Origin of the sequence: Marinobacter sp., assembly GCF_041690615.1 — a bacterium.
In the GTDB taxonomy this organism is placed as follows: Bacteria; Pseudomonadota; Gammaproteobacteria; order Pseudomonadales; family Oleiphilaceae; genus Marinobacter.
In genome coordinates this window covers 57,672-115,342 of record NZ_JAWLGY010000001.1, presented here as the reverse complement: position 1 = coordinate 115,342, position 57,671 = coordinate 57,672, and the positions used below count along the sequence as shown (strand labels likewise).

49 protein-coding genes (2 of these 49 cut by a window edge) are annotated in these 57,671 nt (G+C 62.5%); 23 read left to right on the top strand and 26 right to left on the bottom strand.

Translation table 11 applies throughout. The annotated features are described in order from the left end of the window. The 3 genes in view from ACESMZ_RS00490 to ACESMZ_RS00480 are tightly spaced (at most 35 nt apart) and all read left to right on the top strand, a layout consistent with a single transcriptional unit that may run on beyond the window. A protein-coding gene (locus tag ACESMZ_RS00490) for a lytic murein transglycosylase (RefSeq protein WP_372956263.1) crosses the window boundary here: on the top strand, nt 1-794 show its 3' portion. It extends 487 nt beyond the left edge of the window; the window shows 794 of its 1,281 coding nt (coding positions 488-1,281); the start codon falls outside the window, past its left edge; the stop codon is at nt 792-794. 35 nt (nt 795-829) lie between these two features. Further along, nucleotides 830-1,864, top strand: coding sequence for a metal-dependent hydrolase (locus ACESMZ_RS00485; protein ID WP_372956143.1), 1,035 nt, complete (start codon nt 830-832; stop codon nt 1,862-1,864). A 1-nt stretch (nt 1,865) separates the two neighbouring features. Then, complete coding sequence (locus ACESMZ_RS00480; RefSeq protein ID WP_372956142.1) at nt 1,866-2,555, top strand: pseudouridine synthase; 690 nt, start codon at nt 1,866-1,868, stop codon at nt 2,553-2,555. A 20-nt stretch (nt 2,556-2,575) separates the two neighbouring features. Here the strand turns inward: ACESMZ_RS00480 and ACESMZ_RS00475 are convergent, their stop codons facing one another. Beyond that, entirely contained in the window at nt 2,576-3,058 is a 483-nt protein-coding gene (locus ACESMZ_RS00475) for an asparaginase domain-containing protein (RefSeq protein WP_372956141.1), read from the bottom strand. 207 nt (nt 3,059-3,265) lie between these two features. Here ACESMZ_RS00475 and ACESMZ_RS00470 point away from each other — a divergent pair, with 207 nt between their 5' ends. Further along, complete coding sequence (locus ACESMZ_RS00470; protein ID WP_372972064.1) at nt 3,266-5,680, top strand: xylulose 5-phosphate 3-epimerase; 2,415 nt, start codon at nt 3,266-3,268, stop codon at nt 5,678-5,680. A 60-nt stretch (nt 5,681-5,740) separates the two neighbouring features. On the opposite strand, the gene ACESMZ_RS00465 is transcribed toward ACESMZ_RS00470, so the two are convergent. Continuing rightward, nucleotides 5,741-8,446, bottom strand: coding sequence for a cation-translocating P-type ATPase (locus ACESMZ_RS00465; protein WP_372956139.1), 2,706 nt, complete (start codon nt 8,444-8,446; stop codon nt 5,741-5,743). 103 nt (nt 8,447-8,549) lie between these two features. Continuing rightward, nucleotides 8,550-10,481 (bottom strand): putative bifunctional diguanylate cyclase/phosphodiesterase, encoded by a 1,932-nt coding sequence (locus tag ACESMZ_RS00460; protein ID WP_372956138.1) that lies wholly within the window; start codon nt 10,479-10,481, stop codon nt 8,550-8,552. An 89-nt stretch (nt 10,482-10,570) separates the two neighbouring features. Between ACESMZ_RS00460 and ACESMZ_RS00455 the strand changes: the two genes are divergently transcribed. Then, nucleotides 10,571-11,566, top strand: coding sequence for an LLM class flavin-dependent oxidoreductase (locus ACESMZ_RS00455; protein ID WP_372956137.1), 996 nt, complete (start codon nt 10,571-10,573; stop codon nt 11,564-11,566). Between the two features lie 55 nt (nt 11,567-11,621). On the opposite strand, the gene ald is transcribed toward ACESMZ_RS00455, so the two are convergent. Beyond that, nucleotides 11,622-12,752, bottom strand: coding sequence for an alanine dehydrogenase (gene ald / locus ACESMZ_RS00450; RefSeq protein ID WP_372956136.1), 1,131 nt, complete (start codon nt 12,750-12,752; stop codon nt 11,622-11,624). A gap of 198 nt (nt 12,753-12,950) precedes the next feature. On the opposite strand from ald, the gene ACESMZ_RS00445 reads away from it, so the two are divergent. After that, entirely contained in the window at nt 12,951-13,751 is an 801-nt protein-coding gene (locus ACESMZ_RS00445) for a dienelactone hydrolase family protein (RefSeq protein ID WP_372956135.1), read from the top strand. Nucleotides 13,752-14,041: 290 nt separating this feature from the next. Continuing rightward, the gene (locus ACESMZ_RS00440) at nt 14,042-14,248 is read left to right on the top strand and encodes a cold-shock protein (RefSeq protein WP_091853271.1); all 207 of its coding nucleotides are present in this window, start codon (nt 14,042-14,044) and stop codon (nt 14,246-14,248) included. Nucleotides 14,249-14,393: 145 nt separating this feature from the next. Here ACESMZ_RS00440 and crcB read toward each other — a convergent pair whose 3' ends face one another. The 4 genes from crcB to cysZ form a co-directional block, all read right to left on the bottom strand. Beyond that, the gene (gene crcB, locus ACESMZ_RS00435; protein ID WP_372956134.1) at nt 14,394-14,777 is read right to left on the bottom strand and encodes a fluoride efflux transporter CrcB; all 384 of its coding nucleotides are present in this window, start codon (nt 14,775-14,777) and stop codon (nt 14,394-14,396) included. Beyond that, a complete protein-coding gene (locus ACESMZ_RS00430; protein WP_372956133.1) occupies nt 14,774-17,221 on the bottom strand; it encodes an acyl-CoA dehydrogenase in 2,448 nt (815 codons plus the stop codon). Before ACESMZ_RS00430 ends, crcB begins: the two co-directional genes overlap by 4 nt. A gap of 232 nt (nt 17,222-17,453) precedes the next feature. Continuing rightward, complete coding sequence (rapA, locus tag ACESMZ_RS00425; RefSeq protein ID WP_372956132.1) at nt 17,454-20,303, bottom strand: RNA polymerase-associated protein RapA; 2,850 nt, start codon at nt 20,301-20,303, stop codon at nt 17,454-17,456. Between the two features lie 33 nt (nt 20,304-20,336). Continuing rightward, entirely contained in the window at nt 20,337-21,095 is a 759-nt protein-coding gene (gene cysZ, locus ACESMZ_RS00420; RefSeq protein WP_372972063.1) for a sulfate transporter CysZ, read from the bottom strand. 79 nt (nt 21,096-21,174) lie between these two features. Here cysZ and ACESMZ_RS00415 point away from each other — a divergent pair, with 79 nt between their 5' ends. Further along, a complete protein-coding gene (locus ACESMZ_RS00415; protein WP_372956130.1) occupies nt 21,175-21,567 on the top strand; it encodes a VanZ family protein in 393 nt (130 codons plus the stop codon). A gap of 553 nt (nt 21,568-22,120) precedes the next feature. On the opposite strand, the gene ACESMZ_RS00410 is transcribed toward ACESMZ_RS00415, so the two are convergent. Further along, nucleotides 22,121-22,792: a 50S ribosomal protein L11 methyltransferase gene (locus ACESMZ_RS00410; RefSeq protein WP_372956129.1), complete on the bottom strand. Its 672-nt coding sequence runs from the start codon at nt 22,790-22,792 to the stop codon at nt 22,121-22,123. Nucleotides 22,793-22,923: 131 nt separating this feature from the next. Here ACESMZ_RS00410 and mnmH point away from each other — a divergent pair, with 131 nt between their 5' ends. The 6 genes from mnmH to ACESMZ_RS00380 all read left to right on the top strand — a co-directional run bounded on the left by mnmH (nt 22,924) and on the right by ACESMZ_RS00380 (nt 29,125). Further along, a complete protein-coding gene (mnmH, locus tag ACESMZ_RS00405) occupies nt 22,924-24,024 on the top strand; it encodes a tRNA 2-selenouridine(34) synthase MnmH (protein ID WP_372956128.1) in 1,101 nt (366 codons plus the stop codon). A gap of 102 nt (nt 24,025-24,126) precedes the next feature. Next, nucleotides 24,127-24,975, top strand: a complete 849-nt coding sequence (locus tag ACESMZ_RS00400) for a mechanosensitive ion channel family protein (RefSeq protein WP_372956127.1) — start codon at nt 24,127-24,129, stop codon at nt 24,973-24,975. Nucleotides 24,976-25,155: 180 nt separating this feature from the next. Further along, nucleotides 25,156-25,719 carry an aminoacyl-tRNA deacylase gene (locus ACESMZ_RS00395; RefSeq protein WP_372956126.1) on the top strand — a complete coding sequence of 188 codons (564 nt, stop codon included), beginning with the start codon at nt 25,156-25,158 and terminating at the stop codon, nt 25,717-25,719. A gap of 93 nt (nt 25,720-25,812) precedes the next feature. Next, nucleotides 25,813-27,114, top strand: a complete 1,302-nt coding sequence (locus ACESMZ_RS00390) for an FAD-dependent monooxygenase (RefSeq protein WP_372956125.1) — start codon at nt 25,813-25,815, stop codon at nt 27,112-27,114. A 58-nt stretch (nt 27,115-27,172) separates the two neighbouring features. Beyond that, nucleotides 27,173-27,538, top strand: coding sequence for a histidine triad nucleotide-binding protein (locus ACESMZ_RS00385; protein ID WP_372956124.1), 366 nt, complete (start codon nt 27,173-27,175; stop codon nt 27,536-27,538). 132 nt (nt 27,539-27,670) lie between these two features. Further along, nucleotides 27,671-29,125, top strand: a complete 1,455-nt coding sequence (locus ACESMZ_RS00380; protein WP_372972062.1) for a hypothetical protein — start codon at nt 27,671-27,673, stop codon at nt 29,123-29,125. 114 nt (nt 29,126-29,239) lie between these two features. Here the strand turns inward: ACESMZ_RS00380 and ACESMZ_RS00375 are convergent, their stop codons facing one another. From ACESMZ_RS00375 to ACESMZ_RS00365, 3 genes are all read right to left on the bottom strand, one after another. Further along, on the bottom strand, nt 29,240-30,379 hold the full coding sequence (locus ACESMZ_RS00375) for an acyl-CoA dehydrogenase family protein (RefSeq protein WP_372956122.1): 1,140 nt from the start codon (nt 30,377-30,379) through the stop codon (nt 29,240-29,242). A 14-nt stretch (nt 30,380-30,393) separates the two neighbouring features. Further along, on the bottom strand, nt 30,394-31,572 hold the full coding sequence (locus ACESMZ_RS00370) for an acyl-CoA dehydrogenase family protein (RefSeq protein WP_372956121.1): 1,179 nt from the start codon (nt 31,570-31,572) through the stop codon (nt 30,394-30,396). 268 nt (nt 31,573-31,840) lie between these two features. Beyond that, on the bottom strand, nt 31,841-33,286 hold the full coding sequence (locus ACESMZ_RS00365; protein ID WP_372956120.1) for a rhomboid family intramembrane serine protease: 1,446 nt from the start codon (nt 33,284-33,286) through the stop codon (nt 31,841-31,843). Nucleotides 33,287-33,572: 286 nt separating this feature from the next. Here ACESMZ_RS00365 and ACESMZ_RS00360 point away from each other — a divergent pair, with 286 nt between their 5' ends. After that, nucleotides 33,573-33,779 carry a hypothetical protein gene (locus ACESMZ_RS00360; RefSeq protein ID WP_372956119.1) on the top strand — a complete coding sequence of 69 codons (207 nt, stop codon included), beginning with the start codon at nt 33,573-33,575 and terminating at the stop codon, nt 33,777-33,779. A 75-nt stretch (nt 33,780-33,854) separates the two neighbouring features. Here ACESMZ_RS00360 and ACESMZ_RS00355 read toward each other — a convergent pair whose 3' ends face one another. The 4 genes from ACESMZ_RS00355 to ACESMZ_RS00340 all read right to left on the bottom strand — a co-directional run bounded on the left by ACESMZ_RS00355 (nt 33,855) and on the right by ACESMZ_RS00340 (nt 37,382). After that, nucleotides 33,855-34,256, bottom strand: coding sequence for an MAPEG family protein (locus tag ACESMZ_RS00355; RefSeq protein WP_372956118.1), 402 nt, complete (start codon nt 34,254-34,256; stop codon nt 33,855-33,857). A gap of 3 nt (nt 34,257-34,259) precedes the next feature. Then, nucleotides 34,260-34,502 (bottom strand): GlsB/YeaQ/YmgE family stress response membrane protein, encoded by a 243-nt coding sequence (locus tag ACESMZ_RS00350; RefSeq protein ID WP_372956117.1) that lies wholly within the window; start codon nt 34,500-34,502, stop codon nt 34,260-34,262. A gap of 166 nt (nt 34,503-34,668) precedes the next feature. After that, nucleotides 34,669-35,265 carry a class GN sortase gene (locus tag ACESMZ_RS00345; RefSeq protein WP_372956116.1) on the bottom strand — a complete coding sequence of 199 codons (597 nt, stop codon included), beginning with the start codon at nt 35,263-35,265 and terminating at the stop codon, nt 34,669-34,671. Nucleotides 35,266-35,267: 2 nt separating this feature from the next. Beyond that, nucleotides 35,268-37,382, bottom strand: coding sequence for a marine proteobacterial sortase target protein (locus ACESMZ_RS00340; RefSeq protein WP_372956115.1), 2,115 nt, complete (start codon nt 37,380-37,382; stop codon nt 35,268-35,270). Between the two features lie 197 nt (nt 37,383-37,579). Between ACESMZ_RS00340 and pdsR the strand changes: the two genes are divergently transcribed. Both pdsR and ACESMZ_RS00330 read left to right on the top strand, forming a co-directional pair. After that, nucleotides 37,580-38,281, top strand: a complete 702-nt coding sequence (pdsR, locus tag ACESMZ_RS00335; RefSeq protein WP_372972061.1) for a proteobacterial dedicated sortase system response regulator — start codon at nt 37,580-37,582, stop codon at nt 38,279-38,281. 3 nt (nt 38,282-38,284) lie between these two features. Next, nucleotides 38,285-40,276, top strand: a complete 1,992-nt coding sequence (locus tag ACESMZ_RS00330; protein WP_372956113.1) for an ATP-binding protein — start codon at nt 38,285-38,287, stop codon at nt 40,274-40,276. 20 nt (nt 40,277-40,296) lie between these two features. On the opposite strand, the gene ACESMZ_RS00325 is transcribed toward ACESMZ_RS00330, so the two are convergent. Both ACESMZ_RS00325 and ACESMZ_RS00320 read right to left on the bottom strand, forming a co-directional pair. Further along, complete coding sequence (locus ACESMZ_RS00325) at nt 40,297-41,070, bottom strand: ATP-binding protein (protein ID WP_372956112.1); 774 nt, start codon at nt 41,068-41,070, stop codon at nt 40,297-40,299. Next, a complete protein-coding gene (locus ACESMZ_RS00320) occupies nt 41,063-41,800 on the bottom strand; it encodes a spermidine synthase (RefSeq protein WP_372956111.1) in 738 nt (245 codons plus the stop codon). Before ACESMZ_RS00320 ends, ACESMZ_RS00325 begins: the two co-directional genes overlap by 8 nt. 130 nt (nt 41,801-41,930) lie before the next feature. Between ACESMZ_RS00320 and trxC the strand changes: the two genes are divergently transcribed. Then, the gene (gene trxC / locus ACESMZ_RS00315) at nt 41,931-42,365 is read left to right on the top strand and encodes a thioredoxin TrxC (RefSeq protein ID WP_372956110.1); all 435 of its coding nucleotides are present in this window, start codon (nt 41,931-41,933) and stop codon (nt 42,363-42,365) included. A gap of 13 nt (nt 42,366-42,378) precedes the next feature. On the opposite strand, the gene gloA is transcribed toward trxC, so the two are convergent. After that, on the bottom strand, nt 42,379-42,819 hold the full coding sequence (gene gloA, locus ACESMZ_RS00310) for a lactoylglutathione lyase (RefSeq protein ID WP_372956109.1): 441 nt from the start codon (nt 42,817-42,819) through the stop codon (nt 42,379-42,381). A gap of 272 nt (nt 42,820-43,091) precedes the next feature. Here gloA and ACESMZ_RS00305 point away from each other — a divergent pair, with 272 nt between their 5' ends. The 5 genes from ACESMZ_RS00305 (at nt 43,092) to ACESMZ_RS00285 (ending at nt 47,569) form a co-directional block, all read left to right on the top strand. Further along, complete coding sequence (locus ACESMZ_RS00305) at nt 43,092-44,630, top strand: RICIN domain-containing protein (RefSeq protein WP_372956108.1); 1,539 nt, start codon at nt 43,092-43,094, stop codon at nt 44,628-44,630. Nucleotides 44,631-44,712: 82 nt separating this feature from the next. Further along, nucleotides 44,713-45,201: a hypothetical protein gene (locus tag ACESMZ_RS00300; protein ID WP_372972060.1), complete on the top strand. Its 489-nt coding sequence runs from the start codon at nt 44,713-44,715 to the stop codon at nt 45,199-45,201. 119 nt (nt 45,202-45,320) lie between these two features. After that, complete coding sequence (gene wrbA, locus ACESMZ_RS00295) at nt 45,321-45,920, top strand: NAD(P)H:quinone oxidoreductase (protein ID WP_372956106.1); 600 nt, start codon at nt 45,321-45,323, stop codon at nt 45,918-45,920. 51 nt (nt 45,921-45,971) lie between these two features. Next, complete coding sequence (locus ACESMZ_RS00290) at nt 45,972-46,901, top strand: aldo/keto reductase (protein ID WP_372956105.1); 930 nt, start codon at nt 45,972-45,974, stop codon at nt 46,899-46,901. After that, nucleotides 46,901-47,569, top strand: a complete 669-nt coding sequence (locus tag ACESMZ_RS00285) for a DUF6064 family protein (protein WP_372956104.1) — start codon at nt 46,901-46,903, stop codon at nt 47,567-47,569. The genes ACESMZ_RS00290 and ACESMZ_RS00285 overlap by 1 nt, the downstream gene beginning before the upstream one ends. Before the next feature lie 29 nt (nt 47,570-47,598). Here ACESMZ_RS00285 and ACESMZ_RS00280 read toward each other — a convergent pair whose 3' ends face one another. The 7 genes from ACESMZ_RS00280 to ACESMZ_RS00250 form a co-directional block, all read right to left on the bottom strand. Then, on the bottom strand, nt 47,599-48,201 hold the full coding sequence (locus ACESMZ_RS00280) for a methyltransferase family protein (protein ID WP_372956103.1): 603 nt from the start codon (nt 48,199-48,201) through the stop codon (nt 47,599-47,601). A 107-nt stretch (nt 48,202-48,308) separates the two neighbouring features. Beyond that, nucleotides 48,309-49,556 (bottom strand): glycerophosphodiester phosphodiesterase family protein, encoded by a 1,248-nt coding sequence (locus ACESMZ_RS00275; RefSeq protein ID WP_372956262.1) that lies wholly within the window; start codon nt 49,554-49,556, stop codon nt 48,309-48,311. 244 nt (nt 49,557-49,800) lie between these two features. Then, entirely contained in the window at nt 49,801-50,052 is a 252-nt protein-coding gene (locus ACESMZ_RS00270; RefSeq protein ID WP_372956102.1) for a thiamine-binding protein, read from the bottom strand. 52 nt (nt 50,053-50,104) lie between these two features. Then, complete coding sequence (gtfA, locus tag ACESMZ_RS00265) at nt 50,105-51,550, bottom strand: sucrose phosphorylase (protein ID WP_372956101.1); 1,446 nt, start codon at nt 51,548-51,550, stop codon at nt 50,105-50,107. Between the two features lie 34 nt (nt 51,551-51,584). Then, nucleotides 51,585-53,867, bottom strand: a complete 2,283-nt coding sequence (gene ggpS / locus ACESMZ_RS00260; protein WP_372972059.1) for a glucosylglycerol-phosphate synthase — start codon at nt 53,865-53,867, stop codon at nt 51,585-51,587. A 177-nt stretch (nt 53,868-54,044) separates the two neighbouring features. Continuing rightward, entirely contained in the window at nt 54,045-54,920 is an 876-nt protein-coding gene (locus ACESMZ_RS00255; RefSeq protein ID WP_372956099.1) for a DUF1853 family protein, read from the bottom strand. Nucleotides 54,921-54,943: 23 nt separating this feature from the next. Next, on the bottom strand, nt 54,944-57,671 hold the 3' portion of the coding sequence (locus tag ACESMZ_RS00250) for an efflux RND transporter permease subunit (protein ID WP_372956098.1). 545 nt of this gene lie beyond the right edge of the window; only the last 2,728 of its 3,273 coding nucleotides appear in the window; the start codon falls outside the window, past its right edge; the stop codon is at nt 54,944-54,946.

Sequence of the window (57,671 nt, the reverse complement as noted above, 5' to 3'; positions counted from 1 at the left end):
GTGCACTGGCAACCCTGGCCTGCGACCAGCGGCGGGGCAAGTATTTCTCCGGTGAACTGGTGTCGGCACTGAAAATCCTCGACGAAGGCGCCATTGAGCCAGAGCGGATGGAAGGCTCCTGGGCGGGAGCCATGGGCCATGTCCAGTTCATGCCCTCGGTTTTCCTGCAACATGCCACAGATGCCGATGGCGATGGCCGCCGGGATCTCTGGGGCAGTGTGCCGGATGCCATGATGTCGGCAGGCCGCTTTCTGGAAAGCATGGGCTGGGATCCGGATTACCGCTGGGGGCGGGAAGTCCTGCTGCCGGAAAACTTCGATTACTCACTGGCGGGACAGGGCCGTCGCACCCTGGGGCAGTGGAATGAGCTGGGCGTGACCGACGTCTACGGGCAACCCCTGGCCGATGAACCCATTGACGCAAAACTGGTGGTCCCGGCTGGTCACCGGGGACCGGCGTTCCTGGCCTATGACAATTTCCGGGTAATCATGGGCTGGAACCGCTCGGAGTTCTACGCCATCGCCGTGGGTCACCTGGCAGACCGCATTGCCGGAGCTGGCGGCCTGAAGAATCCGCCGCCCGACGACGCACCCACCCTGTCCCGTGATGATGTCCTTAAGTTGCAGGCGGCCCTGAACGAGCGCGGTTTCGAGGCCGGCAATCCCGATGGCATTATTGGCCCCGACACCCGTTCGGCGATCCGCCGCTACCAGTCCAGCGCAGGACTGATAGCCGATGGCTTCCCTGGTCCGGAACTGCTGGACAGCCTCGGAGTCACACCGTCGTCATCGTGATAGTTATCGGCAGGTAAGCGCCGGAGAGCAGGACTATGGACTCAATAACCCAGGCCGCCCTTGGCGCCTGTATCGGCGGCGCGGTGGCCGGCCGTGCCCTTGGCCGTACCGCCCTGGCCACCGGGGCGGTACTGGGCACGCTGCCGGATCTGGACGTGGTGATCGATTACGGTACGGCCATTGCCAATTTCACCCAGCACCGGGGCTTCAGCCATTCCCTTTTCATTCTGATACCCCTGGCGGTAGCGCTTGCGCTGGCATTACACCGGTGGAAGCCACAGCTGTCCCTGAGCCGATGGCTGGCATTTACCCTGCTGATTCTGGTGACCCACCCCCTGCTGGATACGCTGACCACCTACGGCACCCAGCTGTTCTGGCCCATCGGTCCTCCGCTGGCGACCACCAGCATTTTTATCATTGACCCGCTGTACACCCTGCCACTGCTGGCGGCCATCATGGTCGCGCTGGTAAGACCTCCGGCGCCCCGGGCCCATGCCGTGGGACTGGCACTGTCAACCCTGTACCTGGTATGGGCTGTCAGTGCCCAGGCCATCGTGGACCGTCATGTGGAACAGCAGCTGGCGCGGGAGGGGCTTGAAAAGGCCCCCCGGATGGTCCAGCCCATGCCATTCACCACCCTGCTATGGCGGGCCACCGTCCTGGCCGGGGATGAACGCCTGGAAATTGTCACCGGCCCGCTGGAAACAGATCGCCCCCTGAACATCGAGCGTTTTCCACGCAATACTACCCTCCTTGATCAGCTGGCCACCCTGCCGGAGGGCCAGAGGCTGCTCTGGTTTACCCGGGGCTTCCTGGACGTCCGGCTGCGGGACGGCAGCCTGCAGGCTACGGATATCCGTCTGGGGGTGCCCGGCGCCCACCCGTTTACCTTCGAGGTCGCCCGGCAGGGAGCCGACGGCACACTGGCCCCCACCACAAGCCGACAGCTGCCGAGGCCCGCCATGCGTGAGGACGCCCTCAGAGCCTTCTGGTCCCGGCTCAGTGGCGAGGCCGAGGTGCTCTGCCTGGCCACCTTCCGGGCGTTGCCCGGTGGGGAGCGCTGCAGCTGACATGCGCCTGGATGCCTACCTTGCCCGTTGTACAGGCCTGTCCCGCAAGGAAGCACGCCGTGCCGTCGCTGCCGGCCGTGTTGCCATCGCCGGCCACAAGGCAGACCGGGCATCGCAGCCCGTACCAGGTGATGCTCCGGTCACCCTGGATGGCGAGAGCGTAGCCCTGCCTGGCCATATCTACCTGATGCTCTACAAGCCGGCCAACGTACTCAGCGCCACCACAGACGCCAGCCAGCCAGTGGTCAATGACTTGCTGCCCGCCGACCTGGCCACAAGGGTGCACCCGGTGGGCCGGCTCGACCGGGACACCACCGGGCTGTTGTTGATGACATCCGACGGCCAGTGGTCCCACCGCATCACTTCGCCCCGGCACCACTGCCCCAAGACCTACCGGGTGACGCTGGCGGAGCCATTAGGCGACGATGCCCGACACCGGCTGGAGAATGGCCTCCGGCTACGGCGCGAGGAGCAGGCGCTGAAACCGGCCCATGTCGGACTAGTTGGTGACCGGGTGATCGACCTGACCATCACCGAGGGCCGCTACCACCAGGTCAAACGCATGCTGGCTGCCGTTGGCAACCATGTGCAGGCACTGCACCGCCATCGCGTCGGCAACCTTGCCCTTGACCCGGATCTCGCCCCGGGCGAATACCGCCACCTGAACCAGGCTGAGATCGACAACCTCTGATCCGCTTCTCTGGCGGGCGGCTAGCAGCGCTCGAAACGACCCGCTTTCAGGTTCTTGCGCACCCGGCCCGCTTCAAACACCTCACCATTCATGGTGATGTAAACCCCCGAAGTCAGCAGCGTCACTGCCGCCATGGCAAAGCCCAGATTGAATACCGCATCACTACGCCGCATCCGCGCCGGCTGCATGGCGCCGAACAGCACGATAACCTTGTCGGCGCTGATATCGCTGAGGGCCGCGGCCGTGAGGGGCATGGTGTCGGTACCATGGGTAATGATCACCCGCTGTTCTGCACAGGCAGCGACCGCGGCGCGAATATGGGCCCGGTCGGTGTCATTCAGTTCCAGGCTGTCCTTGCGGCACAGCTCCGTAATCTGCCAGGGAATCGAGACGTTGGCCTCGGACAGCAGTTCCGGCAGCAGGCTGTCGCCGACTGAGAACTCACTATTGGCATCGTGGTAGATCTTGTCGATGGTGCCACCGGTAGTGAACAGACGGATCATGGCGGTCTCCTGATTTCTGACAAGGACATGATAACGCAAACCAGTCAGCGCCTCTCCCTGACTCAGGTCAACACACCCGGGCCACTGCCGGTCTACACTGCGCCCTGACTGGACAATTTTTAACCTGGGAGTCTGCCCAGCAGAACAGCATGGCTGACCAAGCCTGGTGCCATTTCTGCGCAGACTCCCGACGCACCGGAGGCTCCCATGAGCAAACCCTTTGCCGATCTTCAGATGCTGGACCAGGTTGCGGCCCGGGAGCCGGCGTTCGATCACTGGCGCCAGGGCTACGGTGTTATCCGCCACCTGCCCGACACCCAGCAGCAGGTCCTGGCCCTGGCCGGGCAACTGGTGGCGGAGGGACTGCAACCGGACACGGCGTCAGTTTACCGGTTGCTGGCCGGCCTCGACCGCCTTACCAGCGCCGGGCTGTGGCTGGTAGTCCACATGACCTACGCTGAACGGGTAAGTACCGACGGCGCGGACTTGCAAAGCGGTGACTTCAAGTGCCACCCGGAAGGCCATACCGGTGGAGCGCTGAATATGGTGCCCGGCTATGCCGCCTACATGGCGATCAACGCCCTGACCGGTGACACCCGCAGCTGGTTGATGGGCCAGGGCCATTGCGTGGCGGCCATTGACGCTCTCAATGTGCTGCTGGACAACCTGAATCCGGAACAAGCCGCCCGCTACGGTGGCGGCGATGGGCTGAACAACCTGGTTGCCGATTTCTACAGCTACCGCCAGCAGGCCGATGGCCGCACCGAGGCCCCCCTCGGCAGTCACGTCAACCCGTACACCGCCGGTGGCATTAGCGAGGGCGGGTACCTGGGATTTGCCGAACTGCAGTACGTTCACATGCCCCTGCCAGGCGAATCCCTGGTGGCTTTCCTGTCCGACGGCGCTGCTGAGGAGCAGCGGGGCAGCGACTGGGCCCCGCGATGGTGGCGGGCGGAGGACAGCGGCCTGCCGCTGCCGGTCATGATCGCCAACGGGCGCCGTATCGAACAGCGCACGGAGCTGGGCACCCGGGAGGGCCTGGACGGATTTATCACCCATCTGAGCCGCTGCGGCTTTGATCCCATCCGCTTCGACGGCCGCGATCCCGCCGCCTTCGTATGCACGCTGTTCACCATGGAGCACCGGCTGAAAAAGGTCAGCCGCGAACACAGCCGGGGGCTACGTCACTACCCCTTGCCGGTCCCTTACGGCATCGCTGAAACCGTCAAGGGCTTTGGTTTCTATGGCGCCGGGAGTAACGACGCCCACAACCTGCCATTACCGGGCAACCCCCGGCTGGATGCCCGGGCCCGGGAGCTGTTCAATCAGCATGCTGCCCTGCTCCATGTGCCGGAAGCGGAACTTCAGGCATCGGTCGCCCTGTTTAACAACCATCAGCGCCAGCAGCGCCCCCGGGAGAAAGACCACCCGCTGGCCCTGCGCAATCCGGCGGCCCCGGCCCTACCGGTGCTGCCCTCCCGCAGTGATACCTGCTCCCCGATGCTGGCCGTGGACGACTTCTTCCAGGCCCTGGTGGCGGCCAACCCCAGGCTCCGGCCCCGGGTGGGCAACCCGGATGAACTGGCCAGCAACAAGCTCAGCGGTGTTCTCCATGCCCTGCGCCACCGTGTGGATGATCCCGAGAACGACACCGAGGCGGTTCACGGCAGCATTATCACCGCACTTAACGAGGAAGCGGTGGTTTCGGCCTGCCTGGCCAACAAGGGTGGCCTTAACCTGGTGGCCAGTTACGAGGCCTTCTGCGTCAAGATGCTCGGGGCCATCCGGCAGGAGATCATTTTCGCCCGTCACCAGAAGGAACTGGAACGCCCGGCCAGCTGGCTCGGGTTTCCCATCGTGGCAACCTCCCACAGCTGGGAAAACGGCAAGAACGAACAGTCCCATCAGGACACCACCTTCTGCGAGGCCTTGCTGGGAGAAATGAACGATATGGTGCGGGTCGTGTTTCCCGCCGACTACAACAGCACCCAGGCCCTGCTGCCGGAGATCTACGGCAGCAGGGGCGAGCTGGCCTGCATGGTGGTTCCCAAGCGCGACCGTCCCTGTGTATTTACGGCTGAAGAAGCCCGCACCCTGGCCCGCACCGGTGCCCAGGTGGTGGACGAAGATCTCTCGGAAGGCACACCGCTGCTGCTGATCGCCAACGGCGCCTATCAGCTGTCAGAACTGATACATGCCTGCGAACGGCTGCGGGATACGAGCACCCCCTTCCGGCTGGTCTATGTGCAGGAACCGGGGCGCTTTCGCCTGCCCCGTGACCGCTTCGAGGCCGCCCGCTGCCTGGCGGAAACCGACCGTGAACGCCTGGTACCGGGCCACTACCATCACCGGGTGGTACTGACCCACATGCGCCCGGAGGTCTTCCGGGGCCATGCCAGCACGCTGTGTGGCGACCCTCGCCACAGCCGGGTGCTGGGATATATCAATCGCGGCGGCACCCTCAACGAGGCCGGCATGCTGTTTGCCAACCAGTGCACCTGGGCCCACGCCCTGTACCAGGGCGCCGGGCTGCTGGGGCTGGCACCGGCCACCTTCCTCACGGACGAGGAGATTGCGGCGGTGGAAGGTCGGGGCGACCCGGCTGTCCTCCTGGAGCAGTAGTCACAGATTGCGCCCCCTGCGCCGGCGGGTGTAACGGGCTGCCACCATCGTGGCGCCCGGTCAGGCGCCGCCCAGCCGCCGGCGGAGCCAGGTTTCCAGCTCCAGCAACAGCAGAATCAGAACCCCGGCTGCCACGGCAAACGCCAGACCAGCCAGGTCCAGGGGCGATGTTCCGAAAGCCTCGTTGAAAAGCGGCAACCAGGTAAACAGGGTCTGCAGTATGACAATGGCCACCAGGGCCCAAATGACCACCGGGGTGCCCAGAACCCCCCGCAATGTGATCGAGGGGCTGTCCAGGTAGCGCACCGCGAACAGATAGAACACTTCCATGGCCACCAGTGTGTTGACCGCCATGGTGCGGGCGTAGTCAAGGTCACCGGTGCGCTGCATTCCCCAGTTCCAGGCGGCGAAGATACCGGCAAGGAACAGCATCGAAACCAGCAACACCCGCCATACCACAAATCCCTGCAGCAGGGACTCCCCTCGTGCCCTGGGCGGTCGCTTCATCACATTGTCCTCTGCCGGCTCGAAGGCCAGGGTCATGGCCAGTACCACCGAACTCACCATGTTGACCCAGAGTATCTGCAGCGCGGTAATGGGCAAGGTCAGCCCCAGCAGCAGGGCAGCAATCAGACTGACGGACTCGCCCCCGTTTATGGGTAACAGGAAGGCGATACTCTTGCGCAGGTTATCGTAGACCGTCCGCCCTTCGCGCACAGCGGAGGCAATGCTGGCGAAGTTGTCATCCAGCAAGACCATGGACGCAGCCTCACGGGCAGCCTCGGACCCCTTGACCCCCATGGCGATGCCCACGTCAGCCCGCTTGAGCGCCGGCGCATCGTTGACCCCGTCGCCGGTCATGGCAACAACGCCGTGGCCCCGCTGCAAGGCCTGCACCAGTCGCAGTTTGTGCTCCGGGCTGGTGCGGGCAAATACATCAACCCGGGCTGCCTGCTCCACCAGCTCATCGTCTCCGAGCTGGTCCAGGTCGGCGCCCGTCAGCACCCGTTGCGTCTCTTTCAGGCCCAGCTGTTCCGCAATGGCACCGGCGGTGCGGGCATGGTCGCCTGTAATCATCTTGACGCGAATGCCAGCCTGGTGGCAGGCGGCAATGGCTTCTACAGCTTCCGGCCGGGGGGGATCCATAAAACCCGCCACGCCCAGAAACTCCAGTCCCTCGCGAACATCGTCAATCTCCAGCGAGCCGGTCTCCCCTGCCACCGACAAACGGGCGAAAGCCAGTACCCGCAGGCCCTCTGCGGCCATGGCATCCACCTTTTGCTGCCAGTCGCCTGTGTCCAGCCGGCCGGTATCACCATCCTCGGTCATGGCCCTGTCACACATGGACAGAATCTGTTCCGGTGCCCCCTTGAGGTAGACCATGGCATGTCCGCGATGGTCATGATTGAGGGTCGCCATGAAGCGGTATTCGGCATTAAACGGGATCTCATCCCTCCGGGACCAGTGGCTGTCAATCCCGGCCAGATCGTTGTCCACTTTGAGGGCCAGTACCTTGAGCGCTCCTTCCATGGGATCACCTTCCACCCGGACCGGATCTTCCTGAAGCTTCAGGTGCGAATCATTACAGAGGGTTCCGGCCAGGGCCAGCTCTCGCACGGCAGGTGAAACCGCGCCTTCGCCAGCTGAGGTTACCGCCCCCTCGGTGGCATAGCCTGTACCCGAAACCTGATACCGCTGACCACCAGCGACCAGCGCCGTTACCGTCATTTCGTTGCGGGTGAGCGTACCGGTCTTGTCAGAACAGATCACCGACACCGCGCCCAGGGTCTCAATAACCGGCATTCTCCGAACCACGGCCTTGCGCGTGGCCATCCGGCGCACCCCGATCGCCAGGGTAATGGTCAGAATAGCCGGCAGGCCCTCCGGAATCGCCGCTACGATCAGGCCCACCACCGCCATGAACAGCTCGTCCATGGCCAGACCGCTGAACCAGGTGCCTGCAAGGAAGATCGCCAGCCCCAGAACAATAATCACCACCGACAGATAGCGGGCAAAGCGATCCATTTGCTCCAGTAGCGGCGTGCGCAGGGTCTCTGTGTGCCGCAGCATGCCGGATATCCGGCCAATTTCGGTTTCCGCGCCGGTTCTGACCACCACCCCCTGGGCGGTACCCGTGGTCACCATGGTGCCCGAGAATGCCATGCTGCGCTGGTCCCCGAGGGCGGCATCGGCCTTCTCACTATCCACGGCCTTGTCTGCCGCCATGGATTCACCGGTAAGTATGGCTTCGTCCACCTGCAGGCCGTTTACCCGCTCCAGCCTGACATCTGCCGGCACCCGGTCCCCGGGCTCGAGCAGCAGCGTGTCGCCGGGCACCAGCCCGGACGCCTGGATGGTGTGACGGCCATCGTGGCGGAGCACGGTGGCCTGGGGTGCCAGCATGTGGCGTATCGCAGCCAGGGCCTGCTCCGCCTTGCCCTCCTGAAGGAAACCCACGAGGGTCTGGATCACCACCACCGCCAGGATGACGACCGTGTCAATCCAGTGACCCAGCAGCGCCGTTATCAGTGCCGCCGTGAGCAGTACATAGATCAGGAAGTTCTTCAGCTGCCGGGCAAGCCGGGCCAATGGCCCCCTTTGCAGGGCTTCCGGCAACTGGTTCGGCCCGTACCGGTTCAGTCGCCGCTGCACCTCCTCAGTGGCCAGCGGTGATGGTGCCTCAAGCCGGGCGCGCACCTCTGCGGGGCTGAGCGTATGCCAGTGGACGGTGTCTGCGAGCTTATCCCCGTGGGGAGTATCGGTCATAGTCTGGTTCCCTGTTCGGAATAACCATCTTGGTCAGCGCCTATTGCAACCGGCGAGGGCCGGGGCCGCTATGCTCCAGATCAAGAATCCATCCTGTTGAAGATCAGCCACGGTCCCGTGAAGCCGAGGTCAGCAACTCTGCAAACTCCGTGGCAGGCATGGGGGCCGCTTTCAGATACCCCTGAAAACTGTCACAGCCAAGCCTGGCCAGGATCTCCAGCTGGCTGCGCAACTCCACACCCTCGGCCTGTACCTCCAGCTCCATGGCCTGCCCCATGGCAATGATCGCCTTTACGATGCCCTGGCCACCCCCGTCGGAAGACAGTTCACTGACAAAGCTGCGATCAATCTTGAGCTTGTCCACCCTGAAGCGGCGCAGATAGCTCAGGGAGGAATAACCGGTACCGAAGTCATCAATGGCGAGTCGCGCGCCGGTGGCACGAATTTCGTCGAGCAGGTCGGTGGTACGGTCACCCAGGGCCAGCAGACTGCTTTCGGTAAGCTCCACTTCCAGGCATTGTGCGGGCACCCCGGCGTCGTTGACCACCTGCCGGAGGAACCCGGGGAAGTGCCCCCGCTTGAGCTGCCGCGAAGACACATTGATGGCCACCACGCCTGGCTCCAGGCCCTGGTCGTGCCACTGCCGGACCTGCCGCGCCGCCTCTTCCACTACCCAGCCGCCGAGTTCGGTGATCAGCCCGGTCTCCTCCGCCAGCGGAATGAACTCCGCCGGCGAGACCAGCCCCCATTCCGGATGGCGCCAGCGAATCAACGCCTCCGCCCCGTTCAGCTGTTCGGTGGCCACATCCCAGACCGGCTGGTAGAACAGTTCGAACTGTTTCCGGGCCAGTCCGGTGGTCAGCGCCTCTTCCAGCTCCAGCCGGCGCCGGGCGAGCCGCGTCATGTCGGCGCTGTAGAAAGCAAAGGTGTTCTTGCCCGCCAGCTTGGCTTCCGACAGCGCGGAGTCCGCCTGGCTGAACAGGCTGGACACCTCTTCACTGCCGCTGATCCGGTTGCCAGCTGCCAGGCAGATACCGATGCTGGCCCGAACCATGACCCGGGCTGTATGGTCCAGGGTAAAGCCCGCGCCCAGGGCATCCAGCAAACGGGTGGCCAGCTGCTCCACCTCCTGCTGATCGGTTACCCCCGGCACCAGCACTACGAACTCATCGCCACCGAATCGCCCCAGTTCCTGCCCCTCCCCGAGGCACTCCAGTATGCGCTGGCTGGCCTTCTGCAGCAGCCGGTCACCCAGCTGGTGGCCGTAGGACTCGTTGATGGTCTGAAAATCATCCAGATCCACAAACAGCACGGCCACCCGGGCGTGGCCGTCTTCCGGCGTCTGGCGAAGGGCATTGCGCAGGTGTTCCGACATCAGCGCCCGGTTGGGTAGATCGGTCAGGGGATCATAGAACGCCAGGTAACGGAGCCGCTCCTTGTCAGCCTTTTCCTCGGTGATATCGGTGGCGAACAGCACGTAATAGGCCAGCGCGCCCTGCCGGTCTTCAACCCGGGTAACCGTTACCCACTGGGTGAACAGGGAACCGTCACGGCGGCGGGCTATGACCTCCCCCTGCCACATACCGTCCTGGTCCACCTTGCGCCAGAGTTCATCATAGAAAACCGACTCATGAGCACCGGAGCGGAATTCGGCAAGATCACGACCAATGACCCGGTCCAGGGAAGCACCGGTCATCCGTTCAATGGCCGGATTGGCGTATATCACCTTGCGACCGGCATCCGCCGCCATGATGCCGGTATGGGCATGCTCGATCATGGAACTCTGCAGGGTCATGAAACTGGAAGCCTGGTCCAGCCGTCGCAGGGACTGCCGTACCAGCAATCCAATCAGTACCGCGCTGACCCCGACAAACGCCCAACCCTTGAAAGTCTGTGCCTGCAACTGCATGTCGTGGCCGGCACCGGCGAAGAGCCAGGCCACCAGCTGATCCGAGAACAGGATCCACAGGCAACCCACCACAAGATAGATCAGGGCGATCCTGAATGGCGATGTCCTGATCTCGGGTAATGGCACAGATTGTCCCCTGTTACTTCAGATTCGAAAAACCCGGGCGCCTGCGTGGTAAGCTGCCTGCTATCTTTCAAACCAACGCCGGAGTATTCATGTCGTCCACGATACCGTTCTCTCTGCTGGAACTAGCGTCCGTCCGGGAAGGTGACTCCGTCGCGCAGACACTAGCCAACAGTGTAGCCTATGCCCGCCATGCCGAAAGCCTGGGCTTCCAGCGCTTCTGGCTGGCGGAGCACCATAACATGGAGGGCATCACCAGCTCTGCAACGTCGGTGCTGGTGGGTCATATAGCCGGCAATACCGATCGCATCCGGGTAGGTTCCGGTGGCGTCATGTTGCCCAACCATCCGCCGCTGGTGATAGCCGAACAGTTCGGCACCCTGGAATGCCTCTACCCTGGCCGCATCGACCTGGGCCTGGGACGGGCGCCGGGGACCGACCCCATTACCAGCCGTGCCCTGCGTCGGGACGGCATTGGTGCAGAGCAGTTCCCGGATGATGTGCAGCGGCTGCAGCAATTGCTGGGGCCGCTGGAGCCCGGCCAGCAGGTCAAGGCCATTCCAGGCGCCGGCACCAACGTGCCCATCTGGCTGCTGGGTTCGTCGCTTTACAGCGCCCAGCTGGCAGCCCTGCGGGGCCTGCCCTACGCCTTCGCCGGCCACTTTGCCCCCCGGCTCTACCGTGAAGCGCTGAAGGTCTACCGGGACCATTTCCGGCCCTCGGCGCAGCTGGAAGCCCCTCATGCGATGCTCTGCCTGCCGGCGGTGCCTGCCGACACCGTAGATGAAGCCCGGCACCTGAGTACCACCAGTTACCAGCGCATCCTGTCGCTGTTCCGCGGTCAGCCCCTGTGGATGAAGCCACCGGTGGAATCCATGGACGGCCTCTGGAGCCCCGCCGAAGAGGCCGGAGTGAAAGATTTCCTGGGTCTGCAGGTACTGGGTGACGAAGAAGCCATCGGGGACCGGCTACAGCAGATTCTGGCGACCGTCGAGGTGGACGAACTGATGTTCACCGTGGATCTCTACGACCCCGCCAAACGCCGTCACGCCCTGGATATCCTGGCCCGGGTGCGGGACAGCCTCTGACTCCGGTTGACCCGGCCGGCGTCCGGTCTTTCCACGACCGGCAGGTCCGGTGGGGTTACCCGCTCCCGCCGAGTCCGGGCAGGGTTCGTGGATCGATGTAGTCCAGCCCGTGCGCCTCGGCCACTTCCCGGTACGTCAGATGCCCCCCATGAACGTTCAGGCCCGCCAGCAGGTGCGGGTTTCTCCCCATGGCGGCCACCGCTCCGTGTTCGGCCAGCTGACGGATAAACGGCAGGGTAGCGTTATTCAGTGCCAGGGTGGAGGTACGCGCTACGGCGCCGGGCATGTTGGCCACGCAATAATGCACGACACCTTCCTCGATAAATACCGGATCGTCGTGGGTGGTGGGCCTGGACGTCTCCGCACACCCGCCCTGATCAATAGCCACATCCACCAGCACACTGCCGTCGGGCATTTGCCTGAGCATGTCCCGGGTGACCAGTTTGGGCGCCGAGGCGCCGGGAATCAGCACCGCTCCGATGACCAGATCGGCTTCGGTAACACATTGATGCAGCTGCTCGGCGCCGGAAAACACCGTGCGAATCCGGTTTCCATAACGGTGATCCAGCTCCCGCAGCACGTTCACGCTGACATCCAGCACGGTCACATCCGCGCCCAGACCAACAGCCATCGCCAGGGCATTCTGGCCAACCATGCCTGCCCCTATGATGGTAACCTTTGCCGGACTGACCCCCGGCACACCGCCGAGCAGTACACCGCGACCGCCCATCGCCCGCTCCAGGCAATGAGCACCGGCCTGCACCGCCATGCGACCGGCCACCTCGGACATGGGCGCCAGCAAGGGTAACTGGCCGAGGTCGTCGGTGACGGTTTCGTAGGCGATGCAGGTAGCGCCGGAGGCGATCAGATCCCGGGTCTGGGCCTTGTCCGGCGCCAGGTGCAGGTAGGTGAACAGCGTCTGCCCCTGACGGAGCCACTGGCGCTCTTCCGCCTGGGGCTCCTTGACCTTGACGATCAGATCGGCGCTCCGGAACAGCTTTTGCGGGTCGTCCTCCAGCGTAGCTCCGGCCCTTCGGTAGTCCTCGTCAGTGAAACCGATGGCTTCCCCGGCGCCACTCTGAACCATCACCTGATGACCCGGGCGGGTCAGCTCTGCGACAGCCGCGGGAGTCATACCGACCCGGTACTCGTGATTCTTGATTTCCTTCGGTACGCCTATTTTCATGCCTGCCCTCTCCAGAAAACCCTTTCAGCTCAAGTCTAGCAGCCCGCCGAACTCAGGACTGGCCCGCCGACAGCAACCCATCCGCTTCATTGTTCGCCACGTAAAACAGAAGTGTTCTATCATCTGAAGTTACACCGGCCCCGGGAATTGGAGCCGTTCTCCCGACAAACCGAGTCACCAACACTAAAGGACTGACCCATGACTTCAAGACTGACCCCACTGGCCGCCGGCATCGTGCTTTCCATTGGCGCCGGCGCCGCCCAGGCCGAACTGCAGACCGAAACCGTCAATTACACCGTCGACGGTAAAACCTTCACCGGCTATATGGCCTGGAACGATGCCTACCAAGGCAAGCGTCCAGGCGTGCTGGTGGTCCACGAGTGGTGGGGCCACAACGAATTCGCCCGTGACCAGGCCGAGAAGCTGGCCGCTGCCGGCTATACCGCTTTTGCCCTGGATATGTACGGGGAAGGCAAGGTGACCGACCATCCCGATGAGGCCCAGGCCTTTATGAAAGAGGCCACCGGTGACCTGCAAGCCCTCCAGGCCCGCTTTACTGCCGCCCTGGACGAACTGCGCCAGCATGACACGGTCGACGGCAGCCGCATTGCTGCCCAGGGTTACTGCTTCGGCGGCGCCGTGGTGCTCAACATGGCTCGCCTTGGCATGGACCTGGATGGCGTGGTCAGCTACCACGGCGCCCTGGGCAGTCCCATCGAGCCCGAACCCGGCGATATCAAGGCCCGTATCCAGGTGTACACCGGGGGTGCCGACCAGATGGTGCCTGCAGACCAGGTAGCCGACTTCGTGACCAGCATGCAGAATGCCGGGGCGGATTTCTCGGTCTCCAGCTTTCCGGGTGTGAAGCACTCCTTCATGAACCCGGGGGCGGATGCGGTTGCCGACGAGCACGGCATGCCCATTGGCTATGATCAGGATGCGGCGGAGCGTTCCTGGGAAGGCACCATGCGGTTCTACCAGGATATTTTCAGCCAATAACGGATGTCGGGGCGGTACCCTTTGGCGGGCCCGCCCCATAAGTACAACTACGTGAGTTTTTGTATCCGGGGGACTGGTATTCCGCAAAAAGCAGGAGTACAGTCGGATATCAGGAAAGATCAGTAAAGCATTTCATTAACCAAGACGTATCTCTCTCCTGCAGTAGTGCATCCGTCCTGTTTTTGAATCCGCAGTTCTGTGTTTCCTCCCAAAGGTCCTTTGCGGCAACCGGGTTCCGGGGCTGTTGAAAGGGCAATCTAGAAAGTGTTTTGAATACAGGAATTTCGAGTATGTCTACTGTTACCGGTACTGTTAAGTTCTTCAACGAAGCGAAAGGCTTTGGCTTCATCACCCGTGAGTCCGGCCCGGACGTTTTCGTTCACTACAGTGCCATTCAGGGCAGCGGCTTCAAGACCCTGGCCGAAGGCCAGCAGGTCGAGTTCACCGTCACCCAGGGCCAGAAAGGTCCTCAGGCGGAGAACGTTGTAGCTCTGTAAATCAGGCTTCAGCGCAGGTGGCGCCTGACCTTCGGGTACGACGCTCCTGAACAAGAAAAAGGCAGCCTCCGGGCTGCCTTTTTTGTGCCTGCCATTCCAGGGATGCCGGTATGCCTGCCGTTTCAGGCCTTCTCCTGTCGTGCTCTCAGACTGGCCGCCAGAGCCCGAACAGCCACATGCCAACCGCCACCATCGCCAGGGAACCCAGTACATGGACGGCGACGCTGGCCAGCACCACCAGCCACTTGCCCGCCTGCAGGGCGCCCATCAGTTCCAGGGAAAAGGTTGAGAAGGTGGTAAGCGCCCCGCACAGCCCGGTAATCACCAGTAATCGCCATTCCGGTAACAAGGAGCTGTGACTGAACCAGCTGATGAAGAAGCCGGCGAGCCCGGCACCAATGAGGTTGGCCAGCAGGGTGCCTCCCTGCAGACCATGGCCGGGGCCGTTGAGCCAGAGACTCAGGCCCCAGCGAAGGTTGGCGCCGATCACGGCGCCAACGCTCACTGCCAGGAAGGCCCAGCCGGTCATGCGGGGTTGTGGTCAATCAGCGTGGACTTGTCCATGGCCAGGGCATCGAACGGGAAGTCATCCACCGTGAGCATATCCAGCACATCCTTCTCGTACTCACGCATGAAGGTGATTTCCTCCTCGCTGAGAATGCCGGCCTCGTAAGCTGCCTCGAACTGCGCCTCGGGGTGCAGCACTTCCGCCGGCAGCTCCCCTTTCGCTGCGGCCTTGCCAGCCTTGCGGTAGATCGCTTCGGCCCGCTCGTAGTCTTTGAGCAGGGCATTGTAGCGTGCCACGGGGTTTTCCTTGTCGTCGCTTTCCGTGTACCAGACCGGCGCCAGCAACTTGGCCCGTACCGGGGTATCGGTGGAAATCGCCCGGGCCACCCGACGGGTCAGATCGTCGTGGGGCTTGTCCCAGCGACGCCCCAGAGGCATGGTGACCATACGAAGAGCCACCGCGACTGCCCGGTTTGGCAGGTTCTGCAGCAGTTCGTCCAGGGCGTTTTCGGTGCGATGCAGCAACAGGCTCATGCTGTACTCCAACAGGTCCGCCTCGCCCTCCACCGGCTGGGTCTCATGCCAGTGCTTGAGCACCATGGACGCCATGTAGAGGTTGGCCAGCATATCGCCCAGGCGGGCCGAGATCAGCTCCCGCATCTTGAGCTGCGAACCCAGCGTGGTCATGGCAGCGTCAGAGCACAGGCCGAAGGCCGCACTGAACCTGGCCACGCCCTGGGCGTAACGACGGGCAGTGCTGTCGAAAGGCACTTCTGCCTTGCCCAGTCCCAGGGCTTGGGTAAAGGCCCGGGCCGCATTACCGAAGATCAGGCCGGCGTGGCTGAAGAAGGCCTCGTCGAACGCCCTTTCATCGTCCTTGTCCTTGGCGGCCAGTTCCCTGAGTACGTATGGATGGCAGCGGATGGCACCCTGCCCGAAGATCATCAGGCTGCGGGTCATGATATTGGCGCCCTCAACGGTGATGGACACCGCAGAGCCCGAGAAGCCAATGCCCAGGTAGTTACGCGGGCCCAGCGTTACCGTCTTGCCGCCGTGAACATCCATGGCGTCGATGAGTACCGCCCGTTGCATCTCGGTGAGCTGATATTTCAGGATCGCAGACGGTACTGCCGGCTTCTCGCCGTTATCCACCATATTGGCCGTCTGCAGTACCGAGGACTGGGCGATGTAACATTGCCCGGCGATACGCGCCAGGGCTTCCTGGACGCCCTCCATATCCGCCACCGGGGTATTGAACTGGCGGCGTACCCGGGTAAAACCTCCGGCCACGCCCACCGCCGTGGCGGCGGATCCGGCGGCGCCGGAAGGCAGCGTTATGCAGCGTCCCACGGAAAGACACTCCACCAGCATCCGCCAGCCTTCGCCGGCCATTTCCGGACCGCCGATGATGAAGTCCAGGGGAATGAATACGTCCTTGCCCACAATAGGCCCGTTCATGAACGGGCTGCCGATGGGCCAGTGCCGACGGCCAATTTCCATGCCATCGGTGTTCCGGGGAATCAGCGCACAGGTGATGCCCAGGTCTTTCTCCTCACCCAACAGGCCGTCCGGGTCGAACATGCGGAAGGCGAGCCCCACCACGGTTGCAATGGGGGCAAGGGTGATCCAGCGTTTCTCGAAGTTGAGCTTCAGGCCCAGCACTTCCTTGCCGTTGTATTCGCCCTTGCAGACGATACCGGTATCCGGCAGGGATGTAGCATCAGAGCCCGCCCTGGGGCCGGTCAGACCGAAACAGGGAATTTCCCGGCCATCCGCAAGGCGCGGCAGGTAGTGGTCTTTCTGCTCTTCGGTACCATATTTGACCAGCAGCTCACCGGGGCCCAGGGAATTGGGCACGCCCACGGATACCATCAGCACCTCGTTGGCGGCCAGCTTCTGCAATACCGCAGACTGCGCCTTGGCGGAAAAACCGAGCCCGCCGTATTCCTTCGGGATAATCATTCCCAGGAACTTTTCCTTCTTGATGAATTCCCACAGTTCCGGCGGCAGGTCGGCGCGCTCCACAGCAACGTCCCAGGCGTTGCACATGGACACGGCCTTCACACATTGGTTGTCCACAAAGGCCTGCTCCTCCTCCGTGAGGCCGGTGTTGCGATTGATCAGCAGGTTGTGCCAGTCCGGCCGGCCGGTAAAGATCTCGCCGTCCCAGCCTACGGTACCGGCATCCAGGGCCACCTGCTCGGTATCCGATACCCTGGGGGCCACCTTTTTGAACATGGCGAACGCCCGCGGCGTCAGCCAGCTGCGGCGGAACTGTGGCAGGCCGGCGGCTGCGGTAGCGATGGCGCCGGCGAACAGCAGCAGGGTGAGCCAGCCCGAGGCAAGGATCCATGACAGCAGGCCGAACACCACCATCACGATAATGGCAGGCTTGGCGCCGGCTTCACGGCGCATCACGGTCAGCAGTGCTGCCAGGGCCAGTACAAACAGTATGAGGGTCATCATAGGCGCTCTCTTTCGTCCTCCGGAACAGGAACCGACGTACCCGGGGCACCGCGGTTCCATGGTTCAAATTGAGTGTGAGACCTGCTCGGCCGTCCTTGCTTGCTTATTTGAATGACTTTGGGTGCGTCCAAACTGAACACGCCGCCGGGGCCCGCGGAACTGTCCGAAAAGCCCCGGACCTGCCTGATCTTACGACCAAATTACCGGAACGGATGGAAGCTGGCCAGCCCCATCAGGCGGTAACCACTACCCGAATGCCCTCCAGGGCCAGCTCAGCGCGGGCGATAGCCGTTTCCGCCGCCTCCAGCTGCTCCCGGAAGAAGGTGATTTCTTCCTCCCGGATGGCCGGATTATGGCGGCGCAGCGCTTCCAGCCGCTGAATCTCCGGCTGAAGCAGGTCCCGTACCCGGCTGAGGGCGGCGTCGCGGCCCGGCTCGAACTTCGGCTCTGCCAGCCCCCGTGCGTGGTCTACCATGGTCTCCACTTCGGCCCGTACCCGCGGCACAACGGATTGCGCCGTACGCCGCGGGATATTGGAGCACAGACCGTTGAGCCGGTCGTGGGGCAGCACCGCAGACAGGTCACGGCCGTTAACATCCACCAGCACCCGCACCGGGGACAGCGGCAGGTAACGGGACAGCTGAAGGCGCTCCGGTGCCGGGCAGTGCACCACGAAGACGGCCTCCAGCATGACCGTGCCGGGCTGCAGTCCTTTTACCGACATGGTGGCCAGTGCCGCCTTGCCCAGCCCGGAACCCAGCACCGAGTCCATCACTCCGGTCACCAGGGGATGCTCCCAGCTCATAAAGGCCATGTCCTCCCGGTGCAGGGCCTTTTCCCGGGTGTAGGTGACCGTCACGCCATCGTCGGGCACCAGCTCAAGCTGACCGGAATGACGCTGGTCGCTGGGCTTGAGAATTTCCGCGTCAGCCGAGTGCTCTTCCACATCAACGCCGAATATGTCGCAGGCGGTATGCACGTAGTCCTGCAGGCGGGCATCCGCCTCTTCCTCCTCAATGGCCTCGATCAGGGCATCCGCCCGGTCCCTGCGGCAGGAGTTCAGCTCGATCAGGGCATCCCGTCCCTGCTCCAGGCGCTCACGCAGCTCACCAGCCAGTTCGGCGGTGCGCCTTATCAGCGCCGGTAGCTCACCGGCATCATCGGACAACACGGTTTGCCACTGTTCCCTGACGGCCTCGAATACCGGTACGCCTATTGCGCAACTCTGTTCGAAGGCGTTGAGCCCCTCATGGAACCACTGGCACTGCAACTCGCCACTGGTGCCCGTCAGGTAGGGCACATGGATATCGATAACGTCGCCCTGGCCGATCCGGTCCAGGCGTCCGATACGCTGCTCGAGCAAGTCCGGGTTCGCGGGCAGGTCCAGCAGCACCAGGTGCCGGGCAAACTGGAAGTTCCGGCCTTCACTGCCAATCTCGGAACAGATGAGGGCCTGGGCACCCTGATCATCCTCGGCGAAATAGGCGGCCGCCCGGTCCCGCTCGATCAGGCTCAGGTGTTCGTGGAAGGCCGCACTGCGAATGCCCGCCCGTAACTGGAGGTACTCTTCAAGGGCCATGGCGGTCTCTGCGTGGGCGCAGATCACCACCACCTTCTCCCGTTTCAGGCCCTTCAGGGTCTGCTCCAGCCAGGCCACGCGCGGATCTTCTGCCAGCCAGCGTTCGTCCGTGAAGCGGACTTCCGGGGTCAGTCCCGCCTCGCCGGTAACATCCCCCTCCTGCCGGTACAGCTCCGGACATGGCAGCGGATAAGTATGCAGCTGCCGCCGGGGAAATCCTTTCACCGAAGCGCGAGTATTGCGGAACAGCACCCGCCCGGTCCCGTGACGATCCAGCAGGGCGTCCACAATGGCACTTACCGGATCGCCCGCCGCCAGCAGGGCGTCCAGGTCATCCCCCAGCCAATGTCGCAATACGGCCTGCCGGTCGGGTCCCGGTACCTCGCCGGAGCCCAGCAGGGCGCGCACCACCTGGTTAACCTGCTGGTAATCCGCTTCCTGCCGGCGGAAGGTTTCCAGGTCGTGGAAACGGGCGGGGTCCAGTAGCCGCAAGCGGGCGAAGTGGCTTTCCTCCCCGGCCTGCTCCGGTGTGGCCGTCAGCAATAACAGCCCGCGGGTCTCTTCAGCCAGGCTCTCTACCGTGGAATATTCCCGGCTCGGATTGCCTGGCTGCCAGCCCAGGTGGTGGGCCTCGTCCACCACCATCAGGTCCCAGCCTGCCGCCAGTGCGTCGCGCTGGGCCAGGGTATGACTGGTAAGAAAATCCAGCGAACACAGCACCAGCTGGCTCTCTTCAAAGGGGTTGGCCTGTGCCACATCGGCTTCCAGTTCCGGGTCCGGTTCGGACAGGGCTTCATAACGGGAGTGGTCGACGATGGAGAAGCGCAGATTGAAGCGACGCAGCATTTCCACCAGCCACTGATGAACCAGCGAATCCGGCACCACGACCAGTACCCGCCGGGCCAGGCCGGTATGCAACTGGTAATGCAGGACCAGGCCAGCCTCGATGGTCTTGCCCAGGCCCACCTCATCTGCCAGCAATACCCTGGGTGCAAAGCGGCGGGCCACCTCATGGGCAATGTAGAGCTGATGGGGCAGGTGCTGGGTACGGGCACCAAGCAGCCCCTGCACCGGCGACCGGGACAGCCGGTCCTGGTGCTCCAGGGTGGCCAGGCGCAACCGGAACGCACCATTCCGGTCGAACTGGCCGGCAAACAGGCGTTGGTGGGGGGCGGAAAAACTGACCTGACTGGCCAGCCGCACTTCGGATATTTCCTGCAGGTCGCCGTTGTCATCAATGGCGTGGTAGACCAGAACCCCGCCAACCTCCTCCACCGCCTGCACGGTCAGCACCTGACCGTCAAAGGTCTCAATCTCTTCTCCCATCTGGAAGGCGATGCGGGACAGGGGCGCGCTGTCGATGGCGTAGGTACGTTCTTCATCCGCCGCAGGAAACCCGAGGGTAACCGTGCGGCCGGCCACATCGGTAACAATACCCATTCCCAGCGATGCATCGGAATGGCTGACCCAGCGTTGGCCAACAGCAAAAGCAGGTGCTTCCAAGAATCCTCCCAAACTTCAGATTTTGATAATCAGTTACGTGCGAGTGATGCCCGTGGGATCAGGCTCGCGTATCCAGAATGCGGTGGCCCCGCAAACCGCTGCGGGTACCACAAACAGGTTCACCACCGGCACCATGGCCAGCAGCGCCACCGGAAGCCCGAACCCCAGCGCACTCAGCCGGCGGGCCGCCAGGCGATGTCGCAGGGCACCGAAGCTGACCCGGTGATTATCCGCCGGGTAGTCCACATACTGCAGGGACATCATCCAGGCATTGAAGGCAAACCAGAGTACGGCCGCCACCAGGTTGACCACCGGTATCAGACCGATAATGAACAGCAGCAGTGCCCGGGGCACATAGTAGACAATCTTGTGAACTTCCCGGCCGAGGGCCCGGGGGATATCCTTGAGGATCTGAATCCAGCCACCATCTTCACTGAGTGTCTGGCCGGTGAGGTACTTCTCGGTCTGCTCCGACAGAGAGCCGTAGAACGGGGACCCGATCAGATTGGCCATGATCACAAAGCCATAGGCAAACATTAGCAATATGACAATGCCGTACAGCAGCCAGAACAGCCAGTCGATGGCTTGCAACCAGGCCCAGTCCGGCAGCCAGGCCATGACGGTGGCAATCATTACTGCAAAACCCTCTGCCATCAGCCACACCAGGGCCACGAACAGCAACAGGTTGAGGATTAGCGGAACAATGACGAACAACCTCAGCCCCGGCTGCCGTATCAGGCCGAAGCCCTCTCCCAGATAACCCAGGCCCCGGAAAAAATTACCTTGCAACATGCTTGCAGCCTCATGACACATGGCAGTGAAGGGGCGCAAAGCATATCATGATGCCAGTAACACCACAGCCGGACCCGGTATGCGACTTCCACACCCCCTTCACAAACTGCTTGCGTTGCAACCCTTCTGGCGCGCCCTTTTCTGCCTGTCCCTCATCGCCATCACCTGGCTGGGCTTCACCAGCGAGCCCTACCCCATTCCCTCTGCCGCCAGCGACAAGGTCAACCACTTGCTGGCCTTTATGGAACTGGCAATACTGGCCCGCCTCGGTTGGCCAGCCATCGGTTACATAGCCCCCCTGGTGGTGCTTGCCGGCTACGGCATAGCGCTGGAGCTGGGGCAGGCGATCACACCCTGGCGGGACTTTGCCGTGCTGGATGTGATGGCCGACGTAGCGGGCATACTCATCGGCTATGCCGTGCTTGCCCTGCTACTGAAAATCACCGGTGCCCGGTTGGCAAGCCGGCCCTGAAAGGCATTACCGGCCCCGGAATGGCCGGGGACACCTGGCGAGGCGGAAAGAATTGATGCCATGACAGGAACCGGTTTTGCGATATTGACCCGGAAGTATGTGAGATATTTCCTACATTGACGTAGGAAAGCGCCGGGGATTTGGGTGGGCGAACCTGCAATTACCAATCAATAAAAATACAACTTGCTGTTTTTGCAGCCCATAATATTCCTGACACGGTTTTGTGAAAGAAGCATCATGGTTTCGTCATACGTGGTAAAACTTCACGTTGGTATAGTGGGAACCGTCAAGGATGACAAGGAAGAGGAAGACTCACTGGATGTTCCTCAAAAGGATCTTGAGGGGAAGCAAGGATTCAACGGATAGCAGGCTTAAGGGAAAACCCAACACGGATCGCTGGCTCGGAAGCCGGCGCCATGGATTTGGCCAGGGAAAGACTTGCAACCGGATCGTTGCGAAAGAGCATGGAAGCCACGACCTGTTCCGACGAGGGCAACCCAGATGGGTTGCCCTTTTCTTTTTCCGCCCCCACAGAAGCAGTTCGCCGCCAGGCTTACCAGCAACCTGCTCGGTATAAGCGCACCCGGTTGAATTCCTCGAACTCGTTCAGATCCGGCCAGGTGGTCGCAGGCACCATTTCCAGCACCTCGTACCCCGGCTCCGCCAGGTCCTTCACCCGGGAATCCGCCAGCAGCACGCCTTTTGCCGCTTCCCGGAACATACGCAGGAACGGACGATTATCCCGGTCATACAGCACATCCGCTGCGGTAATCAGGTCGATCTCCCCAGGGCGCCGGTGCCAGTCATCACAGAGCGTCACCCGGACCCCGTTAAGAATCGCATTGGCCTCGGCGGCCGCCAGGGCGTCCGGATCCAGATCGCAGGCGATGGCCTCGGCAGCACCCACGCTGGCAGCGGCCACGGCAACAACCCCTGATCCGGAACCGAAATCCAGCACCCGACGCCCCCGGACCTGCTCCGGGTGGTCCAGAATCCACTGGGCCAGCACCTGGCCACTCGCCCAGCAAAACGACCAGTACGCCGGTTCCGCCACCACTGCCTGGGCTTCATCGTGACTCAGGGGGCCTTCCAGAACCTGCGGATCGAACAGGTACAGGGGCAATGTCGGGCAGCCCGCCGGGCACGAAATCGCCAGCCGGCCCCGGGGCAGGGTCCGGCGAATCGCCCGGGCAAGGGTTTCAGGGATAGCAGAGTTGGCAGTCATGTCAGGTCCTCGGCAAGCAAAGCCGGCATTTTACACCCGGATGGCGCCTTTACAGCCGCCTCCACGACAGGGCGGGGGCCCATCCGTTATACTGGCGCCTTTTAACGCGCAATGGACGACGTCTTCCAGGCATGAGCACCCGACCCGATACCGACCAGTACCGCCAGCTGTTCATCAACGACACGCCGATGATGGATGTTCGCGCGCCGGTGGAATTTGCCCGGGGCAGCTTCCCCAATACCGTGAATGCGCCCCTGATGAACGACGAGGAGCGCCACCGGGTAGGCATCTGCTACAAGGAAAAGGGACAGGACGAGGCCATCCGGCTGGGGCATCAGCTGGTTTCCGGCGACCTCAAGGCGGAGCGGATTGCCGCCTGGAAGCGTTTCGCCCTGGAGCACCCGGAAGGCTACCTGTTCTGCTTCCGGGGCGGCCTTCGCTCACGCCTGACCCAGCAGTGGCTGCGGGAAGCCGGCGTTGAATACCCGCTGGTGAAGGGCGGTTACAAGGCCCTTCGCCGGTTTCTCATCGATACCCTGGATGACATTGTCCGCTCCGGTACCTTTCATATCATCGGGGGCCGTACCGGCACCGGCAAGACACGGGTGCTGCATCAGCTGCCCAATCCGGTGGACCTGGAAGGGCTGGCGAATCACCGGGGCTCCAGCTTCGGCCGCCAGGTGACGCCCCAGCCCTCCCAGATCGACTTCGAGAACGCCCTGGCAGTGGCGATGCTCAAGGCGTCCGAACGAGGCGGCCCAATCTACCTGGAAGACGAAAGCCGCCTGGTGGGGCGCTGTGCCCTGCCCCTGGACCTGCGTGAACGCATGTCGTCCGCACCCCTGCTGATTCTTGAGCGCCCCCTGAATGCGCGGATCGATATCATCCGCGAAGATTACGTGGAGGATATGGTTCAGGCGTTCCGGACCCGGGATGGCGAGGCAGCCGGCTGGGAAAACTTCCGTGACTACCTGCTCAGTGCCCTGGACCGTATCCGCAAACGCCTGGGTGGCGACCGGTATCAACACCTGCGGCAGGTGATGGAAGCGGCCCTGGCCGAGCAGGCGACAACAGGAAACACAGCCGCCCACAACGACTGGATAAAATCGCTGCTGACTGACTATTATGATCCTATGTATGACTATCAGCTCAGCCAGAAGTCGGGCCGCATCGTGACCTCTGGTGGCCCGCAGGACCTGGTGGAGTGGGCCACACTGGCCAGAACCGCGTAAGGCAGACGGGAAAGTACTGAATAAAGTACCGAATTACGTCAACGGATTCACAGCTGGATCTCGTACCACACGCTCAATCACACAGAAAACCGGGAGACAATAATGGAAGACCTGTTTGGCGAAAGCGGCAAGGCCGGTGAATGGCTGGATATGGCCGTGGAAATGATCATGCTGTATGCCCCCAAGGTGGTTCTCGCCATCATCACCCTGCTGGTGGGCCTGTGGCTGATCAACCGGCTGGTCAATGTGCTCGACGCACGCCTCAAGGCCAAGGACCCCAGCCTCAACAAGTTCCTCTGCGGCCTGGTCGGCATCGTACTGAAAATCCTGCTGCTGATTTCCGTGGCTTCCATGGTGGGCATCGCCACCACCTCTTTCATCGCTATCATTGGTGCCGCCGGTCTGGCAATCGGCCTGGCATTGCAGGGCAGCCTGGCAAACTTTGCCGGCGGGGTGCTGATTCTCATCTTCAAGCCGTTCAAGGTAGGCGATACGATCGAAGCCCAGGGCTTTCTTGGTGCGGTAGACGAAATCAATATTCTGTATACGATCATCAACACCTTCGACAATCGCCGCATTATCGTGCCCAACGGAGCTCTCGCCAACGCCTCCCTGGTAAACGTGAGCTACTACGAGACCCGTCGTTGCGATATGACGTTCGGTATCCACTATGACAATGACATCGACAAGGCCAAGGCCATTATCAAACGCTGCCTGGACGAGGACGAGAGGGTGCTGAAGGACCCGGAGCCCCGCATAGCCGTGGGTTCCCTGGGTGATAATTCCGTCAACATCATCGTTCGTCCGTGGACCGGAACCGACGATCTGTGGCCGGTCTACTGGGACATGCACGAAAAGATCAAGAAGGCGTTCGACGCCGAGGGCATCACCATCCCCTTCCCCCAGCGGGATGTCCATGTATACCAGCACAGTGCCCCCAGCGCCGAGTGACCCTTCAGGGACCGCCCCACCCCTGGGCGGTCCTTTCACATCACACTGGCGCACTCCATCACACTCCGTAGATTCCGAAGCTCGCAATCCGCGCACACTCGGCTAAGCTAGCGAATAACGCCGCTGGCCGGGGACCTCATGATCTCTGGCCAAAACCGTCGCACTGGCAGGAGGTTCAAGATGCCGGGAAAACAGCTGAAAGCCTTCCTTGATCAATCCGGGGTCGATTACATTGCCCTCAGCCACCCACCCGCCTATACCGCCCAGCAGCTTGCCCACCACGGCCACATTGCCGGCGACCGGGTGGCCAAGTCTGTGATCATCGAGCTGGATGGCAAGATGGCCATGCTGGTAATGCCTGCCACCTGGCGAATTCACTGGGAACGCCTGAGCGACGTGCTGGAGACAGACTTCGTCGAACTGGCGGATGAGATGGAGTTCAAGGACCGCTTTCCCGACTGCGAGGTAGGCGCCATGCCCCCGTTCGGGAACCTGTTCAACATGCCGGTTTACTGCTGTGAAGCCCTGACCCGGCAACCGGATATCGCCTTTGCTGCCGGCTCCCACGAGGAGTCCATACACATGCAGACAGCGGATTTCCTGGCACTGGCAAACCCTGTGGTGATCGAAAAGGGCTTTATCCGGCCCGGTGCCCGCAAGCCGGCCTGGATGCACCGGCGCCAGAAGGCACGGCCCCTGCCATCCGAAGAGCAGATGGAGCACTGGGAACTGGCCGGGTACTGAGGCACGCCACAGCAGACCGGCGCCGTCCGGCCAGTCTGCGCTTGCCAGTCACGGCGAGGTCCGTAAACTGGAGGTCTGACCAGGGACTTTGATATGACTCAGACCTTCGACTTTATCGTGGTGGGCGCCGGCATGGTGGGCGCCGCCATTGCCAACGGGCTGGCGGCCCGGGGCCATCAGATAGCACTGATTGATCAGGGCACGGCGCCACAGTTCTCCGCCGGGGACGACCCGGACATCCGGGTATCAGCCCTCAGTGCGGGCAGCGAGCGATACCTGCGTGAGCTGGGTGTCTGGGACGATATCCTCGCCATGGCAGCGACCCCCTATCGCCGACTGGCCGTGTGGGAAGCACCCGAACACCCGGTGGCGCGCCTGATGCCCGTCCCGCCCCCCAGAACCATCTTTTCCGCCCGCGACCTGAAAACCTCCCACCTGGGCCATATCGTGGAAAACCGGGTCACCCAGAAGGCCCTCTGGGACCGGGCGAACCGTCAGCCCACGATCACGCTATACAGCGGCGCCGGCATCCAGTCACTGTCTGGCAACGACAGCCAGATTACCGCAACCCTGGATGACGGGCACACGGTCACCGGCCGCCTGCTGATTGGCGCTGACGGGGCCGGCTCCCGGGTGCGCCAGCTTTCCGGTATCGGCGTCAGCCGTGACCAGTACCAACAGCAGGCCCTGGTGGCCAGCGTGCGCTATCGGGGCAGCCCCGAAGACATCACCTGGCAGGCCTTCCACAGCAGCGGCCCCAGGGCCTTCCTGCCACTGCACAGCGCAGGTCCGGCCCACCAGGGGGAAAGCTGGGCATCCCTGGTCTGGTACGACGACCCGTCGGTACTCAGTGATCTCAAGGCCCTGAGCGAAACCGCCTTTATCGCCCGGGTCAGCGAGGCCTTCCCGGAAGAACTTCCCGACCTGACCGCCGTGGTTGCCCGGGCCAGTTTCCCCATCGCCCGCCAGCATGCCCATCGCTATTTCCACGGCCGGGTGGTCCTGGTGGGGGACGCTGCCCACACCATCAACCCCCTGGCCGGCCAGGGGGTCAACCTGGGTTTCCAGGATGCCCTCTGCCTGCAGACATTGCTGGATGAGGCCCGACGCCAGGGCCGGGACCCCGCCGACCCGTCGTTGCTGGCCCGGTACGAAGACGCTCGGCGCCCCGCCAACCGGCGCATGATGCTGGTCATGGATGCCTTCTATCATCTGTTCAGCAACCGCAGGACACCACTCTGGGCCATGCGCAACCTGGGCCTGGGCCTGGCCCAGGGCCTGCCCTTTGCGCGCAACCGAGTGGCCCGCTACGCCATGGGCATTGATGAGCGCCTGCCGGCACCGGTAGAGACGCTACTCAGACGGTTACCCACACCCTGGAAAAAGGCCGGGTAGCCTGCCCCGAAATACCTCAACACCGACCATCAGCCGACGAAACAAAAAGGACCCAGACATGGCAGAAACCATCTTCAGCAAGATCATCAACCGGGAAATTCCCGCCGATATCGTCTACGAAGACGACATCAGCCTCGCCTTCCGGGACATCAATCCCCAGGCGCCGGTGCATTTGCTGATCATCCCCAAGAAGGAAATCGCCACTATCAACGATATCGGCAAGGACGACCGGGAACTGGTCGGCCACCTCTACTGGGTGGCAGGAGAGCTGGCCCGGGAAATGGGCTTTGCCGACGATGGCTATCGTACCGTCATGAACTGTGGCGAGAACTCCGGCCAGACAGTCTTCCACATCCACCTGCATCTGCTGGCGGGCAAGCCCCTGGGCTGGCCCCCGTATACGGACAAGATGAAACAGGCCTGATCTCCCGCCGGGGCGATCAGCCGCCCCGGTTCGCCAGCCAGACCGGTACTCATCCACGAAACGGTATCACAGCCTTGGTTTGCGCCCTTCCGATCTGTAATCATTGGAACCTGTACTGCCAGGAACAACGCTGTGAAAAATGACTGTCATTACCACCCCCTGGAGCCCGCCAAGTGGGTGTGCGGTGAGTGCCTGATCCATTATTGCTCGGGCTGCATGCCGGATGCCGATCCCCGACGTCAGCACGGGCTGTGCCCCCACTGTGGCCGCACCCTGCGCTACCTTGGCGCTGCCACGGAAGCAGAGCCCTTCTGGCAGAGGCTTTCAGCATTCTTCCGCTACCCGTTCCACCGGGACCCCCTGATGGTGGTGGCCTTCTGTACCCTTGTACCTGTTTTTCTCGGCCAGGGAATTCTGGGCTGGATTACCTATGTGGTGCTGGCCCTGGTGCTGTTCAAGTACACCTACGCGGTGATACGCCACACGGCGGAAGGTCACATGAAACCACCCCCGGTTAACGCCGCCTGGTCCGGTGATGGCTTCGCCATCGGTATACAGCAGATGGTGGTATTTATTGCCATGGTGCTGCTGGTGGGGTTTGCCATGGCGGTGCTGGGACCGATTCCGGGCCTGGTGGTCGGTGCCCTGGTGGTGCTGGCCCTGCCTGCCTCCATTATGGTGCTGGCCATGGAAAATTCGGTGTTTTCCGCGCTTAACCCACTGAATCTCACTGCTCTGATAACCGCTATCGGCTGGCCCTATTTCCTGCTGTACGGGTTCCTGGTCCTGATGACCATGGCGTCGGGTGCCGCCCAGGACTTTGCCGTCAGCCACCTGGACCCGGTGATAGCCCAGCCATTGACAGGCTTTCTCAACAGCACCTATATGCTGATTCTGTTCCACATGCTCGGATACCTTTTATTCCAGTACCAGCAGGAACTGGGCTTCGCCAGTGACTACCAGGATGATGACACGCAGGCGGACCCGCAACGGGACCGCAGCCGACGTATCGATGCGGATATCGACATGAACCTCAAGGAAGGCAACTACGACCGGGTGGCGGGCATCCTTGAGGAGTCCCTGAAGCGTGATCCGGCCAATCCGAACCGGCTCGAGCAGCTTTATCGCCTCGCCCTGGCCCGCAATGACCGGCAGAGCCTCGCTCGTCATCACAGCAAGCTGTTGCGATGGATGGTCGCCCTGCGCCGTCACCGGGAAATGAAAGCCCTGCTGACCCTGCTGCGACAGCAGGACCCGGATTTCCAGGTTGCAGACCCGGAACTGGCAGTGGCCAGCGCTGACCTGCTGTTCCTGCAACACGAGCCGAAACCGGCGCTGCAATTACTGCGGGACTTCCACAAGCGCTTTCCGGACAGCGATCAGATCGCACCGGCTTACCTGCTGGTGGCGCGAATACTCGCCAACGGATTTGAACAGTGGGACAAGGCCGGCAGTTTCCTCCGTTTTGCCGCTAAACACACCAGTGACCCCGTACTGACAGAAACTATCAACCATTACCTGGAACGGGGCCGCCGCCAGGAACCCCTCAAGGCGCCCCGGGCCAGCTTTGCCCCCCGGCACGAGTAATCCGGCAAATACGGCGACCATGAAAAAAGGCGACGGGGTCTAGGGCCCCGTCGCCTTTTTATCAGATGCCTGCGACACGAACTCTGACGCAGACAGAGGGTGGGCTGCTTCGGGTCAGAAACCCTTGAGGCTCGCCACCCGGTCCGCGTGGTAGCGGAAATCACCCAGCAACAGCTGTACCGGGCGGGCACGCTTCATGAACAGACCGATATCGAATTCGTCGGTCATGCCCATGCCACCGTGGAGCTGAACGCCCTCATTGGTGACCAGCTCCGCCACCTGGCTGGCCTTGGCCTTGGCAGCGCTGGCCAGCATGGAGGCCTGGTCGTCATTGGCGTCCAGGGCCATGAACGCCTTGAGCACCATGGACTTCAGCTGCTCCAGCTCGCTCCACATATGGGCGGCGCGGTGTTGCAGCGCCTGGAAGGAGGAGATATACACGCCAAACTGCTTTCGCTCCTTCATGTAAGCCACGGTACGGTCGAACGCTTCACTGGACAGCCCCAGCAGCTCCGCCGCCAGGTGGGCGTTACCGATATCCAGCAGCTTCCGCAGCGGGCCGGCAGCCTGGTCCTTGTTACCCAGTACCGCATCCGCACCAACGGCGACGTTTTCCAGGGTCACTTTCGCGTAGTTGCGACCGTCCGGGAAGATAGTGCGCTCAACACTCACACCTTCCGCCTTTGGATCCACCAGGAACAGGGTGATGCCGGACTCGTCCCGTTCACCACCGCCGGTGCGGGCGGAAACGATCAGGGTATTGGCGACGTGACCATCCACTACAAAGGTCTTGTTGCCGTTGAGCACAAAGCCTTCGCCCTGGGCCTCGGCTTTAGTGGCTACCCGCAGGGGCTGGTGGCGGCCGGCTTCGTCAATGGCCAGGGCCATCAGGTGACTGCCGTCGGCGATGCCCTTCAGGGTTTCCTTCTGGCTGTCGTTACCGGCCAGCATCAGTGCGCAGGCGCCGAGAACGCCGGAAGCAAACAGGGGCGAGGCGGCCAGGGTGCGGCCACCCTCTTCCATCACCTGCCCCATGCCCACGTGACCAAACTCGGAGCCGCCATGGCTTTCCGGAATCAGGGTACCCGCCAGGCCCAGTTCAACCGCCTGGTTCCAGAACGCCGGCACGTAGCCCAGGGGGTCTTTCTCATCCCGCAGTTTGCGCAGCTGGGACACCGGGGCCTGCTCGCTGAACAGGCCTCGGGCAGCGTCCTTCAGCATCTGTTGTTCTTCAGTCAGTACAAGCTTTTGCATGATCGTCTCCGCCCTTAGCCCAGTCCGAGAATGTTTTTGGCGATAATGTTGAGCTGAACCTCGGTGGTGCCTCCTTCAATGGAGTTACCCTTGGTACGCAGCCACTGTTGCGGCAAGGCGCCGGCTGGCCGGTTGTCCCCTTCCCAAAGCAGGCCTTCACTGCCCCAGGCGGCCACCAGCAGCTCGTAGCGACGCTTGTTCAGCTCGGTGCCGGCATACTTGAGCATGGCAGAGACGTTGCCCACGCCCTGGCCAGACTTGGCTTCGTCCCGGGCCCGTTCGGCGGTCAGCTCGTAACCGATGGAGTCGATGGCCCAGGAGGCTATCTCGGTACGCAGCATGGGGTCGGCCAGCTTGCCGTCCTCCAGGCCTACTGCATCCACTGCCAGGTCGGCGAGGGTCTTCTGGCCGGCTGCGGTGCTGCCCATGTTGCCGATCATGCTGCGCTCATGGGTGAGCAGGTACTTGGCAATGGTCCAGCCCTTGTCCACTTCACCCACCACCTGGTCTTTCTCCACACGGACGTTGTCCAGGAAGGTTTCACAGAACGGTGACTCACCGGAGATCAGTTTGATGGGACGGGTGGATACCCCCGGGATTTCCATGTCGAACAGCACGAGGCTGATGCCTTCCTGCTTCTTCACGTCCGGGTTGGTTCGCACCAGGGCAAACATCCAGTCGGCCTTGTCGGCGTAGGAGGTCCAGATTTTCTGGCCGTTGACGATGAAATGGTCGCCCTTGTCCTCGGCCTTTGTCTGCAGGCCCGCCAGGTCGGAACCGGCACCCGGCTCGGAATAGCCCTGGCACCAACGGATTTCACCGCGAACGATGGGGGGCAGGTGCTGCTGCTTGAGCGCTTCAGAACCGAACTTCAGGATGGCAGGGCCGATCATCCAGATACCGAAGCTGTTCAGGGGTGGGCGGGCCTGGATACGGGCCATCTCTTCCAGCAGGACCTTGTGCTCGTCGCGGCTCAGGCCACCACCGCCGTACTCGGTGGGCCAGTCAGGCGCCGTCCAGCCTTTTTCCGCCATGCGTTCCAGCCAAAGGCGCTGGTCTTCGCTCTGGAACTGGAATTTGCGGCCACCCCAGCAAGCGTCCTTGTCGCTCTTGAAGGGGGATCGCATGCTCTGGGGGCAGTTCTCCTCAAGCCATGCCCGGGTTTCCTGACGGAAGGTTTCCAGATCAGTCATGCTTGCTCTCCTTGGGGCAGCACGCAGCGGCCTCGTGTCGGGCCAGTGGTGTTTTGGGGAGCGTGGCTGCCGGTGTCACGTTGGAATAGTGTTCCGCTCAGCAAAAACATAAAGCGGATAACCGACCGAATAATGCCTTATCCGGAACCGGCCTGTCATGTCCCTGAAGCGAAAGATTTGCTGGAAATTTCGCATCAATCAATAAAAACAAACGGTTAGCCGAAAGAAAAACAATACACCCCTGTACGGTGAGTGAAAGGGCAGCGCATCAGAGTGACTTCAGCAGCTGGCGGTATTCGTTGGCCCTGGGCTCCATGCGGCGCTTGCCGAACTCGGCGGCCAGCAGCTGCCCCGCCTCCCGGACCTGTTCCGGCGCACCCCGTTCACGAAGTCTCGCGAAGGCCTTTTCAGCAATTCCGAGGTCATCGCCACGCAGGGCGGCAAACAAGACCCGGTTATGCTCTTCCGGCTCCAGAGGCTGACGGTCCTCCGCCAGCTGCAGGTACTCCTGCCAGGTTTTAACGAGGTTTTCGGGTTGCTGTAATCGTAGGTAGGCGTGTAACAGCTCCACCGTACGCTCCCGGTAGGCGGGCAGGTCCGGCCGCAGCTTGGCCAGCTGGTAGAGGTGCTCCAGCGCTACCGGCCGGTCCGGATTGGCCTGCCATAACGCCTCGAAGCGCTTGCGGGCGGCGTCAAAATCCATACGGGCGACGGCTTCCAGGGCGTGGGCATAGTCCGCGGAGAAGGCTTCGTCCCGGTCGTCCTGCTCCGGTTCGTAGAAGGTCTCACGGGCCTGGAACCAGCCCTTGCCCAGCAGCAGCACCAGGGCAGCCCCGGCAGCCAGCCCGCCAGCGTGGGCCAGGTAAGCGACACCAGTGGCTCCGGCCATGAGGTAATCGTAGATTTCCTTGCCCAGCCAGACGGGGAGGATCACCAGGGCCGGGGCCCGGAAGTAGTTGAAATACACACCGACAAAATAGAAAAACCGGATTCGCTGCAGGCCATAGAATGCCACGTACATGCCCATCAGCCCGGAAATGGAGCCGGAGGCTCCCACCAGCGCCACAGGCTCGTTCCAGTGGAACAGCCCGTGCACACCCCCGGCAACGGCGCCGCACAGCAGGTAGGCCAGCAGATAGCGGCCCGGCCCCAGCGCTTTCTCCACGGTGTAACCCAACAGGAACAGGAAAACGAGATTACCGATCAGGTGACCCCAGCCACCGTGAAGGAACTGGTAGGTAATAAACCGGTACAGGGACGGTTCTGCAGGAATCAGTCCCGCCTCATTGGCACTCAACTGATCGATGAACCGCTCCTGGATGGGGGGCCGGTGCTCGGTCCAGTAACGACGTTCGGCGCTGTTCATGACCAGCTCCCGGTTACCCTCCAGGTAATCCATGAACGCCCGGTCCGTCAGAATCGCGGCTGCCAGTCCGGCCCGCTCCCCCTCGCCGTGAAGGAACCTGAGGTATTCCAGCCGTTCGCCCGCCTCTGTCTCTCCCCGCAACTGCTGTCGTTCCAGGTAGTCCAGGTACAAGGGGAGCTCCAGCTCATCGAGGCCTGCATCCAGGTAGCTGCCAATGGCCTGTCCCATAAGGCGCGGGTCCTTGGCCTGATAGAACAGGAATACCAGCAGGCAGGCCAGTATCAGCGCCAGGGTCATCCATGGCGGATGCTTCCAGTCCAGTTTCCGTTCAGCAGGCAGGATAAACATGGGCGGCCACTTTTCATCACAATCGGTCGTTGGTCAGAACGGTTTCTACCACAGCGGGGCCAATATTTCCCGGTGTAATAGCACGACCTGGCAAGAAACAGGAGAAACCCTCAACGTCCACCCGAAAGAGGAGTCACCCATGTCATACCGACGTCACAACAATGTCATTCAATCGGAGAGAACGAACCGGGGGAATGGCCGCAAGCTATTGCCAAGCCCCCGGATACCAACGATAGTATGCGGGAATAAGAATAATAGCCTGACCCAATGAGACAAGGAAAACGACATGACCGTACTCGTACTGGATAGCCCGGAGCTGATTGCACGCGCCGCAGCTCTAGAAGCCGCCCAGACCGGAACAGAGGTTCCGGCGAAGGATGCCAGGGTCGTGCATGGGGAGGCAGACATCCGGACCCCGGACTTGCCGTACTACCCCCGGCAGGAAGACAGCCAGACCGAGCGGGGAGCCAGAGCCCTGGCACTCGTTGTCTGAGACACACCAGCGCCCGGCCCTGCAGGGTTTACGGGCGCTTTACCTTTGATCTGACAGGACTGGCGCAGCGCACCGTCAGGGCTGAACCTGAATCACGTTCCACACCAGCAGGACGGCCATCACCGCCATGCTGAGCCAGGTCAGCAGGATACCCACCAGGCGAGCCTTGTGGGGACCACCATGGCCATTGAACATGCCAAAGGCATGCAGAATGCGCCCGCCAACAAACGCCATTCCCACCCAGTAGATCCACTGGGCACTGACACCATTGAGCTCACCCACCCCCATCAGGATGAGAGCGAGAGGCGCATACTCTACCAGGTTGGCCTGGGCCCGGTCGGCCACCCGGAATTCAACATCGTCATTAACGCCGAGTCCCTGCCGGTATTTCAGCCGGTACCTCGAAACCTGGAAAGAAAGGAACAGCAGCAGCAAGGCTGTTACCGCCGCATAAACAGCCGTTACAGGCATCAGCATGGATCAGGCCTTCTTGATTGCGCTGACCACCGCCAGCAGTAACACAGCACCAACCGTCGCGGTGACAAGTTCACCGATTCGCCCTTCCGGCGACAGCTGAAGCATCCGGAACAGAAAACCGCCAATAAAGGAGCCGACGATACCAATACCCACATTGGCCAGTACGCCAAAGCCACGGCCCTTCATGATCAGGCCCGCCAGCCAGCCGGCTATACCACCGATTACCAGAAACAGAATCAGGTTCATCCGTGCTCTTCTCCCGGTTCAGGGACCCCCCGGATACGCCCGTGGATGGCGATCGGATTCCGTCGGGATTCCATGGCACACCAAACAACAGCCAACCGGTTCCACAGGCTGGCCATCCGCTTTTCAGTGCATCGAGATTGCCCTGATTTTCAATCGCATGCAAGCCTCAGACACCGGCCGGCAATGTCTGTCCCGGCCACGGCAGATCCCGCGTCGCCTCCACCACGAAACGCAGGGGGCCATTGGCATCAAGGGAGTCGAAGGGGTAACAGGTCACCAGCACCAGGGAGTTCTGGTCATAATGGTTCAGCTCAATCTGCTCCTTGCGGCTGTCAACGATCCTGACTGAGGCGACCCGATACCGGCGCCAGATACCGTCAGCAAACTGCAGGCGCACTTCCTCGTCAGGACGAATACCCTTAAGTGGCCGGAAATGTGTATCACGGTGGCCGGCAATCACCACCGGTGTGGACGGCCGTTCACCGGGTTCCGGGCCGGCCATCTGACCAGGACCGAAAGCCAGGCTTTCGCCATGCCCACCTGACAGCACCACCAGCGTCGATAACTCACCGGGGAGCTGCAACTGTGCCACCGGCCAGGTATCTGCCCACGGCCACGGCGGGCTTTGCTGCTGGGCCACCTGGGTACGCGCCCAGGCCAGGGTGAGCAACTCCTGGGCCATGACCGCCTTGAGGGGGATCCACAACCCTGCCAGCAACAAACCGGCGGACAGGGTAACCAGCATCAATAACATCCGTCCCATGCTCAGCCCTCCCGCAGACGACGGAAAAGGGCCAGCAGGCCAGCCAGTGCCAGCCCGAGCAGGCCGGAAGTCATCAGCAGGGGTGCCGGGGTAGCCGTGCGGGGATAGCCGATGCGCTGCTGTTCGCTGCCCGCGGGCATCAGCGACGGCACAGCCACCCCCTCGAACTCCTCATCAACAGGCCTGGACGGAGTACTGTCTATGGCAACAAAGCTGGTGAACGGGGTAACCAGCTGATGTGTCAGGGCAATGTCCAGCACCTGCTCCCTGACCGGCTCTTCCACCTGCCCGGACAGCTCCCGGTCCAGCAGCTGGTCGACCTGGCCCCGGGCCCATAGCCGGTGAATGCCTGCTCCGGGCGCGGCCATGTCCAGCGCCAGGGACCGTCGCCATGATCGTGCCCCCGGAAGGGAGCCGGTAACGTCCAGCTTGCCCTCCGGGGATGCACCCCGGGCTACCAGCATCATGGGCTCGCCCAGGTACAGATCGCCCACTTTATCGGGAACCAGTGTTTCGGTATCGAAGCCGTCCGGCCAGGTCACCCGGATATCCGCCAGTGCCGGAGACCGCATTTTCGCGAACAGACTGGCAAGCTGGCTGGAAACTTCCGACAGATTTCCGATCGAGGTCCAGGTGCCCCGCCCGAACCGGGCTGCCTGGCGCATGAAATGCCTGTTGGGGGCCGAACCGATGGCTACGGTGAACAACCGACTGTCGCCCAGTTGCTCACGGATCTGAGTGAACAGGGCCTGCTCGTTGCCAACTGCGCCGTCGGTGACAAAAACCACCTGCCGGAGATCGGCACGGCGAACTGCCGGTTCGACCCTCAGCGCCGCCCCGATGGCCGACGCCATCTCGGTCCCGCCGTTGGCCTCCAGCCTTCGTATATAACGGCGGGCGTGGTCCAGGTTGTCTGCGGTGGCCGCCACAGAGTCCGGAAACAGCTGGCGGGCCTGGCTGCTGAACTGGATGACATTGAAGGAATCCTCCGGCGCCAGGGTATCCAGCGCCGTCAGCAAGGCTTCCCTGGCCTGGCGAATAGATTCCCCGGCCATGGAACCGGAAGTATCGATCACCAGGACCAGCTCCCAGGTCAGTGCCTGCTGACCCTGCTCGCCGGGCACCAGCATGGCCAGCACATAGTCTTCGTCCTGCCAGCGTTCATGGAACACCGCCGCGGCTGGCTCACGCCCCCGCCGAGGCTGCCATCGCAGGAGAAAGTCCCGATCCATGGCGATGGCATCCGAGACGGGGCGAACGCTTACGGCCCCACCGTCGCGCACTTCGGCGATCTCATGGCTGGGGCTCTCGATCCGCTCCACCGGCACCCCCGTTCGTAACTCAACGGCGATCGTTGCCTGGTGACTGCCGGCAGCGACGCTGCCGCCATCAACCTGGGGCGGAGTGATCCGGTGAGCGTCTGCCACCTCAGCGGTGGGCGTGGCCCAGCCGCCGGTCCATTCGGTCTGCGCCGGAACCTGTGGCAGCCCGGGGGTATAGCGGGGTGTGAGGGTGGTAGGCAGTCGCAACCGGAATTCCCCGCTGTCGTAGGAAACCAGCTGCTGAAACCGCAACTCGACGGTAACGGACTCGCCGGGGGGAATATTGGCCAGCCGGGTGGTAAACAGATTGGGGCGTTGCTGGTCCACCCGGGCGGCCTGTCGCCCCTCCTGCCTGGCGGCCTCATAGTCCCGCCGCGCCTGCTCCCGCTCGCGGATCTCCCCCTCGATGACCCGCTCGCCGGCAGTCATGGTCATGGCATGAACCGAGGCGTTCTCCGGTAGCGGAAAGGTGTAGACACCCTCCTGCCACTGGTCCGAGTCGTTACCGAACCGTTGTTGCAGGCGGGTTTCTGCCAGCAGGCCGGTGACCGTCACCTGGTAGTCAGTGGTCAGCACAGGCGCCAGCTGGCGACCTGTTTCACCCAGGAAGTGGAACTGGCCGCTGCCGTGGGCCACCTGCTGTTCGGCGGCTTCCACAAACAGTGGCTGCACGAACAGCAGCATCAGCATGGCCAGCCAGAGACTGGCGCCTTCCATGCGCCGCAGTTGCCTGCGGGTAAGGCGGCGGGAGCGGGCAGGCTTACGGTAGCCGGGTAAGGGTTGCACTGGCAGCATGGATACGGTTCCTTCTGTGTTGGCATTGGTGTTGCGACAAGGCCATTAAAACGCCGGGGAACGACGAATCCGTGCTGTAATCTGACGGGGAGGCGTGCAGAAAATGATGAATTGTGGCAGACGCCACCGGCGCGCTTGTCCGCCTCCGGCGGGACCGTTACATTTGGCCAACGCATGCAGAGAAGTGACCAGAACCCATGAAGAAACAGATCGTGCTGGTGGAGGACGAACCCGCCATCCGGGAGAACTACCGGGATGCCTTCGAACGGCGGGGCTACCAGGTCGCCCTGTACGGCGACCGGGGCAGTGCCTGGCAGGCCCTGAAGATCCGCCTGCCGGACCTGGCGGTCATCGATGTGGGTCTGGGGAATGAGCCGGAGGGCGGGTTTGACCTGTGCCAGGACCTGCGCCGGCTGTCAGCTACGGTGCCCATCATATTTCTCACTGCCCGTGACAGTGATATCGACTCGGTGCACGGCCTGCGCCTGGGCGCGGACGACTATGTGACCAAGGACATGAGCCTGGATCATCTGCTGGCCCGCATAACGGCCCTGCTGCGGCGTGCCGATGCCTGGGCCGAGGCGCTGCAGCAGCCCGATGAAGTAGTACAGCGGGGGCGACTGAGCATCAACGTGGATCGCATGACCGTTGCCTGGCATGGCCAGCCGGTGGACCTCACCGTAACCGAGTTCTGGATGCTCCACGCCCTGGCCCGCCACCCCGGCCATGTGCGCAACCGGGACCAGCTGATGCAGGCGGCCAGCACCGTCCTGGACGACAACACAGTGACGTCCCATATCAAGCGCATTCGCCGCAAGTTCCAGCAGGTCGACCCGGCATTCGACGGCATTCAGACCGCCTACGGTATGGGCTACCGCTGGCATGCCCGTGAGGTGTAACGCTTGACCCTGAAACGGCAACTGTTCCTGGCCAGCCTGCTGATGCTGGTCATCCCCTGGGCGGGCCTGCAATTCGTACTGGAGCTGGACCAGGCCCTGCGGGACCAAGCGCAGGAACAGCTGCATGGCCAGGCCCGGAGAATGGCCGACGTTACCGCCACAGAGCTGGGCGACCAGCCATCGCTGGAAGACGAGGACAGCGCCATCTTCATGCACCGGGCCAGCCAGGCCATTCAAGTGGACGGGTATGGTGATGACTGGCCAGGCTTTCACGATGGCGACCAGCCCTGGCAGGGTGCTCCCGGCCAGCCGGACATCCGGTGGCAGGCTGCGACCCATGGCCGCTACGCCTATCTTCTGATCCGGGTCAACCATCCTGATCCTGTCTACCTGGACCCCGGCGCCCCTGATGAGCCCCACGAATTTCTGCGGCTGCGATGGCGCACCGACACTCTGGTGACCGAACGGATCATCCGCACAGCAACGCCGGGCCAGGTGGTGGGCCGGTTCCCCTACAACCTGTCGCGCAAGGACCACCGGGTCTCCGGCCAGTGGCGCACCGACAGTCGCGGCTATCAGGTGGAGCTGCGCCTGCCCGCACTTTCTCCCGGCGACCAGCTGGGACTGGAAGCGGTCTGGCCCGACCCGGCCCGCCCGGGCATGAACCTGACCGCCGGCACCCCACTGGAGCCGATACCCCTGGTCACCGGACAGGACCCGTTGCTGGAAGCCCGCCTGGCTACCCTGTTGTCGCCGGGACAACAGGTTTTCGTGAGCGAACCCGCCGGCTGGCTCATTGCCCGGACCGAGGCGTCCCTGCCCGGTACCGGCCGCAGCTTTGAGCAGCTCTCCCCCCTGGAGGTCGTCGAGCAGATCACGCTCACAGGCCTGCGGGCCCTGGTACGGCTCTATCAGCCCGAGCCCCGCCCGTTGCATGTGGACCAGACCCACAGGCTGGAGCCTGGCACAGGCGGACTGGTGCAGCGCGACGACAGGGTTTACCTGATGGCAGCCGCCTCCGCCGGCGATGGCCGGCGCCTGGTGCTGACCCAGTCCCTCGACCAGATCCTGGCCCTGTCCGGCAATACCCTGGGGTCGGTCATTGCCCGCAGCGTCTTGCTGATCATTGGCCTGATGCTGGTGCTGCTGGGCTATGCCAGCTGGCTTTCCTGGCGGATCGCACGGCTGCAGAAGGCAGTCAACGCCAGTGTGGATCCGGATGGCCGCATCCTGGGACGAATTCCCCCCAGCCGGGCTTCCGATGAGCTGGGCGAACTCAACCGGCAGTTCGGGCATATGGTGGACCGGTTACAGGGCTATACCGACTACCTTGAAAGCTTCTCCCGCCGCCTGTCCCATGAACTGAAAACCCCGGTCGCCGTTATCCGCTCGTCCCTGGACAACCTGGAACATGCCCGTACCGACGACGAACGGGCCGGCTACCGGGAACGCGCCCGCCAGGCGACCAACCGCCTGAGCCAGATATTGCAGGGCATGAGCGAGGCCGCCAGGCTGGAACAGAGTCTCGACCAGGCCGATCGTGAGCTCTTCGACCTGGCCGCCGTCATCTCGGAAGCCACGGCCGCCTACCAGGGCCTGGATCCGGATCACCGCATTGACTACGAAGGCCCGGAGACGGGGTACCGGATGAACGGCTCACCGGAGCTGATGGTACAGTTGCTGGACAAGCTGGTGGATAACGCCCGGGATTTCACTCCGGCTGGCGGGCTGGTGCTGGTCAGCCTCACGCGGTCCGGTGACCAGCTTCGGTTATCGGTCTTCAATGAGGGCTCAAGCCTGCCCGGGGACCTCTCTGGGGAGATTTTCAACCCGTTCGTCTCAGTACGGGAAGGCAGTGGCGAAGGCCATCTGGGGCAGGGGCTGCTTATCGTGCGGCTGATTGCCGAGCACCACGATGGCCAGGTGCAGGCCGGCAACCACAAGCATGACGGTGTACCGGGTGTGCGCTTTGATGTGACCCTGCCGGCACTTTGAATTAATACCGGTACGAAGCCTCAGTCAAAGTCGCCGCTGAACTGGCGATAGAATTGCTGGGCCGTTCGTCCGCTGCGACCGCCCCGGCTGGTGGCGAAGCGCATGGCATGCAGGTGCAGGGTATCCCGGTCGGCCACGTCCGGGAACAGGGCATCCACCGCCTGCAGGTAGATATCTTTCGGGAACGGGTAGAACGACAGTTGCAGCCCGAAGCGGTCTGCCAGCGATACCTGCTCCTCGATGGCCTCCGCCGGGTGCAATTCGCCCCCCCTCACCTCGCTCTGCAGGTTGTCTGCCATGAACTCCGGCATCAGGTGGCGCCGGTTGGAAGTTGCGTAGACCCGTACATTCTCAGGCGGTAATTCCAGGGACCCTTCCAGCACGCTCTTCAGGGCCTTGTAGCCGGACTCGCCCGCCTCGAAGGAGAGGTCATCGCAGTAGATCACAAATCGCCAGGGCTGCTCGCTGAGCTCATCGACGATTTCCGTCAGGTTCACCAGATCGTCCTTGTCCACCTCGATCATCCGCAGGCCCTGTTCGCCGTAACGGTTCAGGGTGGCCTTGATCAGGGAGGACTTGCCGGTACCCCGGGAGCCCCAGAGCAGGGCGTTGTTGGAGGGCTCGCCAGCCAGGAACCGCTCCGTATTGCGGGCCAGGGCCTGTTGCTGGCGCTCAATACCCTGCAACTGGTCCCAGCGTACCGGATCCAGCCGCCGTATCGGGCGTAACCCCTGGCGATGCCGGCGCCACACCGCTGCCAGGTCACGGGACCAGTCCACCGCATGGTCAGTCATGGCCGGCCTCTCCCATCGCCCGGGCCAGGTAGACCGTATTGGTCGCCTCACGGTTCTGGAAGGGATTGAAAAAGGACACCACCCGGGCCTCCGGGGCCACGAATACCTCTTCCAGTACGGCCAGGAAGTCCTCGTCCGGCGGCTCGTTGGACCACATGCCGAACATGCCACCCGATTTGAGTTGCTGGGCCATTTTCCCAAGGGATCCGGCATTATAGAAGGTGGCGTTGGACTCGTTCAGCAGCGCCCTCGGCGAATGATCAATATCCAGCAGGATGGCATCGAACCGGCGCCCGGGCTGCTCCGGGTCAAACCCCTTGTCCGGATCCGCCAGTTCGAAGAAGCTGCCGTGGATATAGCGGCAACGGGGATCGTCGTTCAATACGCGTCCGAGGGGTACTTTTTCCTCCTCATGCCAGCGAATCACCGTGCCCAGGGCATCCACCACCAGCATCTCGCCAACACGATCATTCCTGAGTGCCGCGTCGGCGGTGTAGCCGAGGCCAAGGCCACCGACCACCACCGCCAGGTCATCGCCCGGGGTAACTTCGAGTGTCAGGTCCGCCAGCGCCACTTCCGCATCCACGAACATGCTGGACATGAGAAACTCCTCGCCCAGCTTGACCTCGTAGATATCCCGGTCACCCAGGGCGGGTATCCGGCGGCGGCGCAGGGTGATCTCTCCCAGGGGGGATGGCTGGCTGTCGATCTGTTCAAACAGAAGACCCATGGTCCGGCTCCAAGTCAAAAACCGCATCTTACCACTTGCGACAAATCACCACATGATTGCTGGATGAGTGTCACTTGAATCAGCGGGCCTTGCCCCCCATCTTTTTGCAAACCCAGACGGAGATTCAACCATGAGCGATATCAAGCATGTGGTCTGCCCACATTGCCAGAAGGCCAACCGGGTACCGGCGGACCGACTGCAGGACCGGCCCAACTGTGGCGCCTGCAAGAAGCCGCTGGCCAGCGGTGATCTCGCGGAACTGACAGACGCCGGCATGGCCGGCTTTGTGGGGAAATCGGACCTGCCGGTGCTGGTGGACTTCTGGGCCAGCTGGTGCGGCCCCTGCAAGGCCATGGCGCCAGGCTTTGAGGCCGCTGCAAGGCAATGGGCCGGCAAGGTAGCCTTCGCCAAGCTCAACACGGAACAGGCCCAGCAGGCCGCCGCGCAATATGGCATCCGCAGCATTCCCACGCTGATCCTGTTCCGTGGCGGCCGGGAGGTGGCCCGTCAGAGCGGTGCCATGCAGGCCAGCCAGCTCAATGCCTGGCTGCAGCAACAGTTATAGGAGGACCGAAAAACTACCAGCTGCCGGAATTCTCCATACTCGCCCATGGCTCCTTAATCGGCAGGGATTCGCCTTTCTGAAGGAGTTCGACGGAGATGCCGTCCGGGGAGCGAATAAAAGCCATACGACCGTCCCGGGGCGGGCGGTTGATGGTAACGCCGTGATCCTGCAGGTGCTGGCACAGACGGTAGATATCATCCACCTCATAAGCCAGGTGCCCGAAATTGCGACCGCCGTTGTACTCCTCCGGGTCCCAGTTCCAGGTCAACTCGACCATGGGTGCTTGCTCATCCTCTGCCCGCTGCTCGTCTTCCGGCGCGGCCAGGAATACCAGGGTGAAACGCCCCTTTTCCACGTCCTTGCGGCGAACCTGCCTGAGACCCAGCAGATTGCAGTAAAAATGCAGCGACTCGTCCAGGTCCCTGACCCGGACCATGGTGTGCAGGTATCTCATGGCTGACTCCCGTTGATTGATTCAGGGCACCAGTATAACCGGCTTCTCCCGGCGGAGAAGTCCTGCCAGGTATTGTCACGACGCCGTCTTACAAGTTGGTAAATTGCCAACCCATCGGTGTCTGACGATGCAATGACCCGAGATGATGTCCGTCCGGTTATTACCCGGCACCCGGTGCCGGGGCAATAACGCCATTGGTAGCCGGTTCCGCGGGAGCAGGAAGTCCCCCGCCGGCGCACAGACCATGACCCATCATCCGATAGGGAGATCCCATGACCATCAGCACCAGCTTCCGTAACCACCTGATTCAGGGCCTCACTGTATTTGCCCTGGGTACCGCAGCCAGCAGCAGTCTGGCTGCCATCGATGACGGCCGCTACCAGATACTGTCCCGGTACAGCGGCCTGGCCCTGGACGTGGCTGGCAACAGCACCTCCAACGGCGCCAATGTGCAGCAATGGGAGGCACAGGGGGATAACGCACGGAATCAGCACTTCGATGTCACCGATCTGGGCAACGGCTATTACGCCATTCGCCCGGCCCACAGCGGCAAGTCCATTGATGTCGATGGCTGGAGCACCGAGCCGGGTGGCGAGATCCGCCAGTGGCGCTGGAACGGGGGCCCGCAACAGCAGTGGCGGATTGAGGAATCCGGCAACGGCTATTATCGGATCCTGTCCCGCCACAGCGGACTGGCGCTGGATGTCTGGGAGTGGAGCAGCAACAACGGTGGCGATATCCGCCAGTGGACTGACACAGGCAACGCCAACCAGCAGTGGCGCTTCGTGGAAGTGGGCAGCGCCCCGGGCGACGGCACACCCGGTGATGGCGACGCCGACCCGGACCAGCCCGGCACCAGCAACCCCACCGCCTGTCTGGGCGACCCGGTGGGCTACGCCTCACTGGGCGGTGGCACCACCGGCGGCGCGGGCGGCACCACAGTTACTGTCAGCACCGGGAAACAGCTGCTGGATGCCCTGTCCAACAAGGGCGACAACACCCCGCTCACCATCCTGGTGGACGGCACCATCAACCTGCCCAACTCCGGCGCCAGCAAGCTGGACGTCAAGGACATCAGTGATGTGTCCATTATCGGGGTCGGCAACCGGGGTGTGCTTGATGGCATTGGCATCAAGATCTGGCGGGCCAGTAACATCATTGTGCGCAACCTGACCATCCGCCATGTGCGCGAAGGTGACGGTGATGGGATCAGCATCGAAGGCCCCTCCAGCAATGTCTGGATCGACCACAACACCATCTACAACAGTCTGGATGTGGACAAGGACTATTACGACGGCCTGGTGGACATCAAGAAAGACGCCAACAACATCTCCATCACCTGGAACCACCTGCACGACAGCTGGAAAACCGCCCTGGCGGGCCACAGTGATAACGACAGCAACAACAACCGCCGCATCACCTATGCTTTCAATCTCTGGGAGAACACCTACTCCCGCACACCCCTGAACCGCTTCGGCGACACCCATATATACAACAACTACTACCGCAACATTCTTGATACCGGCATCAACAGCCGTATGGGCGCCCAGGTTCGTATCGACAACAACGTGTTCGAGAGCAGCCGCAACCCGATTGTTTCCTGCTACAGCGACCAGATCGGTTACTGGGACACCCGTGGCAACGAGTTTATCGACGTGGAGTGGGAATCTGCCAACGACTGCGTCATTGCCGGTCCCGGAGTATCGTCAACCACCAGCTTCACGCCGCCCTACCCGTACGACCTGCTGCCCACCCGTGCTGTACGGGAGCAGGTGGCGGGCAACGCCGGCGCCGGACGTTGTGAACTCTGAACCAGCCACGAGCTGAACGGGGTACCGGCCGCGCCACTGCCCCGCTTTCCCGTCCCCACCCGATAACAAGGAGGTGAATACCATGACCATTCCGCGCCTGCTGATGTTCTGCCTGCTGACCCTGCCCCTCACCCAGACCCCCGCGCATTCCACCCTCAGCGATATCACTGACGGTAATGAAGAACAGGTCACCCTGCCGGTGGTGCCCGGCAGCAAACTGCTGATCCACGCTACCCGGGGCATCGATATCAGTTCCGGCGACGGCCCGGTTCAGAGCCTGCCCCTGGCCGCATTCCTGACCCGCCAGTCTCCGGAAGACGTGGTTGCGTGGTACCGGGAGGCACTGCCGGATTACACCGTGCTGACAGACAAGGGCGGTCAGCAGGTCCAGATCCTCCGGGAAACCGGCCCGGACACCACTGTGGACAGCCCGGATACCTACCGCATTCCCAATATCCGCATACGCCCCACGGACGCCCGCTTGGCAACTCATATGAAAGGCGCCAGAACCATGGTTCAGGTCTATTACCCGCCGGCCGAAAACCAGCCGACCCCCGAGGGCGATTCCTGATCATCAGTGGATTTGATGATAGGTGTCGAAATATTCCGATTTCAGCCCCCGGTCGGCTGAACTAGGATGAACCACGTATCAACGACACCCCCCCAGATCACACTGAAAGGAGATGCCCCATGGCAAAGGTTCTGGTGCTTTACTATTCAATGTACGGACATATGGAAACCATGGCCAAGGCTGTTGCCGAAGGCGCCGGGAGCGTTTCCGGCGCCGAAGTAACCGTCAAGCGGGTTCCGGAAACCATGGACGCCGAGGCCTTCGCCAGCGCCGGCGGCAAGGCCGACCAGCAGTACGAGGAAGCCACTCCCGGTGAACTGGCGGACTACGACGCGATCCTGGTGGGCACTCCGACCCGCTTTGGCAACATGTCCGGTCAGGTGCGCACCTTCTTTGACCAGACCGGCGGTCTCTGGGCCCAGGGCAAGCTGTTCGGCAAGCTGGCCAGTGTATTCACCTCCACCGGCACCGGAGGCGGCGAGGAACAGACCATCACCACCACCTGGGTGACCTTGGCCCACCATGGCATGACCCTGGTACCCATTGGCTATGGCACCCCGGAACTCTTCGATATCTCCAAGGTCAGTGGTGGTACACCCTACGGCGCTTCCACCTACGCCGGGGGCGACGGCTCCCGCCAGCCGGACGATCGCGAACTGGCCATTGCCCGGTTCCAGGGCAAGCATGTGGCGGGGCTGGCGGTGAAACTGTTCAGCTGAACCCATGTCGGACAGCCGGACCAATCCGGCTGCCCCTGACCGGAGGTTCCCATGACGCACCAATGGTCACGACGACGGCGCCACCTGCTGCAGGCCATGGCTGCAGGTACGGTGTTGTCTGCGCTGCCTCTCTCCCTGCCGCGGGCAGCAACCTCCCCCCTTGCCCGTAGTTCGCCCAGTGGCGGTGCCTCCTTGCCCGCCGTAGGGCTTGGCACCTGGATTACCTTCAATGTGGGCGACAACCAGCGCCTGCTGGACAGCTGCGCCGACGTGATGAAAGCCTTTTTCGACGGTGGTGGTACGGTGATCGATTCGTCCCCCATGTATGGCTCGTCACAGAACACGGTGGGCTACGGCCTGGACAAGCTGGACGCCCGTGACAAGGTTTTCGCCGCTGACAAGATCTGGACCCGGAACGGTGATGACACCCGGCGCCAGGGCCGTGAGTCCGCCGAGCTCTGGAGAGTGGACCAGTTTAACCTGCTGCAGGTACACAACCTGGTGAGCTGGCAGGCGCACCTGGACACCCTCAAGGCCATGCGGGAGGAAGGGGCGGTGGGCAGCATCGGCATCACCACTTCCCACGGGCGCCGGCACCGGGAGCTGGAACAGATCATGAGTTCCGAACCCATCGACTTCGTGCAACTGACCTATAACCCGGTGGACCGGCAAGCAGAGGACCGGCTCCTGCCCCTGGCCCGGGAGAAGGGTATCGGCGTTATCGTCAATCGCCCCTTCCGCCAGGGCGCCCTGACCGAAAGACTGGCCAATAAACCGCTACCGGACTGGGCCAGTGAGATTGGTGCCAGATCCTGGGCCCAGCTGATTCTCAAGTTCATCCTCGCCCATCCGGCGGTTACTTGCGCCATTCCTGCCACCACCCGGGTGGACCATGTACGCGAGAACCTGGCGGCAGCCAGCGAGCCCCTGCCGGACAGTCAGTTGAGGGAACGCATTGTCGATACCATCCGGTCGGTGTGATGGATACCCTGCTCAGCTACCACCCCGGAGATCTGCTGCTGTTCTCACCCCGGGTGTACTGGGCCCTGGTGGCCGGGGCCAACGAGCGGTACTGGCCAATGGCGCTGCTGTCCCCCCTTGCCGGTCTCTGGTTGCTATGGACACTGGCAAGGCCGCACCAGACCCGGCGAAGGGTAAGCCTGGTGCTCACCGGGTGCGCCTGGCTGTTCGTGACCTGGTCTTTCCTGTGGGGCGAGTACCGCTCCATTAACTGGGCCGTCACCTGGGCTATCGGCCCCTTCATCCTCCAGGGATTGCTGCTACTGGTGCTGGCTGGCAAGGCCCGGTTGCTCTCGTCACCGGCACCCCACCGCCACCTGGCCGCGATCATTCTTGTCGCCTGGGGCACCCTGATCCACCCCCTCGGCTTCCTGCTGGATGACCGGACCCTGATCGAAGCTGACAGCTGGCTGCTGTTCCCGGATCCGGTGGCCATCACCACGCTGGGGATTGTGCTGGCAATCGCCCGTGGTCCATGGCTGGCGCTTGCCCTGCCGATACCGCTGCTGTGGAGCGTGATCGGGGGCGCCACCCTGCTGGGACTGGGTTCGCCAATAGGCTGGGGGATGCTGTGCGGAGCCGTGCTGGCGATGGCGGGCTGGCTACCGTTAACCCGAGCCCGCTCATAGCCCGGAGGGTTTCGTGCCCGGACGGCACACTAAAGCCAGCGGGGCACCTGTTGTCGGTACCGGGTGTAGGGCTCGCCATAGAGTTCGGCAAGGGCCGCCTCTTCTGCCAGGGCCTGGCGACGGATAACCCAAACACCCACTATCAGGCAGATTAGTGAGAACAGGCTCGGCAGGGCCAGTAAGAAACCCAGCTGGCCAAGCATGACCGCCAGGAACAACGGGTTACGGGTGCGAGCGTAGGGGCCGGAGGTGATCAGCACCGGCTTCCGCTCCCGGTCGATGCCGGAACGCCAGTCGGCATGCATATAGGCCTGCAGATAACTGGCCAGGCCAAAGGACGCCAGCAGCACCATCACCCCCAAGACCAGCACCGGGGGCTGATACAGCCAGCCAATCACCCCGAGCCAGGGATCAATGGGCCACACCATGCGGGCCAGGCACACCAGCAGGATGGCCGCCCGGAAGCCATTGAACAGTTGCCGGTTCCACCAGGTGGCCGTGCCGGCATTGCCGTAGTTGATATGACTGAACCCCAGGCGGGCATAGAGCCCGAGGGCACGACAGGCAAACAGGATACCGATCAGCAGGAAGAAACTGCCCAGGAAGTGTCGTGTGAAAAGGTCTACTGCCATTAGAGCCGCAAGGTCCGGTCGCACTCGGGAAGACCCCAAGGTTACCGGACCGCTGCCCTGTGGAAAAGTCCGTCAGTCGGCGATGGCTGACGGACCCAGGCCCTGGTTCAGCGTAGTCCCATACAGTTGGCATAGTAGGTGGTGGTGGCGGGCCAGTCAGAGAACACACCGATAACGCCGACGTCCTGCGCCAGCACATCCAGTACTGTCAGCATGTCGCCGTCGTTGTTGATGGCGTCGTTCACGGTCTGGTAGTACCAGCCACCGCCATTAGCCAGGGGACCGCTGCGCTCCAGGCTCCAGGCGATCAGGTCAAGGCCGGCATCCCGGGCGTTCTCCGCATACTCGGAAGGCACGATTTCCTGGTGGCTGTTGAGGGTCAGCATCTTCCAGATTGCCGGCGCCAGCACGTTCACCCCCTGGGCACGGAGGTTTTCCATGTAGGCCAGGGAGGAGGTTTCCGGTGTGATAGGCTCCTGATCCAGGAAGACCGCCTGGCGACCGAAGCGCGGCGTCTCGTTAACCCAGAACAATACGTCCTCCAGCTGGAACGACTGGGGCCAGACGTCTTTCGGGTTAACACCCGCATCCACGTAGTCCTGGATCATCTGGCGGGCGTAGTCCTGCTGGGTGTAATCGTCTTCATAAGGCATGTCCACCACCGGGGTTTTCAGCTCCGGCGTCATCTTCACGCCCAGGGCCTTGAACAACTCGATGCTTTCCCGGTGGCTGAGCAGGGTGCCCCGGCTCGCGTAGAGGTCCGTGCGCCAGTCAGCGGTGCCACCGACGTAGTCTTCCGGCGTGGTGGCCATAGGGTTGAAGGCGTCCATCTTGCCTTCGAGGGACTTGAACTCTTCCAGGGTGATGTCACTGGTGCGGCATTCGGCCTGGGCCGGCGTACCGCTGGCCGGGTCCGACGGCACGAAAGGCTGGGTGCACTTGGCATTCAGTTCCGGAATGGTGACGATGTTGGTAGTGGTGTGCAGGTCATTCTGGGCGTGGCGACACACCAGCTCCCGGTCAGCGGTAAAGGCCACGTCACATTCCAGGATGCCGGCGCCCATCTTCGCTGCTGCCACGTAGGATTCCATGGTGTGCTCCGGGAACTGCAACGGTGCGCCCCGGTGACCGATCGAAAAGTCCGTGCGCCCCATGGGCTTGCTCTCACACTGTTCAAGCCGCTCCTTGAGGGGGCCTTCATCCATGTCATCCACCAGCCAGTACGGGCGCGGACCCACCTGGATCCCGGCATGGCGATGCTTCATGTCCTTCTTGAGCTTGTCGAATCTGTCCTGCAGTTTTTCCAGCCTGGGAGGCAACGACTCCCCATGCTGCCACCCCTTGGCGGATACCATATCAGGCAGGCTGAAAGCCGCGACCATCAGCGACACGGCCAGTGTCATTGAACCTGTTACTGTGCGTTTCATAACCACTCCTTAGTCAATGTCAGACCAGTACAACAGTGCCCTCCTGGTCACAGATAAATCGCTCAGAAGGAAGCCGGGCACCGGGTGAGTATCCACGGGCCCGGTGACACTGGTTTGACGACGTTATGACAAAGGGGAAGAAGTGGCGGACAGGCGTGTGCAGCTGTCCCGGTCAGCCCTCTGGCCGACGATCGCCGTTGACAAAGTTGGCCATGAACACCGCCTGGCCATATTGCTCGAACGCCCACTTCATGGTGTCGGACAGTACCCGCATGACCTGATCATACTCGCCGAACACCTGGGTGCTCATACGATTGGCGTGGACGTCGAGGCCGCTGCGTTCAAGACGATCAATCACATCCTTGATGGGTGGCTTGTGGTTGTCGGTGAAGGGATAGAAGCTCAGTTGCACGGACAGTTCCATGATGCTCTCCTGTGACAGTCAGGTGCGCCTTTTCTGAGCCTAACACAGGCCCTCAGCATTCCAAGTTCCGTTCACGAAAACCATCTTCCGGATCCAGGAAACGAATACGGGCCGTATTGAAGTTCAGGTCCACGAACAGGTGGCAGTAGTAATCCCCGTGTCGCCAGGCCATGGCCACACTGGAGCTGTTGGAGTAGTTCAGTTCGAAGCGGCCATCGAACGCGGGATACTGGCTGCGGAAGCGCATCAGGGTCAGCAGGCGCTGGACCACCGGTTGCTCCATGGCCTCACCGGCTTCCTCCAGACTGTAGAAATGGCGGTTGATATCCCGCAACTCGCCGGTCTGATCCATCAATTGCTGGTCATTACACCCGGCCATCAGCCCCACGTAATAGACCTGGGGAATACCCGGCGTGAAGAACTGGATGGCCCGGGCGGCAATGTAGGCATCATCGTTCTGCATCAGCGCGTCATAGAAGGTACAGGTGAGCTGATAAATGGAACCCACGCTGTGTACATTCGCTGCTGAGCGTCGCAGGATCGGATCGGCACTGCGGGCCTCGATATTATCGATCAGGTCCTGGATGGCCTGGTCCGGCAGTACCCCCTCCACATCCGGAATGCAGATGCCGTCGTGGGTATCCAGTACCGTCACCTGGTTGCGGGGGCACATACGCAGCCAGTGCTTCAGGTACACGCTGTTGGCGGCCAGCAGGGAATAAAGCACCAGCGGCGGCAGGGCAAAGCCATAGGGGTGCATGTTCCGCCGTGAGATGGCGTACTGGTAACTGGTGTGGTCATGGACCTCCGGCAGACATTCGGCGCCATAACGATGGGCCACCTCGTTGACCCACTCCAGGATTCGGTAGACTTCCGGCTCCACCAGGAAACAGCTGGTGCCGATACGCTTTGTGGTGTAGCCGAAGGCATCCAGCCGCAGTAGCCTGATGCCCTTGCCGGTGAGGAAGCGGATGTAGTGCTCCATCAACGCATAGGTCTTGTCCGATTCGTAGTTCAGGTCGATCTGCCGTTCGGTGAAGGTGCACCAGACCTGCCCCTTGCTGCCGTCGGCAAAGGTCACCTCCCGGAAGGGCTCTTTCTCCTTGCGGATATGGATCTTTGCCAGGTCGTCCGGACTGATGTCGCCGAACCTGTGCACATGCACGAACAGGTCGGCGTATTCCGACTGATAGCCGTAACGCACGAAATCCCGGAACTCCGGCGACTCATCGGAAATATGGTTAACGGTAAGATCTGCGCAGATATCATAGCGACTGGCCAGCCGCTCGATATCCGCCCAGGTGCCAACGTCGGGATCCACCTCGGTGTGGGTCAGGGGTGAGAATCCACCGTCCGCATTGGACGGGTAGAAGGGCAGGATATGGGCACCACCGATGGCATCCGCCAGGTGCCGGTCGATAAAGGTGCCCAGATCCGCCAGGTTGCGGCCGATGCGATTAGGGTAGCATATCAGCTGGACGGCATTGCGAAGGCTCATGGTTACTCCCGGGTCCAAGTGAACTCAGTCCGTGTCAGGCCACCGAGGTCAGTGGCTTCACCCGCTTCCCGGCACTGGTCAACCGCTGTTGTCGGCGGTGGCCAACGGCCTCCAGGAACTCCCGCCCCCAGGCTTCGATGTCATGATAGCTGACCACCTCATATCCTTTCTGCAGCCGGTCTTTTGCTTCTTCCTTCGCCATGGCCAGGGCCAGGTAACAGGTACGGGCCATTTCGCCCGGGTCGTGGGGGTTGGTGAGCAGTGCGCCCCGTAACTCCGCTGCCGCACCGGCAAACTCGGACAGCACCAGTACGCCGCGCCCGTCGGTCATGCCCTGGGTGGCCACATACTCCTTGGCGACAAGGTTGAGACCATCCCGCAACGGGGTAATCCACATGACGTCCGCCATGGCATACCAGGCCACCAGCTCCTCGAACGGAAAGCCCCTGAAGAAGAACTGGATAGGCGCCCAGCCAACCGTCGCATACTGACCGTTGATCCGGCCCACTGCCTGCTCGATATCCTGCTGCAGCTGCTGGTACACGGTCATTTCCCGAGCGGCCGGTACACAAACCACCATCAGCGTGACCTTGCCCACCAGCTCCGGGTGTTCCGCCAGCAACTGCTCGAACGCTTCCAGTTTTTGCAGGATACCCTTGGTGTAATCGAGTCGCTCCACCGAGAGTACCAATCGGGTATTACCCAGCTCCCGGCGCAGCTCATCCATCTTCTGCTGGACGCCTTCCTGGTTCAATGCAGTGGACACCCGATTGAGATCCAGTCCGACCGGGTGGGCGCCCAGACCGATCTCCCGGTCGTTGACGCAAATGGTGGTGGTCATCTCATCCAGCCCGACGGCACAGCCATAGGTGAGGAATCGCGGTGCACAGCCGGTTCGGTCCACCACTTCCAGGGGGGTGACACCCCGGGCCACATCTACAAAGTTCTCCGCCTGGCGTGGGATATGGAACCCGATGTAGTCGCACTGCAGCAGGCTGCCCACGATCTCCCGGCGCCAGGGCAGCACGTTGAAGACGTCCGCCGACGGGAAATAGGTATGGTGGAAAAAGGCAATGGTCAGGTCCGGGCGCAGCTCCCGCAGGAAAGCCGGCACCATCCACAGGTTGTAGTCGTGGATCCAGACCACCGCATTCTCCGCTGCCTCCGCTGCCGTGCGCTCAGCGAACAGCCGGTTTACCTTCAGGAAAACCTGCCAGTGGTCTTCCCGGAACAAGGCCCGCTCCCAGAAGGTATGCAGGGTGGGCCAGAAGGCCTCCTTGGAAAACCGCTTGTAAAAGATATCCACATCTTCTTTGGACAGCCGGACCCGCGCCGCCCGCAGCCGGGCATAGCGACTGGTGTCCACCTCGGTATGGGTCTCGAAGGCACCCAGGGCAGGATCGTGCACCGACCAGGCCACCCAGGAGCCGGCCTTGCCGTCGGCAAAGAAGCTCAGCAGGGTGGGAATGATGCCATTGGGGGATGTGGGCCGACGGCGAACCAACTGGCCGTTCTCGACCACTTCCTCATAGGGTAGCCGGTGATAGACGATGACCAGGTCCGACTTGCCGGGTTTGAGGATGTCCCGCGCCTCCGCCTCCATGCCGTGGGGGCCGAGAAAACCGAAATGGCCGATGGCTTCCAGGATACCGCCACAGCCGGAAAGGGTCGCGTGGTAGACACGGGCGCGGCTCTCGGTGGCATCCAGCAGGCCGGGCTCGGATTCACCCACACAGACCCCGATGAAGCCCTGTTCGAACATGGACAGGTCGTTCAGGGTATCTCCGGCCACCAGCACATTCTCCGGATCGGCTTCCAGGTGCTCCACCAGGTGACGCAGTGTACGGCCCTTGTTGATACCCGGCGGCAGCACATCCAGGTACTGGCCGGCGGAATACAGCAGGTCACAGGCCAGCTCGTCCACCGCCGCAACCACTTCGTCGGTTACCGCATCGGGGTCGCACAGGAAGGAACAGCGCCGCTCCTGGGGCACCTCCTGGCGACGCAGTCCGGCGAAATTCGCGAGTGCGTCTTCGACCACGTGTTCGCCCGGCCAGCACTGCTCGATATCCGCCTGGATCCCGGCCACCGGATGCTGGTTGCGGCCATCCACCACCGTGCAACCCACATCGCAGATGATGTAGTCCGGCTGTGGCAGGGTGGGATCAGACAACAGGGGCAGTACCGACTCCAGCCCGCGACCGGTGACGAAGACCAGGGTCATGTCGGGGTGGGTGGAGATCAGCTGGTAGAGTTTCAGGCGATTCTCCGGATCGCCGGCGAGAAAGGTTCCATCGAGATCGGTGGCAAGTATCACGGTCACTCCTGGCCCGGGGCCTCAGGTGCATGGTCTTCCATGCCATGACCGGTGCAGGTTCTGTGCCGGCTGGTGTTTTTCTGACCGGAAATCAGCAGACTCGGGTTAATTTTCCCGGCCCCGGAAAGCCATTGCGCCATGCCGGAAGGCTTTTTGCACCATTCCGGTGCATGAAAGTCAAAGTCGGGGCCAGTTTTCAGGAACCACAAACACCCGCTCCACCTCGGCCCACTGTCCGGAGGCAGCGTCCTGGCTGAGGACGGCGAACAGGCGGGGTCGGCAGTGGTCAGCCACGGACTCCATAGCGCTGGCGGAGTGTTCAGGGTCCGGTCTGTCAGGCTGGGACCATGGGCCCAGCCAGTGGGGCTTGTGCAGGGGGACCCAGGTAGCCATGTCCTGGCCGGCGAGCTGGTGATGGTACAGCCACGTCCCCTTCAGATGGTCCGCCGGCACGAAATCCGGCACGGTCACCGGGGCATCCGGCGGGTAGAACAGATAGCCTGGCATGAAAATCCTGGGAGTCACCGCGCCGGTAATACCCAGTTCCGCCATCGCCGCCCGGGCCTCTGGCCGACCGGTCAGGCGACTCTGGTGCTCCAGCAACCGTCGCACCTTCCGGTCCAGCCGGTCCTGGCTGTTGGGACCGTACCACAGGGTCGCGTCACTGCCCTGGTGATACCCGAGGTAGAACTTGACCGCCACCTCATGGTGTTCAACCTTACCCGTCTCCGGGTTGCGCAGCAGGAAATCCAGCTCCCCCAGGGTACGCCCTGATCCGTCCCGGATTTGCAGGTTTTTCGATACCAGTTCCCAGCCCAGCAGGCGGGTCATCACACATTCGTAGAGGCGTTCGAAATAATAGCCCAGGCGCGGGTTCGCGGGCTCATTCAGGGCAGCCGGGCGACTGGCCGGGTCGGTATCCCAACGGGCCAGCCGGGCAGCCAGGCTCTGCGGCAGGTGCGCCCGGAGCTCAAAGGACTGCTCGCAGTGAAGTAACTGCGGTGACCGGCACAACCAGTCCAGATGTCCTGCCGTACGCCACCGGTAGTCCATGGAAGTCGCTCCTTACCCCTTACTCAGTCGCCCTTTTGCTCCGCTGCCGGCCCCAGCCAGCCGCAGCGGGCAAAGGTGTAGTACAGCAGGGGAACAACCACCACCGTCAGCAGGGTCGAAAGGGCCAGCCCGAACACCAGCGAGATGGCCAGGCCATTGAAGATCGGGTCACTGAGAATGAACCAGGCCCCCACCATGGCAGAAATGGCGGTCAGTGCAATGGGCTTGATGCGCACTGCACCGGCGGACACCACCGCCTCCTCAAGTGCCATGCCCTCATCCAGCAACTGACGGATAAACACCACCAGCAGGATGGAGTTGCGCACAATGATGCCCGCCAGGGCAATCATCCCGATCATACTGGTGGCCGTAAACTCCCGCCCCAGCAGGGCGTGGCCCGGCATGATGCCGATCAGTGTCAGGGGAATGGGGGCCATCACCACCAGTGGCAGCAGGTAGGACCGGAACTGGGCCACCAGCAGCACGAATATGGCAAACACACCCACGCTGTAGGCAGCCCCCATATCCCGGAAAGTTTCATAGGTGATCTGCCACTCGCCGTCCCATTTCAGGGTACCGCGCTCCGGCAGGTCCGGCTGACGGATGTAGTACTGTTCCGGTGCATCATCCTGGTCGTCCAGCCAGCTCACCATGCGGAACATGCCGTACAGGGGCGAGTCGGTGTCCCCGGCCATATCGGCCGTCACATAGGTCACCGGCAGCAGGTCCTTGTGGTAGCGGGCGCCAGCCCAGTCCGCCTCATGGATTTCAGCGATGCTCGCCAGGGGCACCAGCTGGCCGTCACGGCTGCGCACCGCCAACGACAGCAGGGTGGCCTGCTGGGACTTGTCACCTTCATCCAGAATCACCCGGATGGGCACCGGGTACTTGGCGTTCTCGTCATGCAGGTAACTGACCCCGGCACCCCCCAGGGCTGTCTGCAGGGTGGTTACCACCTGCGCCTGGGAAACCCCGAGCCGGGCAGCACGGTCCCGGTCCACTTCCACTTCCCACTGGCGTGTGGGTGCCTCGATGGTGGTGTCGATATCTACCAGTCCGTCGACCTCCTTCATACCGGCCACCAGCCGTTCCGCCAGCTCCCGCCGGCGCCACTCATCCGCTGCGTAGACTTCTGCCACTACGGGGGACAGAACCGGGGGCCCCGGCGGCACTTCGACAATCTTCACGCTGGCCCCGTGGCGCTCACCTATGGCCTGCAGGGGTCCACGAAGAGACAGGGCAATGTCATGGGACTGGCGGCTGCGATGGTCTTCGTCCGCAAGGTTGATCTGCAGGTCCCCCTGCCAGGGTTCGCTGCGCAGGTAGTACTGGCGCACCAGTCCATTGAAGTTGATCGGGGATGCGGTGCCGGCATAGGCCTGCCAGTTGGCCACCTCGTCCACCGTCTCCAGGTACTGCCCCATTTCCGTCAGTACCCGGCGGGTCTGCTCCATGGGCGTACGCTCCGGCATGTCCACCACCACCTGCAGCTCCGACTTGTTGTCGAAGGGCAGCATTTTGAGAACCACCAGCATGAACACCGGCAGCGAGGCCGCCGCGATGGTAAGCCCGACCACCCCCAGGCCCAGGAACCGCCAGCGCCAGGGGTGCTCACCGAGAAACGGGCCCAGCACCTTGCGGAAAATTTTCATGGATACTGGACTGACACCATCGGCGGAGCTGCCCTGCTCCTCGCTGTTCTCGCTACCGCCTTCCGACAGGTCCTCACCATGCTTGCGTTTGAGCAACCGCATGGCCAGCCAGGGCGCAACCACAAAGGCCACGATCTGCGACAGCACCATACCGGCGGAAGCATTGATAGGAATCGGACTCATGTAAGGGCCCATCAGGCCGGTCACGAAGGCCATGGGAATCAGAGCCGCCATGATGGTCAGGCTGGCCATGATGGTGGGGGTGCCCACTTCGTCCACCGCAACCGGGATAATATCCTTCAGCGGCCACCGGGAGTTACGGATGCGCCGGTTGATGTTCTCGGTGATAACGATGCCGTCATCCACCAGGATCCCGATAGAGAAAATCAGCGCAAACAGCGAGACCCGGTTGAGGGTGAAGCCCCAGGCCCAGGAGAACACGAGGGTCAGCAACAGGGTGACCAGCACCGCGATGCCCACAATGGTGGCCTGGCGCCAGCCCATGGCCGCCAGCACCAGCAGCACCACACAGAGCGTGGCAGACACGAGGTCGGTAATCAGCTTGCGGGCCTTGTCGGAGGCGGTTATGCCGTAATCCCGGGTGACCACCACCTCGATGTCTTCCGGCAGGGCCCGGTTACGCAGCAACTCCAGCCGATGCTCAATGGCCCGGGTGATATCGATGGCGTTCTCCCCGGGCTTCTTGGCAATGGCGAGGGTAACCGCCGGATACAGGGCGCCGATCTCTCCCTTGCGATCGCCGTCGCTGGCCGGCCCCAGGCCCATGGTCACACTCTGGTCGGGTACTGTGCCGCCCCGGGAAACCTCGGCCACGTCGTCCAGGAACATCGGCGCGCCATCCTGCATGCCGACCACCAGGCGTCGTACACTTTCCACGTTTTCCAGCAGGGTGCCGGACTGAACCGGAATGGACAGGTTATCCCGGGTCACCCGGGCTTCCTGGCTGCTGGTGTTGGCTGCTGCCAGGGCCTGCTGGAGATCATCCACGGTCAGGTTGAAGCCCTTGAGCAGCGCCGGATCAAAGCGCACATCCACCCGGTCAGGAACACCGCCCACGGTGTAGATATCCCGGGTTCCG

What these genes read in the sequence shown, in the direction of transcription:
- ACESMZ_RS00275 (WP_372956262.1), bottom strand. Translation starts at nt 49,556, where the DNA reads ATGGTATCCGCCAAGGGGTGGCAGCATGGGGAGTCGTTGCCTCCCAGG.
- ACESMZ_RS00430 (WP_372956133.1), bottom strand. Translation starts at nt 17,221, where the DNA reads ATGATGACCCTCATACTGTTTGTACTGGCCCTGGCAGCACTGCTGACC.
- ACESMZ_RS00270 (WP_372956102.1), bottom strand. Translation starts at nt 50,052, where the DNA reads ATGGAACTGTCCGTGCAACTGAGCTTCTATCCCTTCACCGACAACCAC.
- pdsR (WP_372972061.1), top strand. Translation starts at nt 37,580, where the DNA reads ATGAAGAAACAGATCGTGCTGGTGGAGGACGAACCCGCCATCCGGGAG.
- ACESMZ_RS00465 (WP_372956139.1), bottom strand. Translation starts at nt 8,446, where the DNA reads ATGACCGATACTCCCCACGGGGATAAGCTCGCAGACACCGTCCACTGG.
- trxC (WP_372956110.1), top strand. Translation starts at nt 41,931, where the DNA reads ATGAGCGATATCAAGCATGTGGTCTGCCCACATTGCCAGAAGGCCAAC.
- ACESMZ_RS00485 (WP_372956143.1), top strand. Translation starts at nt 830, where the DNA reads ATGGACTCAATAACCCAGGCCGCCCTTGGCGCCTGTATCGGCGGCGCG.
- ACESMZ_RS00480 (WP_372956142.1), top strand. Translation starts at nt 1,866, where the DNA reads ATGCGCCTGGATGCCTACCTTGCCCGTTGTACAGGCCTGTCCCGCAAG.
- ACESMZ_RS00285 (WP_372956104.1), top strand. Translation starts at nt 46,901, where the DNA reads ATGGATACCCTGCTCAGCTACCACCCCGGAGATCTGCTGCTGTTCTCA.
- ACESMZ_RS00415 (WP_372956130.1), top strand. Translation starts at nt 21,175, where the DNA reads ATGCGACTTCCACACCCCCTTCACAAACTGCTTGCGTTGCAACCCTTC.
- ACESMZ_RS00255 (WP_372956099.1), bottom strand. Translation starts at nt 54,920, where the DNA reads ATGGACTACCGGTGGCGTACGGCAGGACATCTGGACTGGTTGTGCCGG.
- ACESMZ_RS00290 (WP_372956105.1), top strand. Translation starts at nt 45,972, where the DNA reads ATGACGCACCAATGGTCACGACGACGGCGCCACCTGCTGCAGGCCATG.
- ACESMZ_RS00395 (WP_372956126.1), top strand. Translation starts at nt 25,156, where the DNA reads ATGCCGGGAAAACAGCTGAAAGCCTTCCTTGATCAATCCGGGGTCGAT.
- ACESMZ_RS00280 (WP_372956103.1), bottom strand. Translation starts at nt 48,201, where the DNA reads ATGGCAGTAGACCTTTTCACACGACACTTCCTGGGCAGTTTCTTCCTG.
- ACESMZ_RS00305 (WP_372956108.1), top strand. Translation starts at nt 43,092, where the DNA reads ATGACCATCAGCACCAGCTTCCGTAACCACCTGATTCAGGGCCTCACT.
- ACESMZ_RS00470 (WP_372972064.1), top strand. Translation starts at nt 3,266, where the DNA reads ATGAGCAAACCCTTTGCCGATCTTCAGATGCTGGACCAGGTTGCGGCC.
- ACESMZ_RS00355 (WP_372956118.1), bottom strand. Translation starts at nt 34,256, where the DNA reads ATGCTGATGCCTGTAACGGCTGTTTATGCGGCGGTAACAGCCTTGCTG.
- ACESMZ_RS00340 (WP_372956115.1), bottom strand. Translation starts at nt 37,382, where the DNA reads ATGCTGCCAGTGCAACCCTTACCCGGCTACCGTAAGCCTGCCCGCTCC.
- ald (WP_372956136.1), bottom strand. Translation starts at nt 12,752, where the DNA reads ATGAAAATAGGCGTACCGAAGGAAATCAAGAATCACGAGTACCGGGTC.
- ACESMZ_RS00300 (WP_372972060.1), top strand. Translation starts at nt 44,713, where the DNA reads ATGACCATTCCGCGCCTGCTGATGTTCTGCCTGCTGACCCTGCCCCTC.
- ACESMZ_RS00370 (WP_372956121.1), bottom strand. Translation starts at nt 31,572, where the DNA reads ATGACTGATCTGGAAACCTTCCGTCAGGAAACCCGGGCATGGCTTGAG.
- ACESMZ_RS00455 (WP_372956137.1), top strand. Translation starts at nt 10,571, where the DNA reads ATGTCGTCCACGATACCGTTCTCTCTGCTGGAACTAGCGTCCGTCCGG.
- wrbA (WP_372956106.1), top strand. Translation starts at nt 45,321, where the DNA reads ATGGCAAAGGTTCTGGTGCTTTACTATTCAATGTACGGACATATGGAA.
- ACESMZ_RS00345 (WP_372956116.1), bottom strand. Translation starts at nt 35,265, where the DNA reads ATGGGACGGATGTTATTGATGCTGGTTACCCTGTCCGCCGGTTTGTTG.
- gtfA (WP_372956101.1), bottom strand. Translation starts at nt 51,550, where the DNA reads ATGAGCCTTCGCAATGCCGTCCAGCTGATATGCTACCCTAATCGCATC.
- ACESMZ_RS00360 (WP_372956119.1), top strand. Translation starts at nt 33,573, where the DNA reads ATGACCGTACTCGTACTGGATAGCCCGGAGCTGATTGCACGCGCCGCA.
- cysZ (WP_372972063.1), bottom strand. Translation starts at nt 21,095, where the DNA reads ATGTTGCAAGGTAATTTTTTCCGGGGCCTGGGTTATCTGGGAGAGGGC.
- ACESMZ_RS00375 (WP_372956122.1), bottom strand. Translation starts at nt 30,379, where the DNA reads ATGCAAAAGCTTGTACTGACTGAAGAACAACAGATGCTGAAGGACGCT.
- ACESMZ_RS00445 (WP_372956135.1), top strand. Translation starts at nt 12,951, where the DNA reads ATGACTTCAAGACTGACCCCACTGGCCGCCGGCATCGTGCTTTCCATT.
- ACESMZ_RS00365 (WP_372956120.1), bottom strand. Translation starts at nt 33,286, where the DNA reads ATGTTTATCCTGCCTGCTGAACGGAAACTGGACTGGAAGCATCCGCCA.
- ACESMZ_RS00440 (WP_091853271.1), top strand. Translation starts at nt 14,042, where the DNA reads ATGTCTACTGTTACCGGTACTGTTAAGTTCTTCAACGAAGCGAAAGGC.
- ACESMZ_RS00325 (WP_372956112.1), bottom strand. Translation starts at nt 41,070, where the DNA reads ATGACTGACCATGCGGTGGACTGGTCCCGTGACCTGGCAGCGGTGTGG.
- ACESMZ_RS00385 (WP_372956124.1), top strand. Translation starts at nt 27,173, where the DNA reads ATGGCAGAAACCATCTTCAGCAAGATCATCAACCGGGAAATTCCCGCC.
- ACESMZ_RS00475 (WP_372956141.1), bottom strand. Translation starts at nt 3,058, where the DNA reads ATGATCCGTCTGTTCACTACCGGTGGCACCATCGACAAGATCTACCAC.
- crcB (WP_372956134.1), bottom strand. Translation starts at nt 14,777, where the DNA reads ATGACCGGCTGGGCCTTCCTGGCAGTGAGCGTTGGCGCCGTGATCGGC.
- ACESMZ_RS00410 (WP_372956129.1), bottom strand. Translation starts at nt 22,792, where the DNA reads ATGACTGCCAACTCTGCTATCCCTGAAACCCTTGCCCGGGCGATTCGC.
- mnmH (WP_372956128.1), top strand. Translation starts at nt 22,924, where the DNA reads ATGAGCACCCGACCCGATACCGACCAGTACCGCCAGCTGTTCATCAAC.
- ACESMZ_RS00350 (WP_372956117.1), bottom strand. Translation starts at nt 34,502, where the DNA reads ATGAACCTGATTCTGTTTCTGGTAATCGGTGGTATAGCCGGCTGGCTG.
- ACESMZ_RS00390 (WP_372956125.1), top strand. Translation starts at nt 25,813, where the DNA reads ATGACTCAGACCTTCGACTTTATCGTGGTGGGCGCCGGCATGGTGGGC.
- ACESMZ_RS00320 (WP_372956111.1), bottom strand. Translation starts at nt 41,800, where the DNA reads ATGGGTCTTCTGTTTGAACAGATCGACAGCCAGCCATCCCCCCTGGGA.
- ACESMZ_RS00400 (WP_372956127.1), top strand. Translation starts at nt 24,127, where the DNA reads ATGGAAGACCTGTTTGGCGAAAGCGGCAAGGCCGGTGAATGGCTGGAT.
- gloA (WP_372956109.1), bottom strand. Translation starts at nt 42,819, where the DNA reads ATGAGATACCTGCACACCATGGTCCGGGTCAGGGACCTGGACGAGTCG.